The sequence below is a fragment of the Streptomyces sp. WM6372 genome (genome assembly GCF_001279655.1).
In the GTDB taxonomy this organism is placed as follows: domain Bacteria; phylum Actinomycetota; class Actinomycetes; order Streptomycetales; family Streptomycetaceae; genus Streptomyces.
Genome location: NZ_LGDB01000213.1, coordinates 1 through 56,525 on the forward strand (window position 1 = coordinate 1; position 56,525 = coordinate 56,525).

Consider the following 56,525-nt stretch of genomic DNA (forward strand, 5'->3'; position numbering starts at 1 on the left):
CCACCCAAACGCCGGCCACCACCGAGAACCTCCCCGCTCCGGCGCGGAAGACCGCAGGAGGCCTGCTCGCCTCGCTCGGCGGGCAGAACCTCAGCCTGATCGGCGCCCTCGTCCTCGTCCTGGCCCTCTTCGGGTTCCTCAACGACAACTACCTCAGCCTCGCCAACATCCAGGTCATCGGCGAGGCGGTGACGATCACGGGGCTGCTCGCCATCGTCCAGACGGTCGTGATCATCTGCGGCGGCCTCGACATATCCGTCGGCTCCCAGGCCGGCCTGGCCTCGGTCGTGAGCGCCATGGTCTTCACGTCCGGCGGATCCAACCCCTACCTCGGGATGGCCGCCGCGATCGGTATCGGCATCCTCGTCGGTGTGGTCAACGGCGTCGCCATCGTCTACGGCCGGGTCAACCCCACGATCGCGACGCTCGCCGGCCTTGCCGCCTACAAGGGCGTGGCCCAGCTCGTCTCCGACGGCCGCGCGCAGGGCTACGTCCTCAACGACCCCCTCTTCGTGTTCCTCGGCCGGGGCAAGATCGCCGGGGTACCGGTGATGATCTGGATCCTGGTGATCGTGGCGCTGGCGGTGCACGTCATGCTGAAGTACACGGACATCGGCCGGAACATCTACGCGATCGGCGGCAACGACACCGCGGCGCGCCTGGCGGGCATCAACATCAACAAGTACCTGGTGGCCGTCTACGCGCTCATCGGTGTGGTCGCGGCGGTCGCGGGCATCCTGCTGACCGCGCGGACCGGCTCGGGGCAGCCCGTGTCGGGCAGCGAGGGCCTCGAACTCAAGGCCATCACGGCGGCGGCGCTGGGTGGCTGTGCGCTCAAGGGCGGCAAGGGCGGGATCGGCGGCACGCTCCTGGCCGTGGCGCTGCTCGGCGCGCTGGAGAACGGTCTGACCGTCGAGGGCATCAACACCTTCTGGCAGAACGTCGCCCAGGGTGCCCTCCTCGTCGCAGCCGTCGTCATCCAGCAGCGCCGCAGCGGCGAAAGGGCTGTCGGCCTGCCCCACTGACACGGGTGCGCACGACGGCGGTACGGCGCGGTCGGTACGGCGGGTCCCGCCCCCAAGGAGGGGCGGGTCCCGACGGTTGAAAAATGCCTCCGGTCTGAAGCACGATCAATCACACGGAGGGCGAGGGGGATCGGGTTAAGCCTTTCGGTACGCACCGCCGCTATTCGGCATAAGTGCTCGCGCGGACAAAAGAGTGGGGTCGGTCGCCGGCGCCGGTCGATCGGATACACAACCCGGCAAATCCGCCCTGGGGTACGAAGGTTCGACGAAGGGCCTGCGAACCACTTGCCCACCCTTATTGGATGCGGTGTACAATTGATCTCTGTCTGGAATGTGCTAGAGATAATTGGGTGGGACTGTGACGGAGTCGGCACCGCTGGCGGCCCAGCGGCGAGAAGTCATCCTCGATACCGTGCGCCGCAAGGGGGCGGTACGCGTTGCCGCGCTCGTGGAGCAGCTCGGGGTGTCCGACATGACCATCCGCCGAGACCTGGACGTGCTCGCGAGGGCCGGGTCGGTCGAGAAAGTACATGGCGGGGCCGTGAGTACGTCGGGCACCACGTCCGACGAGCCGGGTTTCGAGACCAAGTCCACCCTCAAGTCGGCGGCCAAGGCCGCGGTCGCCGAAGCGGCCGCCCAGTTGGTCCAGCCCGGAAGCGTCGTGGCGATCTCCGGTGGGACGACGACGTACGCCGTCGCCCACCGGCTGCGCGACATCGCGAACCTGACCGTGGTGACCAATTCCCTGCCCGTCGCGGAGCTGCTGCGGTCGTTCGGGGCGGAGGACGGCTCCGCGGCCCCGACCCTGCTGGTCACGGGCGGAGCCCCCACCAAGTCCGCCTCCCTGGTGGGGCCGTTGGCGGACCAGGCGATCCGCTCGCTACAGGTCGACCTCGTCATCGTCGGCGCGCACGGCGTTTCCGAGCGGGCCGGGGTGACCACCCCGAACCTCGCGGAGGCGGAGACCAACCGTACGCTGATCTCCGCCGCGACCCGGCTGGCCGTTGTTGCCGATCACAGCAAGTGGGGCGTCGTCGGGCTGAGTCGGTTCGCCGACCTGTCCGAGATCGACTACTTCGTGTCCGACGACGGACTCGCCGAGCAGGCGCGCACCGTCCTCGGCGAACAGGTCGGCCGGCTGATCCTGGCGGAGACGCAGGGGACGTGAGGGACGAGCGGCGCACCCATGAGCGCTGAAACCGGTCAGGGCTCGAAGCGGTAGCCGAAACCGCGGACGGTGACGATGTGCTCCTGGCCGATCTTGTGGCGCAATCGCTGCACGTGCACGTCGACGATCCTGTCGTCACCGCTCCCAGGCACGTCCCGCACTTGCTCCGGCACCGCGGTCCGTGACAGGACCACGCCCGGTCGTGCGGCGAACGCGAGGACGGGTTTGAGTTCGGTGGGCGTGACCCAAGGGCTTCGTGACGTAGTCGTCGGCGCCCGCCTCAAGCCCCACTACGACGTCCACGGGATCGGTCCGCGCGGAGATCAGCAGCACCGGTGTGCGGCTCTCGGCACGCATGCGCTGCATCAAGCCGACTCCGACGAGGCCGGGCAGGGCTACATCGTCGTGGCCCCGCCCATCGTCCGCCTTAACCCGTATTGATCCGGTGCCATGCGCGCCGGCGCCGCGAATCATTCCGAGCAAAATGGCATTTCTGCACTCATGTGACGGGGTGTCGTAAGTTTGGCCATGCATCAGGTGGGCGTCAGGTAATTGTGGCGGTTCAGAAGACCGCTTGAAATCCATTACGCCGCACACCACTTGGAGCGGCGGGCGGCGGCCGACGGTGCAATGTATTGGCCGACACCTCTTGGCCGCATATACGGCGTGGCGTTATGGGCCGCCGTACGGTCGCACAACAGGAAAGCGGGAAACGGCGACAGCGCCGGAACAAGGACGGCTCGTGGCCGGCCGTGCTCCACGAACGCACCTCGCTCCGGAACGCCTGCGCGGTGGTGACGCCGGGGCCGCCGGTGACCTCTGTTCACTCGGCGTCACGCTGTACCGGGCCGTCGAGGGAGCACGGCTCCCGACCTGAGCCCACGCCCGGACCCGAAGTCACCCTGGTTGCCGGTCCGTCCCCCGCGCGAGTGTGAAGGCCCTGAGCGGGTCCTGCCGTACCGGGCTCTGTCGCCCAGTTCCCCGCTGTGACCCGACGGTCTCCGTCGAAGGCCTTGTCAGCTTCGCCGTCCCGTCCCGTTCCGTCCCGCCGCCGACCGTCGGCCTTAATCTTCGACACCCTCTCCCGCAAGGACACATGCCATGCCCCACGCCATACCGCTGTCGCCCGCCGGCCGGTCGGCCCGCCTCTTCACGGCCTGCACCAGCGCCCTGCTGGCCGCAGGCCTGGCCGCCGCCTCCCCGGCAGTCGCCGCCGATTCCGTGTCGTACGACTTCGAGTCTCCCTCCCAGAAGTTGCCGTTCATGGCGATCAACGGCTTCGGCCGTGTCCTCGTCGGGCCCGCGCCGGGCGGGAGGCCGGGGCAGGCCGTGCGCGTGAACATTCCCAACGACGGACGTTCGTTCAAGTCCGAACTGGTCATCAAGGGCCTTGACGCGGGCAGTCATCGCTTCAGCTTCGCCAACTACCTGCCCGGCGACTGGCAGGAGCGGGACCTCGACACCATCGTCGCCCAGTGGTTCAGCACGCAGGATGACGGCGGGGACATCAAGCCCGTCGTGGCACTCTCGGTCCACGGCGCCGACTGGCAACTGAAGGTCCACTGGATGACCAACGGTGAGATACAGGAGACCGTCATCCCGCTCGGTGCTGCGCGTCCGGGTCATTGGAACCGGTGGACCTTCGACATCACGTGGTCCTCCGCGGGCAAGCCCGGCTCGATCGCCGTCACGCGGGACGGCGTCATCGTCGGCTCGCACCAGGGCGCCAACAACTACCACCGCGGCGAACCGCCCCACTTCAGGATCGGCGCCTACCGCCCCAACTGGCGTCCTGAGAAGGGGCCGTCGAAGCGCGTCGGGGCATCCGAAGCGGTCCTCTTCCTCGACGACATCGCCATCACCAGCACGACCGCCGGCCCCGGACCGGACGTCCATGCGACCACACCGGGGGGCGCCGCCTCCCCTTCGGCGTCCCCGGCGCTGTCGCCCAGTCCGACTCCCACGGGATCGCCCGCCATCTCCTCGTCCGCCCGGGCCGACGAGGCGCCGGTCAACGGTGACACCGCTCCTGATGCGACTTCACGGGAGGCGGGGACCGACGCAACCGCGCCCGGGAGGGCCGACCGGATCGGCGTCGTCGGGGGCGCCGTGGGCGGCGCCGGGGCCCTCGCAGGCGGCGCTTTGGTCCTGCTGCGGCGGCGCAAGGCGAAGGGCTCCACCCGCAGCGCGCACCGCCGGGGACGCACCTGACAGGTCCAAACGTTGACTTTAGTTGTTTTCTGTTTACTCTTGTCGACGTATGGCTCGCGACAGCGCCGTACCGTACTCCGAGAGACGGGCACGTTTCCGTGAAGAGAACCTCGACGAAGCTCGCGGACGGCCGCGAGCTGATCTATTTCGACCTCGACGAGAGCGCCGAGCGCGACACGGTCGACCGGCGTGCGCTGGAGTCCGTCGACAGTCATCCGGAGCTGCGCCTGGATCTGGCGACCGGGGACTGGGTCGCGATCGCCTCGCACCGGCAGGGGCGGGCCCACCACCCGCCGACCGACGCGTGTCCCCTGTGCCCCTCGCGCAACGGGCGTCACAGCGAGATACCGGCGGCGGATTACGACGTGGCCGTGTTCGAGAACCGGTTCCCCTCGCTGGCGGGGCGCTTCGGACGCTGCGAAGTCGTGTGCTTCACGCCGGAGCACGGCGCGAGCTTCGCCGACCTGACCGAGGACCGCGCCCGGCTCGTACTCGACGCCTGGACGGACCGCACCGAGCGGCTGTCGTCATTCGCCGGCATCGAGCAGGTGTACTGCTTCGAGAACCGCGGCGCGGAGATCGGCGTCACGCTCGCGCATCCCCACGGGCAGGTCTATGCCTTTCCCTTCGTCCCGCCGCGGACCGCCAAGATGATCGCCGTCGCCGACACGCACCGGGCCGTCACCGGCGGGAACCTCTTCGAGGACCTGCTGGCCGAGGCCCGGGCCGCCACCTCGCGCGTGGTCCTGGCGGGGGAGCACTGGACGGCGTTCGTCCCCTATGCCGCCCGCTGGCCGTACGAGGTGCACCTCTACCCCCATCGCCGCGTCCCCGACCTCACCCACCTCACGGAGGCCGAACGCGCCGAGTTCCCCGGGATGTACCTGGAGCTGCTGCGCAGGTTCGACCGCCTGTTCCGTCAAGAAGGAGAGCCCGCGCAGACGGCTCCCACCCCCTACATCTCCGCCTGGCACCAGGCGCCGAAGACCGGCGGCCAGGAACTGGCGCTGCACCTGGAACTGTTCACCGTGCGCAGGTCGGCGGGCAAGCTCAAGTTCCTCGCCGGGGTCGAATCGGGCATGGACTCCTTCGTCAACGACGTGTCCCCGGAAGCGGCTGCCGCACGGCTGCGAGAGGTCGCGTCATGAGCCGGTACCTGTTGACCGGGGGAGCCGGCTACATCGGCAGCGTGGTCGTGGCCCACCTCCCGGCCCTGAACGCGAGGTGACCGCATGATCGAGGCTTTCCGGCGCATTTACGGTACGCATCCGGAGGGGGTCTGGGCAGCGCCCGGCCGAGTCAACCTGATCGGCGAGCACACCGACTACAACGACGGCTTCGCGCTGCCCATCGCCATCCCCCAGCACACCCTGGTGGCGGCGCGGCGGCGCCAGGACGGCCGGTTGCGGCTGCACAGCGCCCAGGGCGACGGCCCGGTCATCGACCTCCACGTCGCCCACCTCACCCCCGGAGCCGTCACCACCTGGGGCGCCTACCCGGCGGGGGTCGTCTGGGCGCTGCGCGAATCCGGACACGGGCTCGGGGGCGCCGACCTGCACATCGACAGCACGGTGCCCGCAGGCGCGGGCCTTTCGTCCTCCGCCGCGCTCGAGTGCGCGGTCGCCTTCGCCTACAACGACCTCTACGGGCTGGGCCTGAGCGCTCCCGCCCTCGCTCTGATCGGCCAGCGTGCGGAGAACGGCTTCGCCGGCGTGCCGTGCGGGGCCATGGACCAGTTGGCCTCCGCCTGTTGCACCGCCGGGGCGGCCCTGCACCTGGACATCCGCGCCGGCGCCCACCAGCAGGTCCCCTTCGCCCCGGAGGCTCAGGGGATGAGCCTGCTGGTCGTCGACACCCGGGTGAAACACGACCTCGGCGACGGGGCGTACGCGGCCCTGCGGGCCGGGTGCGAGCAGGCCGCACGTCTGCTCGGGCTGTCGGCACTGCGCGACCTCACTCCCACGGACCTGTCCCGGGCGGCCGCAGCGCTCCCCGCCCACCTGGTGCCCCTGGTCCGGCACGTGGTGACGGAGAACGCACGGGTCGCCGACGCCGTCTCGCACCTTCGGGCCGGACACCTGGCGGCGTTGGGGCCGATCCTCACCGACGGCCACGCATCGCTGCGCGACGACTTCCGGATCTCCTGCGCGGAGAGCGACCTCGTGGTGGACACGGCCCTGGCGCACGGAGCCCTCGGGGCGCGCATGACCGGTGGCGGTTTCGGCGGGTCCGTCATCGTGCTGGCGGAGGAGGGCCGGGTGGAGGCCCTCGGAGCCGCCGTCACCACCGCGTTCCGTGCGGCGGGGTACCAGACTCCGCACCTGTTCCCGGTCTCCCCGGCCGCGGGCGCCCGGCGCATCGCATGAGAACGAGGTGAGGGCGGGGCCCGGCGACGTAGACTGTTCGTTCGTGAGGGATGCCGTGTGACTTCGACGGCCAACACGGACGGCGCGCAGAGGAGTGGGGACGAGATCGTGACCGAGTCAGCACGCCTCGCACCCCAGCGGAGAGCGCTCATCCTCGACATCGTGCGCCGCGACGGTGCCGTGCGGGTGGCCGATCTCGTGGAACAGCTGGGCGTCTCGGACATGACCATTCGCCGCGACCTCGACGTGCTCGCCCGCACCGGTTCTCTCTCGAAGGTGCACGGGGGCGCCATCCGCGCCTCCGTCACCACGGGGGACGAGCCGGCGTTCGAGACGAAAGCCGGTCTCGAGTCGCGGGCCAAGTCGGCGGTGGCCGAGGCGGCCTCCGCCCTCGTGAAACCGGGCAGTGTCGTGGCCATCTCCGGCGGGACGACGTCCTACGCCGTAGCCGCCCGGCTTCGGGACGTCGCGGGTCTGACGGTGGTGACCAACTCCCTGCCGGTCGCCCAACTACTGCGGCCCACCGGAGCCGAGCCCGGCCCCGCGGGTCCCACCTTGCTCCTGACCGGCGGCACTCCCACCAAGTCGGCCTCGCTCGTCGGACCTCTCGCCGACCAGGCGATCCGCTCCCTCCAGGTGGACCTGCTCATCATCGGCGCCCATGGCGTGTCCGAACGCGCCGGCGCGACGACTCCGAACCTCGCGGAAGCCCAGACCAACCGTGCGCTGATCGACTGCGCCACTCAGGTGGCCGTGGTCGCGGACCACACCAAATGGGGCGTCGTCGGTCTCAGCCGGTTCATCGCGCTTTCGGAGATCGACTACTTCGTCTCCGACGACGGCCTCGACCCCGAGGCCTGCTCCGTCCTGAGGGATTCGGTGGGACAGCTGCTCCTGGGCACCACCCAGCTCTGAGGCCGGGGGAGTCCGTCCCCTACGAGCGACCTGTTCGCTGATCACGTACGGACACGGTCTCAGGCAGGGTCGATAGCCTGGATCTCCGCTTCGCAGAGCTCGCGACCGAGCTGACCACCAACGCCGTGCGCCACGGCGGCACCCCGGCCCGGATCACCATGGTCCCGCGGTGTCCCGGCACCGGCCAAAGGGTGGTGCGGCCGGAAGTCGAGGACTCCGGACCGGGTTTCGACGCCCGCTCCCGTACGCTCCCGGTCCGCGTCGAGAGCTGCACGGGCCGCTGCCTGCTGCTGGTGGACAGGCTGAGCAGCGCCTGGGGAGTCCGGCCGACGGCCACCGGCCAGCTCGTCTGGGCGGAGCTGCCGACCTGACCGTCCGCTGCCCGCGGGACGATCCATGAGAGTGACACACGCAGATGGGGTTGCCATGTCCTCGATGTTTACGCAAACATTCAGAAACGGCGACAGTCCCGCGCGCGATCCGCGCATTCCTGCTCAGTTGAGGAGCACGCGCATGCCCCTTCTCCAGATCGAAGACGACGGATTCCGGCTCGACGGCGATCCCTTCCGCATCCTCTCGGGCGGACTGCACTATTTCCGCGTCCACCCCGACCTCTGGGCCGACCGGCTGCACAAGGCCCGTCTCATGGGGCTCAACACGGTGGAGACGTACGCACCGTGGAACCTCCACCAGCCGCGGCCCGACGAGTTCCGCATGGACGGCGGCCTCGACCTCGGCCGGTTCCTCGATCTCGCCGCCGCCGAGGGGCTGCACGTGCTCCTGCGGCCCGGTCCGTACATCTGCGCCGAATGGGAGGGGGGTGGCCTGCCCTCATGGCTCCTGGCCGACCCGTCCATGCGGCTGCGCAGCCGCGACCCCCAGTTCCTCGCCGCGGTCGACGACTACTTCAGCCGGCTGCTGCCCCCGCTGCACGAACGGCTCGCCACCCGGGGCGGGCCGGTGCTGGCCGTGCAGGTCGAGAACGAGTACGGCGCGTACGGAGACGACACCGCGTACCTGGAACACCTCGCCGACTCCCTCCACCGTCACGGCGTCGACGTCCCGCTCTTCACCTGCGACCAGCCGGCCGACCTGGAACGAGGGGCGCTGCCGGGAGTACTCGCCACCGCGAACTTCGGCAGCCGGTCGGCCGCGCACCTCGCCACCCTGCGCACGGCCCGGCCGTCCGGACCGCTGCTCTGCACGGAGTTCTGGATCGGCTGGTTCGACCGGTGGGGCGGCAACCACGTCGTCCGCGGTGCGGAGCAGGCGTCCCAGGAGCTCGACGAGCTGCTCGCGACGGGGGCCTCCGTGAACTTCTACATGTTCCACGGCGGCACGAACTTCGGCTTCATGAACGGTGCCAACGACAAGCACACCTACCGGCCGACCGTCACCTCCTACGACTACGACGCCCCCCTCGACGAGGCCGGAGACCCGACCGAGAAGTACGCCGCCTTCCGCGAGGTCATCGCCAAGTACGCCCCGGTCCCGGCGGAGTTCCCGCCCGCACGTGCCGCCAAGTTCAGCCTGGAGGCGGTACGGCTGACCGAGAGCATCGGTCTGCTGGACGCCGCGCCGGTCCTCGGAGACGCCGTCGCCTCGCGCCGTCCGCTGACCATGGAGGAACTCGGACAGGACTACGGCTTCGTGCTGTACGAGACGGAGCTGCCGGATGCCGGGCCCGCCCTGCTCGAACTGGAGCAGGTGCGCGACCGCGCCCAGGTCTTCCTCGACGGCCAGGCCGTGGGGGTGCTGGAGCGGGAGAGCCACGAGCACGCCCTGACTTTCGCCGTCCCGCGGCCGGGCGCCGTCCTGACCGTTCTCGTCGAGAACCAGGGGCGGGTGAACTACGGCGAGGGCATCCACGACCGCAAGGGATTGCTCGGCCGCGTTCTGCTCAACGGCTCCCCGCTCGACGGATGGACCAGCCGTCCGCTGCCGCTCACGGCCCTCGAGGACCTTCCGTTCGGCGCCGGGGCGGTCACGCCGACCGGGCCGGCCTTCCACCGGGGCACCTTCGACGCGGACCGGCCGGCCGACACCTTCCTCCACCTCGACGGCTGGAGGAAGGGCAGTGTCTGGGTCAACGGCTTCGCCCTCGGCCGCTACTGGTCCCGGGGCCCCCAGCGCTCGCTGTACGTCCCCGGCCCGGTGCTGCGCAGCGGCGCGAACGAAGTCGTCGTACTCGAACTCCACGCCCCCGGTCGTGAACGAAAGGTGGCCTTCCGGGACGCGCCCGACCTCGGCCCCGTCGAGGATTGACCGCCCCGGCGGCCGTGCGGGGCCGTGTCCCACGCCGTGGGTTCACACGGCCCCGCCGGTTCCGGGGCGGAGGCGGGACGGGTCAGACGGCCGAGCTCCGCCACGTCTGGTTGTCGCCGCCGTTGCACGTCCACTGGACGAGCCGCGCGCCGTCGGCCCAGGAGCGGTTCGCGACGTCGACGCACTTGCCGCTGTGCTGGGCGACGAGCCGCATGCCGGTCGGGCCTGCCTGGGCCGACTTCCATTTCTGCCCGGGCGCGTCGCCGCAGGTGGTCTGGATGACGGCGGCGCCGTCGTCGGGGGAGGCGTCCCGGACCGCGAGGCACTTCCCGCTGTGGCGGAGCATGATCCGTACCGTGCCGTCTCCCACGCCCTGGAACCACACCTGCTGGTTGACGCTGCCCGCCGCGCAGGTCCACTGGATCAGCGGCGCGCCCTCGGCCACCGACCAGTCGGCGGCGTCGGCGCACTTGCCGCTGTGCGCGGCCGTCAGGGTGTGCCAGTCCCCGATGCCCCGCACGGTCCCGTTCTCCGTGGAGACGATGATCTGCGGGTAGTAGTCCATGGACAGGGTGGTCCTGGTCGGGAACTTCAACGGGAGCCAGATGTACTGCGAGTCGTTGACGGTGCCGCCCATCGAATTGCCCCAGCGGTCACCCATGTACAGGTGGGTGGTGACACCGGACGTGCCCTCGACGGGCAGCACGAAGGCCGTCTGGGAACCGTAGGTCCTCCCGTCGCCCAGGTCCCGCAGCGAGCTCCAGGTGCCGGTGATGCTGTCCGCCGTGCCGTACTTCTGCTGGTTCGGGGACCAGCCGGTGGCACCGGACGTCACGAGGAAGTAGACGCCGTCGCGCTTGAACAGGGCCGGAGCCTCGCGCGACTGGCCGGCCCACAGCTTCTGCACCCGGGTTTCGATGCCGGTGTAGTCCGCGGTGAGCCGGTAGACGTGCAGGTCCGCGTTCTCGTTGGCGGCAGAGATCATGTAGCCGGTGCCGTCGGTGTCCACGAAGGTCGTGATGTCCCGCGACATGTGCCCCAGTGGCCGGAAGCTCCCGCGCCAGGCGTAGTCGCCGTCGACCGTGGAGGAGACGGCCACCGCGGCGCGGGCCTCGCCGTAGTCGGTGGCGCTGCCCTCCTTGTGCATCCACATGACGAACTGTCCGGTGGCGCGGTTGTACATCACCTTCGGGCGTTCGATGTTGGCGGTGGCCAGCTCCGGGTGGCTCGCCTGGGACAGGACGTGGCCGCGGAACTCCCACGTCTTGAGGTCGGGGGAGCGGTAGGCGGAGACGTACCGGAAGCTGTTGTCGGGGTTCCGGTCCTCACCGAACCAGTAGTAGTACTCGTCCACCTTGATGACCCCTCCGCCATGGGCGTGGACGGGCCGGCCGGCGGGATCGGTGAACTGCGTCGCGTTGATGAGGGTGATGGGGGAGGGGGAGGCGGCGGCGGTGCCGAAACCGCCGAGGAGACTCGCGAAGAGAGCGGCCACAACGGCGAACAGGGCTGCCAGATAAGGGGGGTGACGTCGCATGAGTACCTCGCGATTGCTGGCGGTCAAGGAGACGTCCTTCGGCGGATGCGCCCAAGGCTTCGGACCCGGCGCTGAAGCCGGCCCCGGTGAAATCGGTGTTCCACCTCTGTAATGTTTACGTAAACACTCAGCGGTTGGCTGTGAGTCTGGGAGCCGCGTCGGGGCCTGTCAAGCAGTCGGACGTGAATCGTCACAGCCGGCCCGCATGGCGACCGGTCACCCAACTTCGCGTCAGGCATGGAGGGTTGGTCGGAACGCCTCGGCCGGGTGCACGTGAACGGCGCATCGGCGGGCGGGCGTCTCCGTTTGGCGGCTCGTTTTTCGGCCGGCGGGCGCAAGATGCTTGACGCCCCCCACCGGGAGTGCCACGATCGCGGGACCGATGGTTACGTAAACATTTCTCATCAGGTCCTGCCGCATGAGGCCGATTCCGGCCCGGAGTCCAGTCATCACGTCCCTCCGTCGCGGACCTGTAGGTCACTGACACAAGGACCCACCATGTCGCTCCTGCCGGCACCGGCAAAGGCAGTCCCCCCATCCCGTTCCCGTTCCCGTTCACGCGCACGTCGGAGCGCCCTCGTCGGCTGGGGGTTCGCCGGACCCTTCGCAGCGGTGTTCACCCTCGTTTTCCTGGCTCCCATCGGGTACGCGTTCCATCTCAGCCTGATGCGCGACCGGCTCATCGGCGGTACCTCCTTCGTCGGCGCGGACAACTATCTCCAAGCGCTGACCGATGCGCGCTTCTGGGAGGGATCGGTCCGGGTGGGGCTGTTCCTGCTCGTCCAGGTGCCGGTCATGCTGGGGATCGCGTTGCTCGTCGCGCTCGCCATCGACAGCGGCCGGTTGTACGGCAAGGCCTTCTTCAGGGTGGCCGTCTTCCTGCCGTATGCCGTACCGGCCGTGGTGGCCAGCCTGATGTGGGGGTTCATCTACGGCACCCGGTTCGGCCTGGTGGGCAACCTGAACGACGCGTTCGGCCTGGCGCTCCCGGACCCGCTCTCGCCCTCGTTGGTGCTCGCCTCCATCGGCAACGTCGTGACCTGGGAGTTCGTCGGCTACAACACCTTGATCTTCTATGCCGCGCTCAAGGTGGTCCCGCGCTCCCTCTACGAGGCGGCGGCCATCGACGGTGCCGGGGAGTGGCGCATCGTCACCGCGATCAAACTGCCGGCCATCCGCAGCGCGGTGGTGATCGCGACGATCTTCTCGATCATCGGCACCTTCCAGCTGTTCAACGAGCCGAACATCATGCAGAACCTCGCTCCCAACGCGATCACGACCGACTACACCCCGAACCTCTACACGTACTCGCTGGCGTTCTCCGGGCAGCAGCACAACTACGCGGCGACCATCGCCATCGTGATGGGTGTCTTCACCGCGGTCATCGCCTACGCGGTCCAGCTCCGCGGTATGCGGAAGGTCTGAGCACATGATCACTGACCCCACCGGAGTCCCCTCGGACACGATGGAGCGCACCGTCCACTCCGGCGCGGACTCGGGTGCCGCGACCGCCGGATCGCCCGGGCCCCCCGTCGCCCAACCGCCCCACGCGGCGCCGCGGCGGCGCCGCCGACGGGCCCACACCCCGCTCGACCCCAGGCCCAGCATCCCGCTGACCCTGGTGACCGGGCTGGTCCTCGTGTACACCCTCCTGCCTCTCGTGTGGCTGGTCATCAACGCGACCAAGGACCAGGAGGACCTCCTCGGCTCCTTCGGCCTGTGGCTCGGCAAGGACTTCCAGCTCTGGGACAACATCTCCCGCACGCTGACCTATGACGACGGCGCCTTCGTCCGCTGGACGCTGAACACCCTGCTGTACGTCGCCGCCGGCGCGGGCGGCGCGACGCTGCTCGCCGTCCTCGGCGGATACGCGCTGGCCGTGTACGAGTTCCCCGGTCGCCGAGCCGTGTTCGCCGTCGTGATCGGGGCCGTGGCCGTCCCGGGCACGGCCCTCGCCGTCCCCACGTTCCTGATGTTCAGCGGCATGGGCCTGGCCAACACGCCGTGGGCAGTGATCATCCCCTCCCTGGTCTCGCCCTTCGGGCTCTACCTGATGTGGGTGTTCACCGCGCAAGCGGTGCCTTCCGAACTGCTCGAGGCCGCCCGCATCGACGGCGCCGGCGAGCTGCGCATCTTCTTCCGGATCGCCCTGCCGCTGCTGATGCCGGGAACCGTGACGGTGCTGCTCTTCTCCATGGTCGCCACCTGGAACAACTACTTCCTGCCGCTGATCATGATCAAGGATCCGGACTGGTATCCGCTCACGCTCGGTCTCAACGCGTGGAGCGCCCAGGCCAGGACCGCGGGCGGCGAGCCCGTCTTCGACCTCATCATCACCGGCTCCCTGCTCACGATCGCGCCGATCGTCGTCGTCTTCCTCCTGCTCCAGCGCTACTGGCAGTCGGGCCTGGCCGCCGGCAGCGTCAAGGAATGACCGTCCGGCCCCGCCCTCGGCCCCTCCCGACCCACTTCATCCGCACACCGAATCAGGAGCACCACTGATGAGAACGAAAAGCCGCCGCCGGATCTTCGCCGCCGTCGCCGCGACGTGCGCCCTGGCCCTCGGCGTAACCGCTTGCGGTTCACCGGACTCGGGGACCGAGAGTTCCGCGAAGGACGTGGCGTCAGCGCTCGAAGCCGGAGGCAAGGTGACGGTGTGGGCGTGGGAGCCCACGCTGAAGAAGGTGGCCGCCGACTTCGAGAAGAAGTATCCGAAGGTGGACGTCGAGCTCGTCAACGCGGGCACGGGCGACAAGCAGTACACCGCGCTCCAGAACGCCATCGCCGCCGGCTCGGGAGCCCCGGACGTGGCCCAGGTCGAGTACTACGCGGTCGGTCAGTTCGCCATCGGCAAATCCCTGGAGGAGCTCTCCCCCTACGGCGCCTCCGCCCACGACCAGGCCTTCACCACCGGCCCCTGGAGCGGGGTGAAGTACGGCAAGGGCATCTACGCCCTCCCCATGGACTCCGGACCCATGGCGCTGTTCTACAACAAGAAGGTCTTCGACCGGCACGGCATCGCCGTCCCCACCACCTGGGACGAGTACGTCGAGGCGGCGCGCGCCCTGCACAAGGCCGACCCGAAGCTCTACATCACGAACGACACCGGGGACGCCGGCGCCACGACCAGCCTGATCTGGCAGGCGGGCGGACACCCGTACAAGGTGGAAGGTACCCAGATCGGCATCGACTTCGGTGACACCGGCACGGCTCGGTACACGGGTACCTGGCAAAGGCTCATCGACGAGCGACTGCTCGCGCCGGTCACCTCCTGGAGCGACGAGTGGTACAAGGGCCTGTCGGACGGCAGCATCGCCACCCTGTCCATAGGCGCCTGGATGCCCGCCAACTTCGTCACGGGTGCCCCCGCCGCGTCGGGGGACTGGCGCGTGGCGCCCCTCCCGCAGTGGACCAAGGGTGCCAAGGCGGGTGCGGAGAACGGGGGCAGCTCCCTCGCCGTGCCGAAGGCATCGAAGAACAAGGCGCTGGCCTACGCCTTCATCGAGTACGCGACCACGGGAGCCGGCGCCACGGCCCGCGTCTCCGAGGGCGCCTTCCCCGCCACGCGGGCCGACCTGGAATCGCAGGCCTTCCTGGACAGCCCGTTCCCCTACTTCGGGGGGCAGCAGGCCAACCGGATCCTGGCCGACGCGGCCCGTGACGTCACCGCGGGCTGGTCCTACCTGCCGTACCAGGTGTACGCGAACTCCGTCTTCAACGACACCGTGGGCAAGGCGTACGTCTCCCCTACGACCCTGGCCCAGGGGCTGGAGGCCTGGAGGGCCGCAAGTGCCAAGTACGGAACGGATCAAGGGTTTACCGTCGCCAAATAACGACGACCGGTGGAGCACGTCCAGAGACTGCCGCGTCGATGCGGCCGACGAGGCCACGGCAGGCTCTCGTGCTCCGGGGGCGGCCACGGCGCGCTCGGGGCGCCCTCGGCTCAATGTTGAGATGTGTTGATTTTGTTCTGATTCTGATGGAGATCGGGCAGGATTGCGACATGAACCACCATGCTGCACAAGACCGCTACGCCGGTATGGCCTACCGCCGCGCCGGAGACAGCGGTGTCCGGTTGCCCGTCGTGTCGCTGGGCCTGTGGCACAACTTCGGTGGCAGCCAGCCGTTGGAGGTGCAGCGGGCGGTGCTGCGCCGGGCTTTTGACCGGGGTGTCACGCACTTCGACCTGGCGAACAACTACGGGCCGCCGTACGGGAGCGCGGAGCGCAACTTCGGCTACCTGCTCGCGCAGGACTTCCGTCCGTACCGGGACGAGCTGTTCATCGCCTCCAAGGCGGGCTACGACATGTGGCCCGGTCCCTACGGGGACGGTGGCGGCCGTAAGTACCTGCTGGCAAGCCTGGACCAGTCACTCCAGCGCATGGGTCTGGAGTACGTGGATGTGTTCTATTCGCACCGCTATGATCCCGAGACCCCGCTCGAGGAGACCATGGGGGCGCTGAACACGGCGGTGCGCTCCGGCAGGGCGCTGTACGCCGGCATCTCCAACTATCCGGCCGAGCGGCACCGCGAGGCGGTGGCGATCCTGCGGGAGCTGGGCACACCGGTGCTGCTGAACCAGGCCCGCTACTCGATCCTCGACCGCACCCCGGAGGACGGACTGCTGGACGCGGTGGGCGAGACCCGCACCGGCCTGATCGCCTACTCGCCGCTCGCGCAGGGCCTTCTGACGAGTCGGTACCTCGCCGGCGAGGTACCCGCGGGGTCGCGGATGTCCGTCGGGCACTTCCTCAAGGAGGAGGCGCTGAGCGGCGCCAAGCTGGACCGGCTGCGGACACTGGGCAAGCTGGCAGAGCGACGCGGACAGAGTCTGGCGCAACTGGCGATCTCCTGGGTGCTACGCGATCCCCGGGTGGTGTCGGTGATCACCGGCGCGAGCAGCGTGGTCCAGCTGGACCAGAACCTCGACGCGCTGCACGGAGAGCTGCTGTCCGAGGAGGAGCTGGTGGAGATCGACTTGCTGAGCCACTGACGGAGCCAGGCCCGTCCGGACGAGCGGAGGCTCACCGAGGCGGGCGGTCCCAGAACGAGCAGTGGGGTGCGGAGTGTCCGTCGACGGGGTGGATCCCGTCCTGAACCCCTGCCCGAAAGCGTCCGAGCCATCGCCGGACTTCCAGGCGATGCCGTGCTCGACCGGGATCCTGGCTGGTGAGCGGGCGAAGCGGGCTGCTTTGTGGAGGGCCATCCGGGCAACGGCATCCACCTGCTGCGCGGTGAGCGGCTGACTCGCGAATCCCGTGGGGGACCGACCAGCACCACTGCGCGCGCTACCTGACCAGAACGCTCCTCCAGAGCTACGACGAGCGCTACGGTTCACCCACCACCCTCAGACCGCCGTCCCGACCGGAGGCTGCCACCGATGACTTCCCGTCCCGAGACCGCCCGCGCCCTCGACCTGGAACCCCACCCCGAGGGCGGCTGGTACCGCAGGGTCTATACCTCTCCCTTCGCCGTTGCGCATCCGGCCGGCCGTGGTCAGCGGCCGTCGGCCACCCTCATCCACTTCCTGCTGGCACCGGGGGAACGGTCCCAGTGGCACACGGTGGCCAGCGACGAGATCTGGCTCTGGCGCGACGGCGGCCCCCTCGCCCTGTACATCAGCCCGCCCGGGCCGGCACCGACCACGGTCACCGAGTACCGCCTGGGATCGTACGGTTCCCCCGGCACCGAGCTCGAGGTGTGCGTGCCCGCCGGCCACTGGCAGAGCGCCTGCCCCGCCGGCGACGAAGAGGTCCTGGTGAGCTGCCTGGTGACACCCGGGTTCGACTTCGCCGACTTCACACTCCTCACACCGACGTAGGGGGTGCGAGGAGCGGGCCCCTGAGGTCTGGCGGGTGCGATCTCCAGCAGTTGCCGCCACTCGCAGGGGGGGAGCCCGGACTGCTGGGCAGCGCTGTTGGGTTAGGCGTTCCTTCCGATCATCCAATCATCCGATCGTTGCTCTGGCCGTTCCGTTGACTGATGCGCAGTGGGCGCGGATGGAGTCGATGTTGCCTGATCGGACGCCGAGGCGAGGCGGTCGGTGGCGTGACCACCAGCAGGTGATCGATGCGATCGCCTGGACGTGTCAGACCGGGTCTCAGTGGGCGCAGGCCTAGGACCACGCCGTTCGTGGTGTTGGCGGACAAGGCGTGCTCATCACCGGCCATCCGGGACCACCTACGACGACGCGGAGTACGGGCCGTGATCCCGCAACCTGCCGACCAGATCGCCAACCTCAAGCGCGGGGGGCGTTGGAGCCGTTGCTACCGAAAGGAGCGAAGGCGGGACGGCCGCCTGTCTGGCCCCGGCGGCAGTTGATCAACGGCATACGTTTCCGGGTCCGAACGGGCGTTCCGTGGTGGGATGCGCCCACTGTGTACGGGCCCTGGGGCCGGATCTACGACCTGTTCCGCCGATGGCAGCGGAACGGTACCTGGCACAGGGTCTTCATCCGGCTCCAGTCCATAGCCGATGCGAAGGGTGCGATTGCGTGGGACCTGAGTATCGATTCCACCGTGTGCCGCGCCCATGAGCACGCGGCCGGGGCCCGAAACCTGGGTGATCTTCAGAAGGAGCCGCCGGGCGGTGTCTTCACCGAGCCCCTTGATCATGGCCTGGGGCGCTCGCGCGGCGGTACACCACCAAGCTGCACCCGGCCGTCGAGCAGGGCCAGAAGCCCATGTCGATCGTGGTGACGGCCGGGCAGCGCGGCGACTCGCCGCAGTTCGAACCCGTGCTCAGGAAGATCAGCGAGCCCCGCATTGGGGCGGGCCGGCCACGTCTATCCCGATCGGGTGCGTGCTGATAAGGCGTATGCCTCCCGCAAGAACCGCGCTTACCTGCGTCGCCGGGGGAACCGCTGCACTATCCAGGACAAAGCCGACCAAGCGCGTCACCGCAAGCAGCGCGGCTCTCGCGGCGGTCGGCTGCCGAAGTTCGACCTGGTCGACTACCGCGAGCGCCACGCGGTCGAGTGCGGGATCAACCGCCTCAAGAGGCACCGTGCCGTCGCCACGCGATACGACAAACCAGCGGTCCGCTATGAGGCGACCGTCCTCATAGCGGCTATCGACGAATGGCTGTGACCAGCGCACATGAGGCGCGTCCAGAAGGAACCCGGAGCGTGGAAGATCTGTCACTCCACGGCGGCATCGAGGAGAATCCGTGCCAGCTCGCGCGGCTGGGAGAACATCGGCCAATGCCCGGTGTCCATCTTGATCAGCCGCCAGTGCTTGCTGTCCAATAGCTCGGCTACGTCTTTGTCGGGCTCGGCATCCTCGTGCTCAGCCCCCGCGAGCACGCACAGGATGTAAGTCGCCGGAAGTTCACTGAGCGGCCTCGCCAGCACGGCGGGCTCGGTCAGCGTGGCGCCTGGGTGAGGCGTCGAGCCGCGGACGAGGCGTGCGATCTGCTCATCAGTGAGACCCTCGCCATCGTAGTGAGAAGCTGGCGCGAGCGGCCAGAACCCTCCATTTTCGGCGATCGATGCCTTTACCGCCGCTCCGCCGTCCGGCCAGGCGGAGACAAACGACTCGCCGTCAGTTGGAACACTGGAGTCCACGAATACCGCGCGGGCCAGCCGGTCCCCGATCCGCTCCGCGGCCTGCCCGACTGGAATGCCCGAGTAGCTGTGACCTACCAGGACTACGTCACGCAGGCCCTGGCGTTCCACCTCGGCAACGATGTCCTGGACATGAGTCGCTTGCCCCGCCGGGACACCCCGCTTGTCAGCAAGGCCGGACAGTGTCAACGGGTAAACGCCGTGGCCAGCCGCACGCAGACACGGCGCCACCTCGTCCCACGCCCACGCCCCGAGCCGTGCACCTGCAACCAGCACGAAATTCACCATGCTCGTACCGTAGCCGAGCAGCCTAACGCTCCCCAGAAAATACTTTCGATACGCGCCCTAAAGGTTGTTGCAGAAGGGTGGGTGCGGGCGGGTTGGTGTGCTGGCTGACCTGCTGTTTCACTGTGTCATGGCGAGGTTGTGCATGGTGGCGACGGCCTGGACGGCGTGGTGGAGGCTGTCGCCTTTCTGGCGGCAGTCGCGCAGGATCTTCCAGTTCTTCATCCGGGCGAAGGTGTGCTCGACGCGGGCCCGCACCCGTCGGTGTTCGGCGTTGTCCTCTTCCTGGCCGCGCAGGAGGGGGCGTCCGGCTCGTCTGCGGTGCGGGACGATCAGTCCGGTGCCCAGGTAGGCGCCGTCCGCGATGACAGTCGTCCCAGCCGCCTTCGCGGGCAGGTCCGACTCCCGCCAGACGTGGGCATCGGCCTTGTTCCCGGGCGCCGGACGGGCCGAAGCGACGACCAGGCGGGTGTCGGCGTCGATGATGACCTGCACGTTCGCCGAGAATCGATAGTTCCTCGACGAGGCGCCGACGGTGCGGTCGCGGACCGGGATCAGGGTTCCGTCCACGATCCACAGCCGTTCGACGTCGGCGACGGGCCGCGGTGCCGGCTCCAGCGCCAGCAGCGGGCCGAGCTTGTTGATCACCCGGCAGACGGTGGCCGGGGAGATCCCGAAGAGCGGGGCGAGCTGGCGCATCGTGAGGTTGGTGCGGTAGTACACCGCCACCAGCAGCACCCGATCCGCCAGCGGCAGACACCACGGCCGGCCGCCCCCGGGCCCGTTCCCGCCCCGCTCCCGCACCACCCTCAGCAGCTTCTCGAACCGGCCCATCCGCAAACCGGTGAACGTCTCCACCCACAACGGCTCAGCCCGCAACACCCCACCCATACAAGAGGAATGCCCCATCCCGGATGTTCTGCAACAACCTTTAGTCCTGTGACGTCCATGGCCATCGGGCCTCGCGGCCGGCCTCGACGAGGCCGATCATCCGGAACCCGGCGTCCGTCAGGCCACCGAAGGTGTGCCGGTTCGGGCCGCCGGGGCCGTGGGCGGGCTGGTACCCCGCCAGGTTCCAGGTGTAGACCGGGACGTCCTCCGGGACCGGTTCCGCCGGACCGCGGCGCCCCAGGTGCGGGCCCGTCTGCTCGTCGGTGACGATCAGGACCCTCCCGTGGCCCCGGTAGTGGGCGCGTACCGCCTTGGCGGTGTCGGTGCCCCCGAGGTTGTTGAACCGTTTGAGTACGTCGAGCACCGGCTCCCCGGACCGGAACGGCACCTGCGCGCTCGACGATCCGAACTCCACCAGGTCCGCCTCCTCGGCGCGCATCGCCAGCGCCGTGCCGAAAACGGCCGCGGCGTCCGCCCGGGTCAGGGTGGACCGCTCCGAGACGGTGCCGTAGAACATGGACCCCGACCGGTCCACCAGGATCAAGGTCCGGCCGGTCAGGGCCGGTACGTTGGCCAGCGAGTGGCTCAGCGCCACCTCCAGCCGCGCCGACCAGCGCGCCGAGGGTGCGTGGCGGTGGGCGGCCAGGTAGCGGAAGGGGAACTGCCGGGACCGGGCGACCTCCTCGGCGTCCGAGATCCGTGCGGCGACTCCGGCCGCCGCCTCGTCCGAGATCCCGGCCCCGTCGAAGTTGCGCAGGTTGCGCAGCAGCGCCATCGGTCCCATCGAGGGGATCACGGCTTCCCAGACGGCGGCGTCCATCGGTCCCTGGAGCCAGCCCGCCAGGGCCTCCCAGGTCATGCCCGCCGCGGCCAGCCGCTCGGCGCCGTCCGGCCCGGTGACCACGGCCCGCCGCTCGTCCACCGGCAATTCCATCAGGGCCCGGTGCGCGGTGAGCAGCCGGTCGCCGGGCGGCGGCGACGCGTCCTCCGGGCGGTGCCGGCGGTCCAGGGCGTGCCGGAACAGCTGGCCCTGCCAGGGCTTGGCCGGGTCCGGTGTGGCGTGGACGAGGTTGAGGACGTCGCCGAAGCGGAAGGCCTTCGACGCGGTGTCGTACTTCAGGAGGGAGCGGAAGGAGTACAGCCGCCGTACGGCGTCGGCGATGCCCCGTTTCACGGGCTGTGGGACGCTCCGCCCGTAGGCCGAGGTCCAGTGGGCGAGCAACTCGCCCGGTTCGTCTGCGCGCTGGAGCACCGAGTCGATGACGGACCGGTTGGACGGCCCCACGCAAGACCCGGCGGCGAGCCGTGCCCTGACGTACGCGGCCGCCCCGATCAGGGAGGCGGTACGCATGTTTCCTTCGCCCCGGAGCCAACGCAGCAGGCCGGCCGTCCATGCGGGGTCCTGGAGGGCGAGTTCACCCACGAGGCGGGTGTACCGCTCGTCGCGTTCTTGGCCGCTCTCGTAGAAAGTCTGCTGGGAGACGAAGTTCCCCACGGCCAGGAGGAAGAGCTCCTCGCGCGGCTCCCGGACGAAGCCGGGGCCGCCTTCGTAAGTGAGCGGGTCCGCCCCGGTGGGGTGATGGTGGGACCACGGATCGGGCGCGGTACGGGCCGCCGCGGCGGAGATGTGCGGGGCCACGAGCATCTCGGACCAGATCTTCGACGTGCGCGGGGTGTGACGAGGCAGGGAATCCCCCCGGATCCAAGGGCAATGGGAAGCCCCGTCCGAGGCGTCCGACGGGGCGGAGGGACGGGCGGGGCAGACGCCCGCGCCACCCCGAGATCAGAAGTGGCCGCGGCGTCACTTGGTTTCGGAAGGAAGTAGCCGCAGCCGAGCGCATCGGGGGACGCGGTCGCGCCGTCACATTAGGCAGGCCCGCGCACCGCGTGCCACTCAATTAAGCGGCCGGGTCTCCGGTCCGTCCGGCCCGGCAGGCCCACGACAGCGGCCGGTGCCGCCGTAGGCGCCAGGAGCTGTCCGGCCGATCATGTGCCTGTGTCGTGCTCGGGTTGCTGTCTTGAGTGTCGATGACGGGCGAGAACGCGGCAGCGCTCTTCGCCCGGACACTGAAGTCCATCAGTCCTGCCTCATAGGTGCGTCAGCACGGAACGTTCGGGCATCTGGATGACGTCAGAACGAGGAGTCAGAGACGCCGTGCAGGCGCGGCAGCTTCCGTTCGCCCGCCGGCTCGGCTACGCCGAACGCGCCAGCTCCACACCGTGTGTCCCATGAGAGCCACGGCGACGACGCATGCTGCCACGCGAGTTACGTTCCAGGTTATGGCGAAAACCTGACCCTGCGAGTCCGCCTCCACGCCCAATCGCTGAGTCGCCTCGAAGAAGGCGATCAATGGAACAAGCAGCCGGAACAGAAGGCCACCAACTCCGGGTGTTCGCGCTACGTTCCCGATGAGTCCCAGAGGCGCACCAAACGCGAACGCCGCTATTCCCCACACGAGAATTTGCCCCTCGCTGGATGTGTCGGATTCCATTCCGGCCGGAATGGAGGCGGTGGGTTCCATCCCTGCCGGAACAGCGGGATTTATCTCCTTGAAAAGGTAGTATGTGACGACGCCGATGGCCAATCCCAAAGGCGCCAGCAATGTCGACTCGATTTTAGAGCGGCGGAAATAGCCCACCAATAATGCGTAGCAGGCCCACGGCCAACCACTAGAAAAAACAATACCCGCGGCGACGCAAACGGGATTTTCCCATTTTCCGACAATGGGGCCCGCTAGGCCAAGTAGCAAACCCGACCCGAGAGACACAGCGACCGGTACAACTCGAGCACGCGTAATGCGCATGATTCCTCTTCCCCGTTCGTCGAGTAAGTCCGAGTTGGACGTGGCGCCACTCTGAGACGGTGCGGACAACCGAACAGGCCCCGACTGGCGCACCAACCTACCGCGCGTTACGCGGAGTTGCCGCCTGGTGCGGGGATCGGAACCTAGTCGACGCTGCAGTCGGTAGAGCAGGTGTAGGCGAGGCCGGCAGTGAGGTTCGCGTTGGAGACGTCGCCGGCTGCGGCGTGAACGCGACGCGTGCTGCCCGCGAGCTTCACCGTGGACGAGTGCCCCTTCGCCTCGTGCGCTTAATTCGAGTAGCAGTACTTATGGATTGCCCCGGTGCTGACTTCCTTTCCGTACTAGGTCCTGTCCGGCGGATCATGTGAGGGTCGCCTCGCGGGAGGGTCATTGTTCGGTTTGTGGGGCGGGGCGATCTGACGAATGACGAGTGGGCGCGACTTGCGCCCCATCTGCCGAAGTCCGGAGGCCGGGGCGGGCGTTGGAGTGACCACCGAACAGTGATCAACGGGATCTTGTTCCGGATCCGCACAGGAGTCCCTTGGCGGGGTCTGCCGAACCGGTTCGGGAGCTGGAAAACCGCCTATGAGCGTCACCGTCGGTGGTCGGCGGACGCCGGATCGACTGGAGCATGGTGAGCGTGGACTCCACCTCGTGCCGAGCCCATCAGCACGCTGCCGGAGCTCCGTGCAGGACGCCGCGAGTTCCCAAGCGGAGATCAACACCTCGGCAGCACCGCCCCGACGAAGGACTCGGCCGTTCGCGGGGCGGTCTGACCTCCAAGATCCACCTTGCCGGGGAAGGCGGTCTCCGCCCTCTGGCGCTGCTGATCACTCCTGGTCAGTGGGGCGACAGCCCGCAGCTGATCCCAGTCCTCGAACGCATCCGGGTAAAGCGCCTCGGCGGTGGGCATCCACGCACTCGTCCCGACCACTTGGGCGGCGACAAGGCATACAGCTCCCGCCGTAATCGCCGCTACCTACGCAGACGCCAGATCAAACACACCATCCCGGAACCGAAGGACCAGCGAGCCAACCGCAGGCGCAGAAGAAGCCGAGGAGGCCGGCCAGCGGGCTTTGACAAGGAGAGATACAAACGCCGCAACGAGGTCGAGCGCACGATCAACCGGCTCAAGCACTTCCGCGCCGTGGCTACGCGCTACGGCAAGCGCGCCTACGTCTTCCACGGCACTGTCACCGTGGCGTCCCTCCGCCTGTGGCTCAGCCCGTGATAGGGCGGATAAAACGGTGGCTTCCTGATTCGCTTCCCTGCCACGATCTGGGGGTGACCACGTTGTTCCTGATGGTCGGCCTGCCAGGGGCCGGAAAGACCACACGGGCTCGGCAGCTCGCCGCAGAGCACGGCGCGCTGCGTCTGACGCCCGACGACTGGATGATCCCCCTGTTCGGCGAGGCGGAGGCGGACGGGAAGCGCGACGTGCTGGAGGGGCGCATGCTCTGGCTCGCCCTGGAGGCAGTCAGACTGGGCACCGACGTCGTCGTGGACTACGGCTGCTGGTCACGGGACGAACGGTCCGCGATCCGCTGGCTGGTGGAGGCCGAGGGGGCGTGCTTCCGCATGGTCTACCTGCCGGTGGACGAGGAGACCCAACGCACCCGTATCGCCCACCGCTGGGCGACCACCCCCGCGGAGACGTTGCCGATGTCCGAGGCCGACATCCTGCACGGGCGCGCGCATTTCGAGGAGCCCGACGCGGCGGAGCTGGAGGGCCGCAGGGGCGCCGGCCCGCCGCCCGGGTGGGTCGACTGGCGGGAGTGGGCCGCCGACCGGTGGCCGTCGTTCGCGTGACTGCTGCGGCCCACGACAACTCAGCCGTACCGGGCGTGCCTGCAGGATCGACTTCGAGTGGCCTGGCTCGCGAGCCTGAGGGGATCGGGATCGGGATCGGGATCGTCTCGCGAGCGGGCGATGGCGCCGACCGCGTCAGCCCCGGGGTGTAAGCCCGTGGGCGGATGCTCTGCGGGAGGAGTACGTGACAGCGTTCCTCTGTGCCCACGGACTGTCCGTCGCGGCATGGTTGACGTTCCGTTACTAGGGGAGGGCCCCGTGAATACCACGCCGTTCATCAGAGGGAAGAGCATGACGCGCCGCGGCGTGCTGGGAGCCGCGTTGGCCGCCGGGGCCGCCGTGCCGCTTGCAGCCGCCGCCGGCCCCGCGTGGGCCGACCCCGGGACCTCGGCCGCGGCCGCCCCCGCCACGGCGCGGCTCACGTTGCCCGTGCCGACCGGGCCGCATCCGGTGGGCACGGTTCAGCTGCATCTCGTCGACCGGTCGCGTCCGGACGACATCGCGGGCCCCGGGCACTTCCGCGAGCTGATGGCCACCGTCTGGTATCCCGCTCGTGACGTCCAGCGGTACCCGGTGGCGCCCTGGATGCCAGCCGGCGCGTTTCAGGCCTTCCTCGCCGACGTCGGGTTCAGCGAACTGGCCCCCCTGGGGCCGCTCACCGCCGGCCACGTGGGTGCTCCGGTGCTGCGAACGGGCCAACGGCTGCCCGTCATCGTGTTTTCGCACGGTGCGCACAGCCACCAGGGCGACCACACCGTCGTGGTACAAGAGCTCGCCAGCCGCGGATACGCTGTTGTGACGGTGGCTCACCAGTACGACACGTACACCGAGTACCCCGACGGCCGGATCGCCGTCCCGCTCCGCGACCGGCAGGCGCCGACGCTGCCTGGGGACTTCGCCGCTGACCTCCGCTTCGTCCTCGACTGCGTCGAGGAGCTCGCCGCCGGGTGCAATCCCGACGTGGACCGCAGGGAGCTGCCGGCCGGGCTGCTCGGCTCCCTCGACCCGCGGCGCATGGGCGCGTTCGGCTGGTCGAAGGGCGGGACGGCCACGGCCTGCGCCATGCTCGCGGATGAGCGCATCCGGGCCGGGCTGAGCCTTGACGGCCCCATGCAGATGAACCCGCCGCTGGCCGGTGACTTGGACCGGCCGTTCATGATGATGTCCGCGGTGTTCACCCGGGCCACGGATCCCGAGGCCGCCGCGTTCTGGTCGCACCTGCGGGGCTGGCGGCTGAACATTCAGGCCCAGGGTGCCGCCCACATCTCGTACGGCGACAATGAGGCACTGTTCCCGCAGGTGGGGAAGCTGTACGGATGGAGCGGGCAGCAGCTCCAGGACGTGATCGGCACCCTCGATCCGGACCAGGCGGTGAAGATCCAGCAGGCGTACCCGCTCGCGTTCTTCGACGAGCACCTGCGCCACCGTCGGGGGCACCTGCTCGACGGGCCGTCCCCGGCCTTCTCGGCAGTAACGTTCCTTCCCTGAGCGCCCAGGGGCCAGCACCGGTTGATGGGTGTCGCGCTCGCGGGGGCCTGGAGAACGCACTTCCCTGGTGACCTCGGACAGGTCAAGCGGACTGGTCGCCGTAGCTCCTTGCCCGCAGGCACCGGCGGTTACGGCGGGACGAATACGCTTTGTCTCCCCCGACGTGGTCTGGCCGGGTGGGTCGTCGGCCGCCACCTGGCCTTGGGACTTTGACCTGTTCGAGGACAGGAATGAACTGCGGGGCGTCACCCCACTGTCCGGGCGTGATGACGAAGGCCAATGGGCGACGACCACCCTCGCTGGCCGGGTGGATCTTGCGGTTCAGCCCTCCGCGGGAGCGGCCCAGGCCCTCATCAAAACGGTGCTTGGCCGGGCGACTGCGGCGGCCCGGGATTCCGCGGTGTTCGGTTGAGGGCGCCGGCCGCGTGCTGGTGTGCTCGACAGGACGTCGAGTCCACACTCACCATGCTCCAGTCGATTCGCCCTTCCGCACCGGCGTCGCCCGGACGGCCCGCAGGATCTTCTCCCACGCCGCAACAGTCGCGACGGGACTCGCGCGAAGACCGTGCTGACAGAAGTCGCCCGGCCGCGAAGGGCCTGACCACCGGCGAGTTCTTGGCCCATCTGGTGGAGGTCAAAGGCATTGAGTTGTCCCGCCAGACGATCCATCGAGGCCTACGGTGTCGGGGTATGCACGAATGGGCTCTGCCGCTGATCTTGTGACGACCGCTGTCCCCGCCGGTGATTGGGGGCGTCGGTGTGGTCGAGGATGATGTGCGGATGATGACTGGTCAGGGGCAATGTTCGATTCCGCTGTCGGCGTTCGATGCGGAGCGCATACCGGTGCTCGTGGGCGGCTCGGTAGCCGGGCGCTACGCGGTAGGTGGCGCCGTCGTCGTCATGGCCCGGCCGGCACGGTGGTCATCATGGAAGCGGGAGATGGCCTTGACCGGAGTGGAGTGTGGAACGCGGAGGAGGTCCGCCTGCTCGGGCCCGCACCAGTAGCGGTCGCAGACCGGCTCATGGGGTCGTCCTGGGGCGGGGACGAAACCTTGTTGCCGATCCACATCGCGGTCCGTGTTGAGGGAGAGGTTCTCTATCTGGGCACGGGCCGGGTGAGCCGGGCCGGCACATCCGACGGCGTTCTGACCGACTGCGAAATCCGCCTCGAATCGCCCCTGAGCAGGGAGTTTCTCGACAGGGTGCGTCCCCTGCTCCCCTCAGGGGACCTGCCGGGTCTGGAGTGGCTCAGGCATGTGAACGGCGGCCGGGTAGCAGCGCTGGAGGAATTCATCACCGGCTGGTACCCGGCTCTCACCGAGACTGACGCCGAAGGGGTCAGACCGGCCACGACCCGTACGGGGCCGCACGTGCCCGATGGATTGAGGCAGCTGTACCGGCTCGCGGAGCAGCGGCCGGGCGTCCTCGGGGTCCAGAACAGGATCCTGCCCGAGACAAGCCTGCACACCGACCTTCGCGGGGAGATGCGCATCTTCGGTGACGAGAGCCAAGGAGGCTTCTTCTGGTCGCTTCTGTGGACGCTCGACGAACCGGAGGCCGATCCGACGGTCTGGTTCGGCGAGTTCGATGAGGAACTGATCGCCGAACAAGAACCGCTCAGCGGCTTTCTGATCCAGTTCTCGCTGTTCGAGGCTTCCATGGGCGCCGACTACCTCGCCCTGTCCCGCAGACTCACGGCGCTGCAGGTCGAGCAGATCACCCAGGCCCTACAGCCCGTGCCGCTGCGGCCCTTCTGGCCTTGGGTTCCCACTCACTTCTACGTGGCACCTGGTCTGGTGATGCGTATCAGCAGCGAGGATGGCGAAGAGTTCGACGTCTGGGCCGGGGCTACCCACCGATGCGCTTTGAACCCGCTGGCCGGCTTCCCCATCGACTGGCTGCGCTTCGACGGCTGACCGTCACAAGATCAGCGACAGAGCCCGTTCACCCGTACTGGACTGAGCAGATTGGCACGTACGCCGACATACGGATCGGACGGCTTCAAGTTCACTCAGCACAGAAGCACTGGGATGACCCCGACCGGCACTGCTGGGATTGGCCCGTACGCCCTGTCCTGACGTGCCGGGCTGGCTGCGGCCGTGCAGCGAGCGGCCTATGTGGGGAAGGGGGCCGGGTAGGTGCCCTTCTCATGTTTGGGTGTCCGGGTTTGTGGTGGGGGTTGGAGCAATCTCCTTGTCGTTGGACGATGGTGGTGCGTACGGGGTGGTCTCGATGGTGTTCCGCCTTGTCTTGCCGGAGACGAAGGCCCGCCGTCCGGCCCTGCCTGCCTTCGGGCGGCGAACCAGGGTCTCGGCGCCGTCGATCCGCGACCGGATCCCCGCGGCCTCGGCGTAGGCGAACACGTCCGCCAGAGTCCGAAGCCGCACGCCGAAGTGGTCGGGGACTGCGAAGCCACGCATGGCCAGCAACGGGCGGATCTCCCGGATGGCACGGGAGCTCGTGGAGGGGGCGATGCCGTGCAGCTCGGCGAGCGCGGCGTGCGGGAGCCCGGTGCGTAGGTGGGACCAGGGTGACGAGCAGGCGGTCGGTGAAGAGCAGGTTGTGCTTCGGGCCGGCACCGACCTGTCGCTGCCGCTCGGCACCACGCCGCTCACGAAGCTCCGACTCGCACCGGGCGAGCCACAGATCGGCCAACTCTTCGTTCAAAAGAACTTCCCTGCAGAAGAGCAAACGCAGCCGGCGAAGCACCGGCCCGAGCATCAGGGCCTCAGCAGTCCGCCCACCCACCAGTCGTGCGGCTTGCCATCGTTGGCGATGCCGCGATTGCGCAGTGTCCCTTCGACGGTGAAGCCGAGTTTCTCGGCGACGGCACGCGAGCCGGTGTTCCCGGCCATGGCCCACCACTCGATGCGGTGCACGTCGAGCGTGGCCCAGCCCCAGTCGCACAGGGCCCGAGAGGCCTCAACCGAGTACCCGCGTCCGCGCTGCTCCTTGACCGCCCAGTAACCGAGCTCCCAGACGCCGCGGCTGATGAGGGTCAGGCAGTACGAGCCGACCAGGGTGCCGGTGTCCTTGCGGAACGCGCCGAGGGTGTAGTCCCTGTCCTCGGCCCACTGAACGGGCAGCGTCTCGCCGACGAGCTTCTCCGCGTCCGCACGCCGGTACGGCACCGGCACCGGGGTATAGAACTGGACGTCCTCGTCCTGGCAGGCTTCGTACACCGCATCCACGTCGGCAGGCGCGAAGGCCCGCAGCACCAGACGGTCGGTCTCAAGAGTCACTGGATCCATCGCGGCAGTATGACCACCATCAACAACCGGCGACCAGCGAATATCCCGACCGAGTACCGCCCATCGCAATGCCCTGGGCTGGTCAACGGTCGTCGCAACACCCGAGATCAGCTGCCCCGAGACGGAGCTACGCCCACCATCAATCGCGGACCGAGCCTTTGGCATCCTGGCATCCCAAGTCACCCACGGATCACCGTGGAAGGGGGCCGGCTCCCGGTTGTCCTGCTGTTCAAACGCCGTACCGGCAAGCGGAATCCGTGACGCGTCGCGCCGTGACCGCTGCTCAGCTGCGGCGTCCGTCAGGGGCGGAAAACCTCAGGTCACAGGTGATACAGGGAGTAACTCGCGCAAAGGGGGTTGGTCCAATCTGTCTCGCGTGTACTTGCTGATACCCGCTCTCACCTGTCGCCGGAACTATGCGGTGAATCCCCTGAATTGCTACCGGTTCCAAACACCGCACCAGGGATACCGCACGATCGCGCTGGCGCGCGAGACTGCCGACAGAGCCGGCGCCCCACGGGCCCGGCTCTCGGCATGTCGCGAGCCGGCTACCGGGCAAAGAGATCGGTGCAGGGGGAGTTGTACAGAACTGCCGTCATCCGTCGGGCCGTCCTGACACTATCTCGGGTGTCATGAAACCCTGATGTCTCGTGGGTGAGGGGTATGGCGATGGGCTGGATCGATGAGAGCGGCCGTCATGAAGGAGCCGTGGTGGCCCTGCTGTCGGACGGCGCAGAAGCTCTGCCCGTGGTCGCTCTTGGCGACGGCACCGCCTGGTGGGACAGCGACGGGACGGTGTCCGAGAGGGCAGCCGGTGTCAAGGCCGCCTGCGGCTGCGGATGGCGGGTGAGCGCTGTCCATCCGGTGGGGTGGGGGGACGTGGAGGCCACCGAGGGGTACGGGGCGCGGACCGGGCCGGCCGCGGACTGGGAGTACCACGTCACCGCAGTCGAGGGCCTGGTCCCGCGGGACGTGGAGGGCATGCTCGCCGCACTCCTCGACCGGATCGGGGAGCTGGCGCAGACGCAGCCCGTGACCGCCTTGCGAGCGGTCGCCCGGCTCCAGGACGCCACCCCACTCCTCGCGGTCGACACGGTCCGTGCTGCCCGCACCGCACTGGTGTCCTGGGAGGCGGTCGGCACAGCCCTGGGATGCACACGCCAGTCAGCCCACGAACGCTACGCCCGTCATGGGAAGGACTGAACGGCTGCGGGCTGCAGTGGCGTTTCGCCGATGAATCAGGCTGCCCGGGCGGGTGAATCCGGGGCCGGAGCCCTGTTCTGGCCGGGGCGGGGGCGGATACGGCCCCGGGCAGGCCAATACCTGGCGCAGCGAGCAGCCGGCGTTCGCCGCCGCCTGCGACGCAGTAGCCGCCTCGACCGTGCGGCGGGCGGAGCGCCGTCCCTCGCGATTCATGCCGGGGCTCCATCGGCAGTTCCTGGAGTATCTGCGGTCCGGGATGGCGACGACGAAGGCTGCGGCCGAGGTCGCCATCACGACCGCGACAGTCCATCCCGTACGACCGGACCGTCGCCGGTGGTCGTCCGCAGGTTGAAGCTCAGGGAACAACCGATCCACCGGCTTCACCACGGCCCCGTCTGCGTCCGGCAGCACGTACAGCGTGCCGGGTGCGCTGACTCCAGCAACTCACCCGATTCCGGCAGTACGAAGTTCGACCAGATCCCGGGCAGAACCACCGGTCTCAAGCATGGCCGGGAAGCTAGCAGAAATGCTCTCTGACCTGCGAATACCACCCATCGCCGATCTCTGACCGGCGCCTGCCCCTCTCCGCGCCGCTCCACGCGTGGCCGGGCCGGGCCGGGCGTGGGGGTGCGGCCTCCGTCGCGGCCCTGATGGCCAAGGCCGCACCCCGCAGCAGCATCTACCCCGATATGCCGGTCGCATGTGCGTTTCGTGTGTGTTCAGGCACGTCAGGGCCTTGAAGGCCCCAGCGCGGGAAAGTGGCCGAGCAGCCGGCGCCCGCCCTCGGCCGGTCAGCCCAGCATTCCGATGGTCACTGGCTTCCCGGCGGTACGGCCCGGGGCGATGAGCGCCGGTACCGTGCCCGTCGGCCCGAATACGGGTGTCGACGGGTTGTGCGACCGGATCCGGGCCGCCCTCGCAGGATGGGTGCCCCGGCTGCTCGGCATGCATGTTCCCCCGTCGGTATGCGGCCCGGTCGAGGTGGTGCGGCTGGTCGCTGTGGTGGCTGATGCCGCGGAGCTCACGGTGCTTCCCGGCGACGCCGCCGCGGCGCGGACGGAAGTGCATGGGGCGGCGGTCAGGGAGTCCGCGGCCGCGGGGAGGTGGCCGGGGGTGGACGTACGGGCCGAACTGGCCGACGTGCGGGCCGGGTGCCGCCGTGCGGCCGTCGCCCACGGACCTGACGGTCCCCGTCGCCTTCTGACCTTGCTGCGCGGAGGATGAGCAGCACGCCAGGGCCGGTGTGGGCCGGCTGTCTGTGCGACGGCACTACCACCGTGTTCAGTACCGACAGGCGGAGACGGAGCGGGTATCCGGGGTATCGGGCGTTGGGGAACTTTCCGGATTGGTTGACCGTTCATTCATGTGTGGGGCGTGGGAAGGGACTGTGTCCCCGGGCCCGGTCGATGCCTGCGGGGAAGATCGTTCGGCTGAAGCCCTCCGGAGCTCTCCGGAGGAGCTCTCCGCTGCGAGGCGACCACCCTCCCGCGCCCACACCCTGACCGTCCCGCCCGGTTCCCCCCGCCGGCCGGGGCGCCGCCCCGACCGGCCTTCCCCCCGGCCGGTCGGGGCACCTTCGTACGGTGGCAGGCATCGTTCAGCCGGACCAACTCGGTACCGCCCTCGGGATCACCGGTGAGCAGGATGAGGACCTCCTGGAGCGCTACCAGAGGCTGTAGTGCTCCTGCCTTCGCGGGTGCGGGCGGCGGCCCCTGAACCGAACCGATCTGTTCGTCCCGGGCTCCCGACCATCCGTTGGGCGTGATCGTGAAGTCCCCTCGTCGAAGCGCTAGTGCCGGGGCCGGCCGGGGCTTCGGCCGCCTCCGCGCGCTCAGTTTTCCGTTGAACCTCAGGTGGCGGTTCCGTTGCAGGCAGCCGGCCACCATCCGGTTCGCGCCAGGACGCGATCACGTCGCCTGGATCTGGCACGTTCGGTCACGGGCGGGCGTTTCCCTCGAAGTCACCCAGGTTGATCAGGCTCACTCGATGGTCCCAGGCATCCCACCGCACACACTTCTGAGCGCCCCAGTAGTGGTTGACGTAGCCCATGAGGTCTCCGTATGCCTCGTCTTCATGCGCGTGATCGGGCCTGCCGAAGGCATCCAGGAATTCCTCGTATGAGGTCAGGTGGGCGAAGTGGGACAGATGCGGGCCGTAGATCGTGAAGCCGACGACCGTACCGGCTCGAACCTTGTAGGTGAGCTTGTCGGCGCAGTACAGAAATCCATCTGACTGGGCAGCCTGGTCGACGACCTCGTCGAGGGTCAGGTGCCGCCCGTCGGCGTCGTGGTACTCGCTGTCGATGTCGGTCCCGCCGCGGTACCGGGCGACTACGGAGGACTGGGCCTGGATGATGCTCTGGCGTGAAACGCTGATGGCTGGCGCCCCCAGGGCTATGCCGCGCATCTCGACAGTCATGAGGTCGAGGTAGACCAGGGACAGCACGTCCAGGTTGTCGAGGATCTCGATCATCGTCAGAGTCCAAGCTCGCCATGTGGGGTGTCGAACGGGGCTCGAACTTGATCGAAAGCCGCTGAATGCGCAGCGGACGGGCCGCCACCCGGTCAGGGTGGCGGCCCGTCCGCTGCGCTCATGCTCCGTCGGTGTCAGGGCTCCAGACAGCCGGTCCGCCGCCGCGCCATTCCAGCAGGAGCGGGTCGTCGAGGCGGACGGCGTCGGGGTCCAAGCCGGCCCGGCGCAGGAACTCCAGTAGGTCGTCGGGGCCCAGGGCGCGGCCGAGGATCTCACCGTCGATACGGACGCGGCGTCCGCCTTCGGCGTCCGGCGGATACACGATCACGCGCAGGTCAGGGCTCATCCCCCCACCCTGCCGGTACCTGCGCATTCCAGCATTCCGAGGGCGGCCCCCATGCTCCGCTCGATCAGCCACGCGGGCGGATCAGGACGCGGCCGCCGGCGCGTGGCGACCGCCTCAGCCTCCTCAGCGGCGCTCAGCGCCTTCTCGGTGCGGCCGAGCTCGCCGCGCAGGTGAGTGACCAGGGTGCGTAGCCGGGGCAGGTCGAGCGGCAGCACGGCGCAACTCACGACCAACCTTGGGTCGGCATCCACGCCTACGGTGCCGAAATGGACACAAAGACGCGACCACCGATATTGCGTCCACCAGGTGGCGTGGGCACGGGCTTCAGTACCGGAATGGACGAGTCCCCGTCAGGGACCACGCGCGTGCGAACCGGCCGGAGCGCACTGTCAGCAGGTCGACGCCGCCGACAGAGGTACCGTCAGCCCTGCTTTCGGCCGTCCAGAGAAACGCTGCGTACCTTCGCGCGGGGTCGACGACGGGCTGCCGGTGGATCGTGATGGCGGGCGGGTCGTTGGTCTTGGCCTGTCGCTCGATCAGGTCGGCCAACTCGGAGGGACCGTGCGCATCGCCACCCGGTCCGGCGCCCGAGAACAGGTCGAAGTCGTCCGTTACCACGTCCGTGGCCAGCTCGGTCCGGCCGTTGCGGAGCTGAACCCAGTGGTGGCACAGGTCCTCGATCGTGGCAGGGTCGGTCGGAGGGGCCGCATCGGGTTCTGGATCGGATTGCTCACAACGCCGCTCCGCCACGAACGTCCAGTTCTCCCGTATGCGGTCGTCCGCGAGGATGTTGACGTCGATGCCGGTCAGTACCTGACCGTCGGCCTTCCTCACATCCCACAGGTAGGCGAATCGGTCACCGGCGTCGACGAGTACTCGCGGGCTGAAGACGTTCACGTGGCGCGCGCGGTACCCGGTAACGAACTGTTCCTGCTGGTGCGGGCCGACCACCGAGTCCAGGTTGGCTCCGTGATCCGACCACTGCAGGCAATCGTCGGACATCAGGCCGTACGCCAGGGAGGGGTCCTCGTTCCACATGCGGCACCACGTGATCATGCGCTTCTCGTTGTCCATGGTGAACAGCATTGCGGCCCCTCGCGACACCGTCCTGTCGGTGTTTCAGATCACAGAGCGATAGGTTCGGCATCCAAGCGCTTCAACTCGGCCCTCCACTGCGGTTCCCGGGACACCACTCGTTCGTCCGACAGTTCCAACGAGGTGATCCGGTCGAGCTGGAAGCCCCGGACCGCTGACCGCAGCCGGCACCACGCCGCCAGATACCAGCCACTGGGTCCCCACAGGAGGCCCAACGGCTCGATGTCGCGTGTTGTTGCCGCGCCGGCCCGGTCGGTATAGGTGAGGTGCAGGACATGCCCGGAGACCACTGCCTCGACGATGATCTCGCTCAACTTGCCGCTCTGGCCAGGCGCGTGGTCCCCGACCCGGTACACCAGCCGCGCGAGCGCTTCCTCCCGCTGTCGCACGTCGGCGGGCAGCACCGCCAGCACCTTCTGACCGGCACGGTGTGCGGCTGCGGCGAACGGCGTGGACGCCGCTGTGCGAAGCGCGACGCTGACGGCGAGCGCCTCAGTGGCGCTGAGTGTCACGGGCGGCAGCGTACGGTCCCGGTCCAGGCTGTATCCACCAGCCCGACCGGAGTCACTGCGGATCGGCAGGCCCGACTGCCTCAACGCTTCGAGATCCCGCTCTACGGTGCGTACGCTGACCTCGAACCGCCGTGCCAGCCACGGAGCACTGCGCGGCCGGGGCGCTACCGCGCGAAGCTCCTCGACCAGTGCATACAGGCGATCGGTGCGGTTCACCGCCCCAGCCTAACCGCCGCCACCGAGTGGATCCCCACCGCGGCGTACGCCGCCGAACGGCCGGCAGTGGTTACGCAGGTCCTGCCGATGGGGGCGGCGGTCTCCGCGCTCCCGCTCGCCGTCGAGGAACGTACCGGCTGCCCCCGTCGGCGGACGCGCTGTGCCGGTACGGTGCGGAGTGGACCGAGACCAAGCTCCGGTGGGGCCTGGCGGTCGACGAGCTGGAACAGGACCGGCTGTCGCCAGTAGCCGCCGGGACTCACGGGCCCACGCCCACGGGCCCCGGCCTGCCGCGTGTTCGCGACCGGAACTACTGCTTGTTCGTTGTTTTGTCGGCCAGGTCTTCCTGGAAAGGCTTCTTGCACGCGGGCCCGGTGTCGTTGGCGATGAAGCTGATCCAGTCCGTGCCATCCACCCGGCCCTGGGGGTAGTGCCACGCCATGATGTTCCAGCCGCCCTTGTCCATCGCCATGGTGACCGATTGCTTTTCGTCGGTTCTCCCTCTCTCCTTCCAGCCCCCCTTGAGCAGCGTGGCGACCGTGGCGTCGTAGGACTTCCTCGAGTCGGTGGATTTCGCGCCGTCCGCCTGCCACCTGACCGTGCAGGACTTGAGGCCCGGCGGGGCGTCGTCCGCGGGCTGCCTCGCGGTGAACCCGGCCGTTGTGGCGGCGGCGTCTATCTCCTTCCTCACCGCCTCGACGTCCAGGCCGCCGCCCGAACCTGCCTTCGCCGTGGCGGAGCCACCGGCTGATGGCGCGTCACCGTTTCGGCCCTGAGGAGAATCGCTTTCACTGCCGCACCCCGCGATCAGCAGCACCGCACCGGCGGCCGCGGCCGCCCACCTCATCTTGCGCATGACGACGTATCCCCCTTCATGTACGCGGACTTGTGCCCGCGATCAAGGCAGCAGTCTGCCACCGGCGCACGCCGGCGCGAGCGGCGATCGCTCACGGCCCGGACGGCGGCGCGACCGCGGCCCGTCAGGGCCGGAGCTGAAGCTCCTGCGCGGCCGAGGAGCTCGACCCGGCCCCGGCGGGTGGCGGCCAGGACCACGCGGTCCTCGGTCTTGAGGGCGTACCCCCGGGCTGCCACACCAGCCCCGGCCCCGGGGCCGAACCCTCGCGCGGGACGGCGGCCAGGTCGGTGCCGCGTGCCGTGATTCGGCCCTGCCGGCGGTGACGCAGGAGCAGGCCGGCTCGCGCGCGAGCCGCGCGGGTGCCTGGCGTGGCACGGGCCGCGGGGGGTGTTAAGGAACACGACAGCGCGGCCGTGGCCCGGTCATCGCGAAGGCGTAGACGTATTCAAGGAGCCGCACCAGCGTCGTCCCGGGCACTGCTGTCGAGGGGCTTCATCTGGCTTCCGGTTCCGTCGGTCACGGAACGGGCACGGACGTCTGGATGACACAGCGCGTGTCGATCCCGGCGTCATACGTCAGGGACGGTTCTGACACGGGGACCAAGGCGTTGGTCTTGGCGAGAACTACCGGACGCCTGGCGGAGGTTCAGCGCAGTGGAAGGGCCGGCCCGTTGGACCGGCCCTTGACTCCGCAGCCACCGTCTACGGATCGGCGGCGTGTCCCCACCCGCGGTAGGAGTCGAGGTATCAGTCGCCTCCGCCGCCGCAGGAGGCACCGTCCCCGCAGGAGAAACTGACGCCGTGGTTCTTCCACGACCGGGAACCTCGTTGGCCCTGCGATGACCTGCCGCCGAATGCGGCGCCGCGCCAGGCCTGGAAGAGCCCCCACGCGAGACCGATCCCCACGACTTGAGCCCGGCGAGCACGTGTACCACTGCCGGGGCGGGGCCTATGCGCCGGTTCGCTTCCGTTGAGGTGGGTGAAGGCCAGTCGTCGGCAGCCCGGGAGGGGAGCCCCGGGGCCTCTGCGGGCAGTGTCACGTTCCTGGGTGTCTCGGGGCAGGCAGTCGCGAGGGCCAGAGGGCGCCCGCGCCGCCGGGTGCTGTGCCCGGACAGTCGTATCGGACCGGGCTCCCGCTGAGAGCGCCGGCGGGCGGCAGGGATCGGCACGGCGGCGCCGACCGCCGCCCACGAGGTGTCACCGGTCTCTGGGCAGCGGATGCGACCGCTGATCCATGCCGCCCGGTCCGCGTCATCGGATCAGAGGGTGGCAGCGCGCAGCGCGATCAGGGCGACGGAGGCCATGGTGAGGACCACCGCCGGAGGCGCGCCCTTGCGGTCACCGACACGCAGGTGGGCGGCGACCGCCCCAGCGAAATAGAGCGTCAGGCCGATCGCGGCGGCGATTCCGAGGGGGCCCCACCAGAGTCCGGCGATCGCACCGGCCGCGCCCGCGATCTGAGCGCCGATCAGGAAAGGCATCATGCTCTGCGGCACTCCGAGGGCGGACATCTGCTCGGTGATGTGCCGCGTCCGCACAGACTTGGCCCCCGCCGATACCAGGAGAACCGCCGACAAGAACACGGTGACGACGGCAAGGGAGACGAACATGGCTGAAACCTCAATCATGCGAGATGCGAGTACGGGGTGTGCGCACCTCGACGACGTTAGGCGGCCGCCAGGTACCTCCAGGTAACCTTCAGGGCATGAGCCTGCGACCCGGAATCGGCTTCCTCTCGGACTGTCCCGCTCTCCTGGCCATGGAGATCATCGCCAGCAAGTGGTCCATGGTCACGCTCTTCGCGCTGACCGATGGCCCGTTGCGCCACGGCGAGCTGGTCGAGCTGAGCGGTGGCATCTCGCGCAAGGTACTGACCCAGACGCTGCGCCGGCTCCAAGCCAACGGGCTCGTCGAGCGGCACGCGTACGCCGAGGCGCCGCCACGCGTGGAGTACGCCCTGACCGATCTCGGGCGAACCCTGGAGGAGCCCATCAGGATGCTCACCGCATGGGCGCGGGAGAACGGCGAGGCGGTCGTCACCTTCCGGGAAGCAGCCGACGCGGCCAGGACCATCGGGGCGGACCAGGCGACCCTGGTGAAGTCTCCTCCTGTTGATGCGAATCCGAACCGTTTGTGATCAATAGGGCCCCAGGTCAAGAAGCCTGCTCTCCGTCCTCGCGGGATGCCCCGCCGTTTCGGCAGCCGCTTCGGGCGCGCCCCGTCAGGGCGGCGAGGCAAGCCGCAGTCGGTGGTGGGACCGTTGCGCCGCGCGTCCCGCGGCGGAATCCGCGTGGGTGTGCCCCTCATCGGCATGGGCCGCGAGCCACCGCCCTCCCCGCGCGGAGGGCCTGCCCGATCACCGTGCGTGGACACGGGTCTTTGGCTGCATTCTGGTCTCGTCAAAGAGATCCATCAGGGGGCGCTGAATGTGGTCAGTCGTGTCAACGGGCGGGATACCGGCAGGAGATCGGTTCGACTGGTACTCCGAGATCGTGTCGAGCGAAATGATGCCCGCCAGGCTCAGCTGTGAGCGGCCCGCCGCGTTCCAGGGTGAGGCCGCGGTACTCGACCTGGGGGAGATCCGCGCGTCGAGGTTCTCCCTGTCGCCCCCTGCGTTCGCGGTCCACTGAAGCCCCGTGGGCGGCGATGGCGCCCACGGGGCGGCTGGTTCGAGCTGGACATGAATGCCCACCTCGGCCTCGCTGTTGTGGCGTGAGCCTAGTGCCGTGACCGTGAACGTTCACCGGGTTGCATGGCTTGGCGACGTGTATGGGTAGTGTCTGTTGGATGGACAGCACGATGTATCTGCCGACGGAAGAAGATCTGAAGCTGGTCGAGTTCGCCCAGCGCGTTGTTGAGGACAACGGTGACGGTGAGGTGCACACCGTCGGGGCAGCTGTGCGAGACGCACAGGGCCGGATGTTCGGTGGCATCAACCTCTATCACTTCACGGGCGGACCTTGCGCGGAGTTGGTGGCGCTCGGGCATGCGCGCGCTGCGGGAGCACGTGACCTGGCGGCGATTGTTGCCGTCGGTGACACGGGGCGCGGCGTGCTCGCGCCGTGTGGCCGGGACCGGCAGGTCCTGCTGGACTACCACCCAGGTATCCGCGTCCTCGTGCCGGTAGCCGGCGGCATTCGCAGTGTCGCGGTCACCGACCTTCTGCCTCATGCCTATGTCTGGGGGGAGCAGTCCGCGGGGTCCGACGGAGCGCTGGGCTCGGCCGCAATGCAGACCCTGCATTTCCATCCCGCCTATCTCGATGCTGTACGCACCGGGCGGAAGACGACCACGGTGCGGTTCCGAGACCCAGTGGAGACGGGCCCGGTGAGCATGGTGTTCGAGTTGAATGACGAAGTAGTACTTTCCGGTGTGGTCACTCAGATCACTTCCAAAAGCGTTGCCGAGTTGACCGAGGCGGACGCCATCGCCGACGGGTTTCGCGATCTTGCGGAGCTGCAAGACAGGCTGCGCTTCCATTACCCCGACATCAAGTCGACCGATGACGCCACCATCGTTCACTTCCGTCTGACGAGTTGACCGCATCCGCGATCGAGCGCACGAGCAGGCTATCCGCCTTGATCATGCCGCTCCTTGCAGGGGGCGTCCTCCCCAGCGGATGCCTTTCTCGCTACGGATGCGTGCGCGTTCGCGTCGTTGTGCTGCGAGGTCTTCGAGGTGGCGGGCGCTCTTGTTGCGCCAGCTGAGGTAGGCGTGCAGGGCCCGGGTCTGGGCGGTGCGGTCACGCTGGTCTGGTAGCCGCTGTCGCCCATGCCTTGGTCACGCTCGGATGGGCGGCAGCCAGCTCGGTAAGACCTGCCTGCCGCCGACGGAGCCGTGGATCGTGGCGGCGGTGGCGGTGGCGGTGGCGGCGGCGAGGACGGTGAGGACCAGCCCGAGGGCGTCGGTGATCAGGTGGCGTTTGCGTCCTTGATCTCCTTCCCGACATCGAGTTCCTGACTGGCTTCAAGGAATTCCTGTGCAGTTGTCGTACAGGATCGCGTTCACGATCTCTCTCAGCTCATGCACCCGCGCTGCGGTACCAGGTCCTCAGCGGGCAACCGGCCAGGCAGCGAACACCGGCTCGATCAAGGCCTGCCGGGCGTCCGAGACGTTACTGGGACGCGCGCCGGGCTGTCATGCCCCCGATAGCGGCCACGGACGCACGTAGTCACAAGAGCATCCCCACCTACCAACTACCGAGATCAGATGCTCTCTTACAGCTGGACGGTGGTGCCGGGCTTGAGGCGGTCGATCGGGGTGCCGGTCAGGCCCTTCTCACCGAGGAGATTGGCGGTGGAGTGCTGGCCGAGGTCGCTGAGCATGAGTTCGTGGATCTGGATGACGCGCTCGGGCTTGACGGTGCGGACGTAGTCGGCGGCTTCGCCGAGCTTCGTCCATGGGCCGCTGGTCGGCAGCAGGAGGGTGTGTACGGGAGCGTCGGGCGCGAAGTAGGCGTCGCCGGGGTGGTAGACGGCTCCGTTGTCGAGGAGGTAGCCGACGTTGTCGGGGCACGGGATGTCGGCGTGGATCGGCGCGTGGCGGTGGCCGTGGACGGTGGCGGTGACGGAACCGACGCTGAAGGTGTCGCCCGCGGCGACGGCGTGGACGCGGCCATCGTGGCTGCCGAGGGTGGCTGCGACCGCGGCTGTGCCGTAGACCTGCAGCCCGGGCTGGGCTTCGAGAGCGGCGGCGACGAGCTTTTCGTCGAAGTGGTCGAAGTGTTCGTGGGTGATCAGGACGGCGTGAGCCTGGGTAACGGCCTCTGCCGCATCCGGGGTGAGGGTGCCGGGGTCGATGACCAGGCGGGTGCCGTCCTTCTCCAGCGTGACGCAGGCGTGGGCGTGCTTGGTGAGCTTCACAGCGGGGCCTTTCCGAGCCGACCGAATATCTACAGTCAAACTGTACAACGTGGTTGTAGATTCCGCGCCGTGAGTGTCGGCTGCGACTTGACTCCGGCGCTCCCGCCCTTCGCTACGGCGGGGGCCGGTGGACGCGCCTGTGGCACCAAGGCGAACAATGGAGCCAAGGTGTACAGTTTGGTTGATGGGCATGGGTAGGCTGGCACCATGGACGAGAATCAGCTGGCTGAAGAACTTCGCCTGACCATCGGACGGCTCGTACGCACGGTGCGCACTGCCGACAAGATGCCGCCTGGCGAGGCCGCCGTCCTGGGCTACCTGGACCGCAGCGGCCCGCTGACCACCGCCGATATCGCACAACGGCGGGGAGTCAGCCACCAGTCGGCCGCCAAGGCGGTCAAAGAACTCCTGGCCCAGGGCCTTGTGCATGCCGAGGCGCACCCCAGCGACGGGCGCAAGCTGTTGCTCCACCTCACGCCGACGGGAAGCGGCCGTCTGGCCGAGGAGCGCCGAAGGCGTGCGGACTGGCTCGGCACCGCGATCAACGATGTCCTCAGTTCCGATGAACGAAAGACGCTTGAGGCGGCGCTGCCTCTGCTGTCACGCCTGACCACACACTTGAATGGCAAGTAGCCCAGGGACTGTCGTTTGGGTCATCGAGCGCTGTGCGACCTTTCGTCGTGATCGAAGACGCCCGGTACGAGGTCGAACCGGCTGTAGCCGACGGTCCGGTCAGCGCGCTGTCCCGCGCGTGGTGCGCTACTCGATCAACAGGGTGTCGTAGATGTAGACCCGGCGGTGTGGGCTGCCGCGAGGGAACGGCTGTGCAGCCTCGGCCCGTACGCCGATGCGCTTACGGGCGATGCCCTCGTCGGCCACCTGGCGGAGGCCCGTACGACCGGCTGCTGTGCATGTTCGGCGTGTGCTCCGTCCCACGGGCCTGGGTCGCACAAACACGGCCCGGCAGGGTGATCGTTTGGTGCTGCCGGCCCGAGGTTCTCTACGGCGGCGGCCGACCGCGCCGACGGCCGGCTCCCCATCGGCGGCGTCTTGGACGACTACGCCCGGTACCTGTGACGAACCGGTGACGCCGACGCCGCCGTCCGTGTCTCCCGTCCTGGTAATTTGGCACACTCTTTCGATCAATTCGTGCTCCACTGGGGGACTTCTCGTGCACAAGAACCTGCGCCACAGCCTCATCGCCACCGCCGGCATAGCGGCCGCCCTGGCCCTCACGGCCTGCGGCAGCGACTCCGGCAGCGACAAGGCCGCCACCTCGAAGGACCCGAAGCCGGCCGCGACGCCGAGCAGTCCCTCGGCCGCGTCCAGCTCCGGTGTCGGTGCCGACGCCAAGGGCGGCAGTGTGGAGGGCGGCTGGATCTCGATGGCGAATCCGTCGAAGCCCGTCGTCCTGACCGTCAAGGGCAAGACCGCCGTGGTCGTCGAGGGCGCTTCCGGCCTGACCTGCCAGGGCACCACCGACGGCAAGTCCTTCGACCTCAAGTGCCCGGCGGGCGCACTGCACGCGAAGGGCCAGGTCGCCTCCGTGGGCGCGGCCGAACTGAAGGTCACCTGGCAGGAAGTCGGCACCGAGACCTACCAGAAGAGCGAGCCGGGCAAGCTTCCCACGGGCCTCCCCACCGTCATCCCGAAGCCCTGACGCATACCGTACGGTCCCGCGCCTCGGGCGGTCGGGACCGTACGGTGGCGGTGTGCAGCCCACCGGGGGGCGACGGGCTATACCGATGCAGGAGCGGCACGCGACCTACGCGGTCAGAGTCTTTGCCGCGGACCCCGCCTCGTGACCGGCTGGTGGCACGCCCTGCCGGCCGAGACCCGCGCCGAGGCCGACGGGTACGTTCTCAGGGGCTGCCGCCAGGCCACGGTGTGCGCATGTTTCCGGCCTTGTTGACGATGCGTACGTAGAAGAGATTCGGTCCGGCATCGTCCGGGTTGATGTCGACGGCTGCTGTTGTGCAGTCCAGCGCAGTCGGCAAGCGCGGGCCCAGCCGAAGCAATCGTTACTTCTGAATCGTTCGTGTGAATCCTCGCGGTCTTGGTCGTGGCAGCCGTGTGTCGATGGGCAGAATCAGTGCTGGCCAGCCGCAGGCGGGCCCGGCGACGCTGTCCGTCCGTGCCTCCCGCACTTGAGGCCGCAGTTCGTCCGGGTCCGGCCCGAGGCTGCCCGCCGATCACCCAGACCCCGTGATCATTCGCCTCTCCGTGCCACCCAGACCCCGTGGCAGTGGAGAGACTTCCACCGATCACCGCGCCCCCGTGATCATCTCTGCCTCCTTGGTGTACACGGCCCGTTGCCGTGGCCCTCGGTGTTGCCCCGGCATGTGCATACGAGTCGGAGTCCTGCCGTGGGTCCCTGTCCCGGACCGCCTTGTCTCATCTCTCCCTTCAGCCGCACCCGTACTGAACGCTTTGGCCCCATGCGTCATGGCAACTGGTTCTGACCTACGGATGTGCAACGTCCGCATGGGTCGAGAAGGCTGCCCGAGTCCAGCCCTCAGCGGCCGTTCCCGACCTCCTGGGGTATTAGAGCGTGACCGAATCACCGAAGCCAGCCGTCCTGCCCGTGACGGTTCGGGCCACCAGTGCCTGGTTCGTGGGAGCAGCGGCCGCGGCCCTGCTCCATGCACACCTTGAGGGGTTGAAAACAGCCGGGATCATCGGGGACTTCCTCCACGACACCCCCGCCGGTGAACACGACACGGACTTCCACATCCGCTGGCCGGTCGCAGACGACGTACCGGTACGAGTACGCCTGACCGTGCGGGACGTTCCGGAACAGGACGGATCCCGCTACGAGTTGACGGCCGAGGCCGAGGCCGATGCCCATGCCGATCGGCCCTGGGACTGGGCATGGCTCTCACCGCTGGCCGTGTTCGGGCCTCCGGGCCTGCTCCGGGACATCTGTGACCAGTCCACCGCGGCCCGCTTCACCCCACCGAACCCGGTGCCCAGAACCGCCGGGATGCGCGACTGGTTACGGGAAACCTCCGCGAGTCCCTCCTCGACCAGCGTCCTTGTCCATGACGGCGACGGTGCCACTTGCTCCGACGTCCACGTACGCGAAGGCCGGGCGCCCGGCCTGATGGGCCGGATCCTGGAGTGCCGTGTCCCCGGCGCGCAGCGGCAGTCCGTCAACCGACTCCTGCAGTCGACCGGCGTGAAACTGCCCGCCGGTGGCGCCCTGATCCTGCCCTCCCGCCCGCCCCGGCCCCCGATCAACGCCGAGACCCTCGCTGTCAAGGGAGACCTGACCCGCGATCCCGCGCCACTCTTCGATGCCGTCCTCCGCTACGCGAGCGAGCCCTGGCCGGCGGGCGGCCGCGTCCTGGACCGGGTCCACCACCTGCGCACCACCCGGCTCGCGGAATCCGATGGGGGACGTCCGAGCCGTACCCTGGCGAACCTGGAGGAGCAGCGGCCGCGGATGGAGGCTCTCACCACGCGGCACGCCGAGGAGCAGGCACTGACACGCACCTTCGGGGGCGCGCTCGAGGATGCGCTGAGGGCAACTCGTGACGCGGAGGGCCGCGAACGAGCCGTGACCGAAGAACTCCGGGACGCACGAGCACGGTTCGCCGCCCTCGTCACAACGGCCCGCTCGGGCGCCCTGGCCGCCGCCCTGCACACCGTCGGCCGACGCCTCCAAGCCGCAGAACGGGATGCGGAGGCCGCAGAGGAACTACTCGACGCGCAGACCGTAGAGATCATCCACCCCCGCTCACGGCTCGCCGCTCCCTGCCCCGCCTCCGCCCGGCCACTGACCGCGGTCGTACCGAACAACTGGGAAGAACTCGCCCACCAGACACGCCACGAGTGTGTCCATCTCGTCCTCGCGGACATCACCGAAACCACCCGCCCCCTGCGCGGCCACCCCCTCGAGCAGGTCTGGATCCGCCGCACCTGGCAGACCCTGGGCGCCCTGAACAGCTACGCCGCGGCGAAGACGGCACACGGCCCCCAACTCCTGCCGCACCTGACCGCCTATCTGCGCTGGCCAGACGCCGCCACGCTCTTCCCCTCGACCCGCCACGCCCCCCGCGAATCCACACGCCTCATGGCCAGTCCCCGCCTGCACGAGGCCCGTTGCTTCCCCGTGCCGCGCACCATCCACCCTTCGGGCCGGGTCTTCATGGGCGAGCACATCCGCATCGGCTCCGGCCGCCCCCCGGCCCCGCGCCTGCACCTCTATGACGACACCGGCGGCCGCACCGGACAGATCCACATCGGATACATCGGTACGCACCTCCCCAGCCTCCGCACCAACTGAGCCCGGCCGTCCCACGCCTCGGCTCAGGGGCGGTCGATGGAGTCCGTGTCGAAGGTGCCGGCGGCGATCTGCGCGGCGAGGTCGGAGAGTTTGATCCGGTGGCTGCGGGCGTGGCGGCGCAGTGCGGTGAACGCGCCGTCGGGGTCGGTCCGCCAGCGCTCGGCGAGGATGCCCTTGGCCTGCTCGATGGTGATGCGGCTGTTCAGTGCCGCTTCCAGCTGCTGGTGCTCGGCGATCTGGCGGTCGATGGTGCGCTGCTGGAGGATGGCGATCGTCGCGACGTCGGCGAGGGTCTGGGCCAGGCGTACGTCGGCTGGGGTGAGGGTGCGGGTGTCCTGGTGAAAGAGGTTGAGGGCGCCGATGACATGGTGGCGCAGGCGCATGGGCAGGGCATGGGTGGTGGCGAACCCGGCCGCGCGGGCGCGGGCGGCGAAGGCGGGGAAACCGACCGTGGCCGCAGGGGTGTTGAGGTCGACATTGAGCCAGATATGGCCGGTGCGGTGGCATTCGACGCAGGGGCCCTCATCGTGCTGGAGGGCGAAGAGTTCCAGCAGCCGCGTGTGCTCGTCGGAGGCGGCGATCAGCTGGAGGGTGTCGCTGTTGTCGACGAGCATGACGCCTGCGGCGGAGACGTCGAGGAGCTCGACGCAGCGTTCGCACAGTCGCTGAAGGAAGTCGATCAGGTCGAAATCGTCGAGCACCGTGTCGACGGCTTCGATGACGACTTCCAGGACGCGGGCTTCGCGGTTCATGGCCTTCACTCCTTCGTTCGGCCAGATGCGTCCGGCTCCGGTAGTTCTCGAAAATGCACCCGCCGGGCCACCACGTCCGCGGCGACGTCGGCGACGGGGCGGGCATGGCGGTAGGAATAGGCGCGCAGGAGCAGCAGGGCCTGGGGCAGGGTGACGTTTGCCTGCACGCTGATCATTCCGGTGGCCTGGTGGACGGCCGCACGGTGGAACTGGGCGTGCCCCTCCGGGGTGGCGGAGGTCTGCGGGTCGGGGGGTCTGTCGAGGATCACGGCGAGCATGGCGGCCGCCAGGATCCGGGCGTCCAAGACGGCCCGGGCCGTCATCGGGCCGGGGGCGGCACGCTGGAAGGTCACCGTGCCCAGGCATGCGCCGCCCAGGTGCAGTGGCATGCAGAACACGGCCCGCACGCCGAGCGCGACCGCCTCGCCCAGCAGCATCGGCCACCGGCCCGCTTCCACGGTGCTCAGTTCGGGCTCACTCACGGCGGTGAGGCGGGCAGCGGCGTCCCAGGCAGGGCCCTGTCCGAGCGTGAACTGCAAGTCCTCGAAGTCCGCGCTGACACCGGGCGAACACCACACCAGCTCGCTGAACCCCTGTGCCGTGGTCAGGGAGACCGCGAGGCCGTCGAAGCCCAGGACGACGGCGCAGCGGGCCGGATCACCGCCGAAGAAGTCCGAGCTGCCCGTTTCGGGCCGCAGCTGGGCGAGGACCTGGGCCATCTCGTCACTACCCGGCATGTGCCTCACCTCCCCGCCCCGACTCGCGGGCCGCGAGGTTGCCTCCAGCTTAGACCCCGCTCAGGGCTGGGCTGGCCGTCTCCGGTCTGCCGGAAGCGCTGGGACGGCGGCCGTCTCGGTCCGGTGTCAGGGGGGAAACGTCACTTCAGACGCGTTCGGGTGAATGCGCTGCGTCACGGAGGTGCCGGGGCCGCCGGAACCGCCGCGAGTACCGCCGTACCGGCGCCCGCTCTGCCCCCCGCAGTCCACCGGCTGTCCCTTCCAGCCCGGGCCCTGTCAATGCCCCGCCCGCGCTCCGCCCCACAGTTGCCGGCCCTTTGGCCCGGCCGACGATGCCGTCGCTTCCTACGGAATGCAGACTGGCGCCGACGAGCGGGATTCCGTCGAGGACCTCCGCCGTCCGCCGAGGGCTGCCGCGGGGTTCAGGCGTCCGGGAGCGGCGTCGGGCGGGCCATTGAGGAAGTTGGTCGCCTTTGAAAAGCGTTTCGTCCCGGTGGGTCGTTTTGTATCGCCGGGCTGCGAGGCAGCCGGGGCGGCCGCCCACCGGCCTTCGACAAGTAGGTCTACCAGCACCGCAATGTGGTGGAACGGTGCTTCAACCGCCTGAAGCAGTGGCGTGGCATCGCCACCAGAGTTCGCATCCGCTCCTGATGCGGGCGTGACACTTCGACGACAACTCCTAGGGCCTGTCTGACAATCCGCGTCGGGTCAGGCCGGGCGAGGCGGACCCGACGGGAAGGGGCAGACAGGCCCCAGGACGGACCCTACGGCCGTGCCGTCCCGTCCGGCACCGGCGTGGCCTGGTGGTAGTAGAGCCGGAACTCCCCGGCGGCGTCGCGGCGCCAGATCGACGAACGGCGGGCATGCCGGTCCTCGATGCGGGTCTCGTAGGTGAGGTGGACGATCCCGGGGGCGAGGACCGTGCCCTCGAAGCGCTCTGCGGTGATGGGCGTGCTGCTCTCGGCGCCGCCGTGGAGCGTGGACAGGGCAGCGACCATCTCCGCATGCGTCCACCGCCGCCCGGAGGCGCCGACCTCGATGAAAGCGGGGTCGAAGAGGGCTTCGGCGAGGGGGCCGGAGAGGCGAACGGAGGGGTCGTGGAGGCGTCGCTCCCGGACGATCGCCTCGGTGACGTCCGGATGCTGCGGAGGCGCCTCGGGCGCGGGTCGGTCGTTCTGGATCATGGCGACATGATGCCCGGTCACGGCCAGCGGTCCCTCGCGGCCGGGCGGTCTTCAGCGGCGGCGGGCTCTAGCTGATGATTGATCTTGTGGTGGTCGTGGTGAGCTGACGGATACGGCGTGGGAGCGGATAGCACCTCTGCTGCCGGGGGTTGACGGTCGTGGGCGGCCGTGGCGGGATCACCGGCAGGTGATCAACGGGGTGCTGTGGCGGTTGCGGACCGGTGCCCCGTGGCGCGACCTGCCGGAACGCTACGGGCCGTGGCAAACGGCCTATGAGCGGTTCGCCGGCTGGGAGACGGACGGCGCCTGGGCTCGCCTGCTTGAGCAGGTCCAGGTCCGGGACGACTGTGTCGGAGCTGTGGAGTGGACGGTGTCGGTCGACTCCACGATCAGCCGGGCTCATCAGCACGCCACCGGCGCCCGCAAAAAGGGGGCGGTGGCGGGGGACGAAGTGGAAGATCCGGCACGCGAGGCGGCTGGCGAAGCGCTCGGCCGGTCCCGCGGCGGGCTGATCACCAAGGTCCACCTCGCCTGCGATGGCCGAGGCCTGCCCCTGGCCGTCGTCGTCTCGCCCGGCAATGTCAACGACTCGACCGTCTTCGACGCCGTCCTGGAGGAGCTGAGGGTGCCCCGGGCCGGCTCCGGACGGCCCCGCTGCAAGCCCGACGCGGTCATCGCGGACAAGGCGTACTCGTCCCGCGCGATCCGCCAGGTCCTGCGCAGGCGGGGCATCCGCACGATGATCCCGGAGCGGGCGGACCAGAAGGCCAACCGCCTGCGGCGCGGGCAGGCGGGCGGCAGACCGCCGGCCTTCGACCGCGAGCTCTACAAGGCCCGAAACGTGGTCGAACGCTGCTTCGGCCGCCTGAAGCAGTTCCGCGGGATCGCCACCCGCTTCGACAAACTCGCCGTCCGCTACAAAGCTGGAGTCCACCTTGCCGCACTCATCCGCTGGCTACGCGAACCTGCCCAAGATCCTTTGTCAGACAGGCCCTAGGTCATCAGCGGGTGGGAAGCCTTGCCCCGCCCGCTGCGCCGGCTCAGGGGCTGACGTGTTCGTACACGCCCCCCGTGAGGGTGCCGCAGCACCGCTCGGTGGCCGTTGGGGGTGGGGTGCGTCGGCATCACAACGGCGGCACCGGCTGCAATGCCTTCTTCGACTGCGGCGGCCAGATGTGAGACCGCCAGGGTGGCACTCACTTGGGCGACCCTGTGCACTGCCTCGTCCGGACCGCAGAACAGAAGGAAGGGCCCGACGCTCGCCAGGTGCACACCGGTGACGTCAAATCGGTCGGCCGCCTCGTCCGTCAGGGTCTGTGGTCAACGCCGTGGGGCCTCTCGCAGTCGTTGTTCTGGGCCCGGTGTGGCCGGCTCCGGACGGCGCCGGCCACACCGGGTCTACGGACGGTCAGCCATCGCCGCGGCTCTGCCAGGCTGCGCGCTGGCGCAGCGAGATCCGGTTGCCGTCGGGGTCGACAGCCTCGATGCGGACCCCGTACCCGTAGTCCTCCGGTTCAGGCTGGTCGAATGTCACGCCGCGGTCGCGGAGCACCTTGAAGTCTGCGCGCAGGTCGTCCGATTCGAGGAAGACCGGGCCGGGTGTGGTGCCGGGCCGAAGCTCGGCCGGCTGCCCCGAGGCCGCGGTGTGAGGCCAGAGGATGATGTCGAGCGGGCTGCCGGGGAGGCCCATGGTGAGGAAGCGTCCGTCAGGCCCCGGGTAGTCGACGCGCTTCTCCAGGCCGAGCTGGTCTGTGTAGAACCTCAGCGCGTGCTCCTGATCGGTGACATAGAGCGTCACGTACATGATGTTTGTCAGCATGGTGCTCCTCCAGCGGTTACCTGGGCCCGTCCGGGTCCGTCATCACTCATGACGGAGCGGATTCGGGGAAGGTGACAACATGTTCGAGACCGGCTCGGCGGACTCGGTGGCCCAGGCGTTCGAGTCCCAGCGTGATCGGCTGCGTGCGGTTGCCCACCGCGTGCTCGGGTCGCACGCCGACGCCGAGGACGTGGTCCAGGAGGCCTGGCTGCGGCTCTCCCGCCAGGACACGACCACCATCGAGAACCTGGCCGGCTGGCTCACCACCGTGGTCGGCCGGATCAGCCTCGACGTCCTGCGCTCGCGCCAGGCCCGCACCGAGGCATCCCTGGACCACCGTCTGCCCGACGTCGCGGTGATGCTCGACGACGCTCCGGCCCCGGACGACGACGCGGTGCGTGCGGACTCGATCGGGCTCGCGCTCCTCGTCGTCCTCGATTCGCTCCGGCCCAGCGAGCGGCTGGCGTTCGTGCTGCACGATCTGTTCGCGGTGCCCTTCGACGAGATCGGCCGCATCCTCGGCAAGTCCACCGCCGCCGCCAAGATGCTCGCGAGCCGCGCCCGCAGAAAGGTCCAGGCAACCGAGCAGTCGGCCGGCGCACGCCGGGAACAGCGCCAAGTGGTCTCCGCCTTCCTGGCAGCGGCCCGGGACGGCGACTTCGGGGGTCTGCTGCGCGTGCTCGATCCCGGGGTGCGGCTCACCGTTGACACCCCCGGCGGCGTGGTCGTCACCCTCGGCGCCACCAAGGTCGCCGCCGGCGCTCAGCTGGCCGCCAGCGCGGCTACCCAGGGCCGGGCAGCCCTCGTGGGCGGCCGTCCAGGAATCATCTCCTGGCGCGAGGATGGAACCCCTCTCTCCGTTCTCGCGTTCACCGTCACAGACGGCCGGATCACCGTTATCACAGCCGTGGTCGACCCGGCCAAGCTCGCGCGGATGAACCTGCCGGACCCGACGTGAGCAGCTGCCTCACGCCGCCCCTGTGACGCTCGACCAGGGCACCGCGTCCGGCTTCGCGCATGATCGGCTGGACAGCTCCTGGCGATCGGTGGTGCGGCATTGCGCCTTGTCGTGCGCGTGCCGCCCCGAGGGTGGCGCTGGTGATGTCGTTCGGGACCGAACCCCCGGGGCCTGAAGGGTTTGAATGTCCCCGCTGCGGGGGGTTGGTGAGGTTCGACGTGCCTGAGTTGGACCGTGAAAGAGCTGGCTCTGTGTGCGGTGAAGCGGGGGAGTGGGCGCCCGTGGCTACTTCGGGGTCCTGGCGGGAGCGAGGGTTTCCAGGCAGTGGTGGACTTGTGCGGGGTCGATGTCCTGGCGGGCGGTTTGTCGGCGTGGGGGATTCGTCCAAGCAGAGGGCGCGTATGAGGTCGGGGAGGTGTTCGGGCGAACTCGCTCCGGCCGGGGCCCTGCCCCTGACCTGGTAGACGTCCAGAGAGCCCTTCCTCGCAGAGCTCGAGCGTCCGCACTGCGGTCCAAAAAGGCTGCCTGGCATCGAAATCTGGGGCAGCTGTCAGCCGTACATGAGACGGTGATCGCGATCAGGACGCGGACCCGACGGCGGAGAGGCGGCCCTACCCGTATGCAGCTGACTCGCACGCACTGGATACTCATCGGCGTCGTGGTCGCAGGAGCCGTGGCCATCGCGGGGATCGGTTTCGCCGGTTCGTACGCCGCGGTGTGCGCGCTTCCGGTGCAGAAGGGGTTCGGGAACTTCTCGCTGGTGTTCCCGATCGGTATCTACTTGGGCATCTGTGTGCTGCTGGCGACCTGCTGCTGACGTGGATCCGGATCCCGTTCCCGCTGCTGCGCCAATGTACATGGGAATGGGCAGTCTGAGCGGCGGCAGTGGTATCCGTCATCCCCGCAAGCAGGATGGTGTTAACGAAACCGCAGCAGATATGACGTGTCCGACGGGAGGCATTCTGAGTATGGTGGGCAGTCGATTTCAGCGGGTAATGGGCCCGCGAGGATCCTGTCCGGACCGGAGATTGCATGCTTTCTGGCTGAGGTACACCTTGTAGTAGTACCTGTAAGAAACTCTGTAGCCAGTGGCGTAGCCCATTTCGTAGGCAGTGATTGGACGGAACAGCGGAGGGCCCCAGCGGGAACAGCTCTGGCCGGCCCTTTTTGCGGCTAGCTCACCCGCCTGGTAACCATCACAGTGGCCTCGCCAATAGGGCTGGTTCGACTCCATGTAGCCGCATCCCGACCAAGGGGGTTCCTGTGCAATAATCTGGGGATTGCGGTGCTGCAGCGCCCCCTCCACAGCAGGTGCGGTGGTGCCCGCTGCCGAGGCGGACGGAAATGTTAGGGCGGCGCACAGTAAGATCCCGGCGGCGGGAAAATAGCGCGAGCGGCGCATCTTTGTCTCCCCTCTTGGCGGCTGGTCGGGATGACGTCGCAGAGTCGACCCGGCGTTCACCGTGGCTCATAGATGGCGGCATCAGTTAAAGCCTAAATCGGGTACCCAGTTAGTGCATCCTGGGTCGCGGCCTAAAGAGCATTCGGGCGTTTCGATAGCGCGTAGTCGTCGCAGGCGCCAGGCTGTGTGGGTCAGATGCTACGCGGTGGTGGATGTCCTTAAGGGGGTCGAACGCGACGCCGTGGTGGCCGGTGGACACCCCGCCTGCGTCGCAAGCTGGCCGTGATCCCGTTCCAGCCCCTGCGCAGCCATTCCTTCGGGGAAGAGCATCACAAGTCGGTCCGAAGCTGGCGGAAGAAAGCGTCGCTGCGTTTGAGGTCGAACACGACATCGTCCTGCCCGACGCCTATCGGCAGTTCGTCACGCACATCGGCGGCTCAGGCGCGGAGCCGTTCTACGGCCTCATGCCGCTGGAGCGGTGTTCCCTGACGGTCATGAATCCGCGCGGAGAACCGGGGGCACCCCGCCGCTTCGAGGGCGCAGCACTCGGGTACAGACCGTCATCGTATGGCCCCGAAGATCCAACTCTTCGTAACAGCTCCACGGAAAGTTGAGCCAGAACCCGTTCTCGCGTACAGGCCACACGCCGGGACGCTCTCGTGCTGTCACGGTGCGGCCCCCGGCGCGACTCCGGTGGTCAGGGCCGCACCTCGTACTCCCGAAACCTCCGGTCAGCGATCGGACGCCCAAGAACATCCAGGCTGGAGCCGAGCATTGGCTCATAGGGCCGCTCCGATGGCCGCGCCAGCCACCAAGTGGGATCTTGCTCGTGTCATCGCCGGTGTCCTGCCGCGTGAAACAGCGAGGGCGACCCTCCGCCTTGCGATGCACCGCGCCTGACGCCAGGCGCTGATCCACCGGGGATTAGGGGACAGCCCTTAGCCACCCGGACAGCATCGAACCCCTCGGGGCCTCCTGAACCCCCGCACAATTGCCTCGGCCCCGGCACCCCTCGGGAGCCGGGGCGGAGGCAATTCACGACACGGCCTCACGCCCATCGAAAGCGCCGTGCAGAATGTGCGCCATGGCAGACGCAGCAGCGCTATACGCGCTGATCGGAGCAGTCGGCGGGGCAGTCCTCGGTGCGGGGGGCGCAGTCCTCGGGCCGCTACTGCTGCATCGACGGCAGGCGGAGGAACGGCGCGAAGCGCTGCTGCGACAGGAGGAGCGGGAACAAGCGCAACAGCGTCGCGAGGAGGGTCTCCTGCAGCGCCAGCAGCAGTTCGAGTTACAGGTGGCCGAACTGGACAGACAGGCAGCTGCCGGCCGGGAACACGCCCTTGAGGTACGCGCCCGGCAGCTGGCCGCGATGGAACGCCTGAAGCACATGCGCTCGACCACGCGCGCATGGCATCTCCTCCTTTCGGATACCTTCCATGAACTGATGACCGGTCGGCCTGTAGCCGCTGAGGCGTTCTCGGAGGCGTGGCACGCTGCCAGGGACGCCGTGAACGAGTCCTTCGACGAAGCGCTCCACGACGGCCTCTGGTTCGCGCACAGCCGCTCCGCCCAGCTTTTGATAGGCCGCGGCTCGCTGAACCGGGCCCTCACGCGCAATGGCCACGGGATCGACGTGACCACCCTCGGGCAGGCCCTCTCATCAGCGACCTACACCATCGCCAACTGCGTGGAGGCCGGGTACCCGCTGTCCGAGGACCTGATCGAAGAAGCACGGAGCGCACTACGCCACCTCAATGTCGCCAGAGAATCACTGCGCGCGCACATCACGGGCAGACTGGCCTCGCTCGGTGTGGAGGTAGATCACCACCTTGAGCACAGCGGGGAGGACGGCTGAGTTCCTGACCCGCCCCGGTCAGAGAAGACCCTGGGCGAGCCACTCCGAACAGCGGCTAGCCCGCCCTGGCCGGAGCGCTGGGCACGGTGGCGTCGGCTGAGGTCTGCACGGGGGCTGCTCTGCGAGGCCGTGACTGGCCGATGGCCGTGACCGATCCGTCCGGGGGAGTGCTCAACATCGGCTCCGGCAGCATCCACGTCACACCGGATCGCTTCCACTGTGAGGCAACGAACCAGTCGTCGTGCCGCTGGGAGACGTGGCGCCGCGTGCGGCACGGCGCGCCGCCTGGTCTGCCGCGTCTGATTCAGTACTCTCGATCCAGCAGGCCAGGGACGGCCTGGAGGCGAGCGATCCGCCCGGGCGGAGTCGCAGATGTCTCAAGGGTGCGATGCCCAGTCCCGCACCATGCGTTTCTCGGTGTCCGTGCGTGCCTTCCTCCACGGCTGCCGCCCGGGGGCAGCCGGAGCAGGAACCTCATGCCGCACACGACCGACCAGCGGATCAGCAAGGAACTCGCGCGTCTTCTGTATCTGGGACGACTCCAGACAAAGTGCAGCCGTCCGACCCTAGATCCCACCGACCGCGGTCAACTTGCCTTCCAGGCTCTCCTCTTCGAGTGTCTGATGAGTACCCGTGAGCACCCGCATCCGTTGGAGCAGCCGCGTAGGAGCGCGATGGCCAGCATCAGCGGATATCTGAACGTCGTCTGCCACCAGCCCGGCCATCTGGAGATGCACACCAACACGGCCTGCCGCGTCGCGAGCCGAATCCTGCCCTTCCTCCACGAAGACCACGGTGTGTGCGGGATCCCGGGCCTCCGACTGATCGACTTCAACTGCCGACGGGTGCGCCTGATCCACCTCCCTACGGGCGGACGCCTCGACCTTGTGGACGCGCACCGATGGCGCGGCATGGATATCGCCCGCATGATCTTCCGGCAGGAGACCAGCTGGCATCAGGAAGAGGGGCGTTCGCCGCTGTGGCGGCACGAGGTTCTCACCGACGAAGAAGCCGCGCACTGCGAGTGCTGGGGGTACACCGCAAGCACCCCGCTGCGCAGCGCACTCCTGATGCGCTCCATGCCACTGTGGTACCGCTTCGACCTCAGCCCTGCCTGGGTCACTGGTCACCCCACCCGCCCGCACCGGCTCGTCTGGGACGCCCGCTCCGACACTGAACACGATCAGGTGGTCGAGCTGCTGACGCGTTCCGCGGCCCGCATCCCGGGAGCCGTCTACCACGAGAAGACGCCCTGCTCAGGGACCCTTCAGCTCGGCTCCGGCAGCGCACAGCTGATCAGCAACTGCTAGCCCCCCGTCCATCGGCCTCGTGTCGGGGGTGCTGTCCTGCAGCAGGTCCAGGTAGCAGCGCCGGCGGGCCGTCGCTCTCCGCTCGCCGCCCTGGCGCCGCTGGTCCCGGGCCGGGACTGGGTGCTACAGGTGGAGGTGTCCCGGATCGCGGGCGTGGGGCGCGCCGCGGAAGGCCTGCACCTCGACGGTGCGGTGGTGGAAGGTGATCGTCGTCTTCAGCCCGAGTTCGGCCATGGTCTCCAGCAGGGTCGTCTGCACGGCGGCCGGCTGCTGCCCGCGCAGGCGTTTCTCGCACCGCTCCCGCTGCGCGGTCGTAGACAGGGCGAAGGTGCTCTACTTCCAGACGAGGACGTCGATGCGGATGGTGTGCAGCTTCCGGTCGACCTGCGCGACGGTCACCCGGGCGTAGCGTTGTTCGCTGCTTTTGACGCACAGGACCATACCCTCGGTGACGTCGTCGTCGGCGATTTGGCCGTCGAGATAGCCGGGCTGTTCGCACGCCGCTTTGGTGGGCGCCGCCTGTACCTTCAGGTAGTTGACCCACAACGTTCCGTCGTTCGACAAGTACACGTCGCTGGGAAAGATGGTCTGCGTGTATCCCCAATTTGGCGCGTCCCTCGGCAACTCGTCCAGTTCGATCCTGTAGCCGCCCTGGATCAGTAGGCCGTCTTGCGCGCGTCGCACGCTCGGTGAATCGGCGCCGGGTTGCGGCGGGGTGGTCGACGGGACGGACGTGGGTGTCGGACCCGGTGTCTCGGCCGCACCGGGTGCGGGTGCGTGTGTGCTCGGAGCGACGGGCCGAGATGTGCTCGGGACGACGGGCCGAGATGTGCCCGGGACGACGGGCCATTTGGCTACCACGCCCCCGATGACGGCGGCCAAAACCGTGGCGGCTGCCGGGACGGTCAGGGTCGGATTCCGCCACCACGGTCGCCGAGCGGGAGCCGTCGTCCGATCGCCCGCCGACTCGGACGCCGCGGTTCCCGCCTGGCTGCCATCGCCCGTCCCCTGCAGTTCTTGCGTCATGACCCCCCGCTCGCTCGTGGCCGAGATGCCCTCTCCATTCCCGCCAGGCGTCCA

49 protein-coding genes and 7 pseudogenes are annotated in these 56,525 nt (G+C 68.8%); 34 read left to right on the plus strand and 22 right to left on the minus strand.

Annotated features, from left to right (window positions below; genetic code table 11):
• Both ADK52_RS28950 and ADK52_RS28955 read left to right on the plus strand, forming a co-directional pair.
• Nucleotides 1-1,025, plus strand: a 1,025-nt coding sequence (locus ADK52_RS28950) for an ABC transporter permease (protein WP_053692803.1), incomplete at its 5' end; no start/stop codon positions are given.
• Between the two features lie 358 nt (nt 1,026-1,383).
• Complete coding sequence (locus ADK52_RS28955) at nt 1,384-2,193, plus strand: DeoR/GlpR family DNA-binding transcription regulator (RefSeq protein ID WP_053692804.1); 810 nt, start codon at nt 1,384-1,386, stop codon at nt 2,191-2,193.
• Between the two features lie 35 nt (nt 2,194-2,228).
• Here ADK52_RS28955 and ADK52_RS40555 read toward each other — a convergent pair.
• Nucleotides 2,229-2,595 (minus strand): annotated as a pseudogene (locus tag ADK52_RS40555) (response regulator transcription factor); the annotation flags it as partial.
• Nucleotides 2,596-3,294: 699 nt separating this feature from the next.
• Between ADK52_RS40555 and ADK52_RS28965 the strand changes: the two are divergent.
• The 6 genes from ADK52_RS28965 (at nt 3,295) to ADK52_RS28990 (ending at nt 9,950) form a co-directional block, all read left to right on the plus strand.
• Nucleotides 3,295-4,404 carry a heparin lyase I family protein gene (locus ADK52_RS28965; protein WP_053692806.1) on the plus strand — a complete coding sequence of 370 codons (1,110 nt, stop codon included), beginning with the start codon at nt 3,295-3,297 and terminating at the stop codon, nt 4,402-4,404.
• A gap of 98 nt (nt 4,405-4,502) precedes the next feature.
• Nucleotides 4,503-5,552 (plus strand): galactose-1-phosphate uridylyltransferase, encoded by a 1,050-nt coding sequence (gene galT, locus ADK52_RS28970; protein WP_053692807.1) that lies wholly within the window; start codon nt 4,503-4,505, stop codon nt 5,550-5,552.
• A gap of 84 nt (nt 5,553-5,636) precedes the next feature.
• Nucleotides 5,637-6,770, plus strand: a complete 1,134-nt coding sequence (gene galK, locus ADK52_RS28975) for a galactokinase (RefSeq protein ID WP_053692808.1) — start codon at nt 5,637-5,639, stop codon at nt 6,768-6,770.
• 108 nt (nt 6,771-6,878) lie between these two features.
• Nucleotides 6,879-7,685, plus strand: a complete 807-nt coding sequence (locus ADK52_RS28980) for a DeoR/GlpR family DNA-binding transcription regulator (RefSeq protein ID WP_053692851.1) — start codon at nt 6,879-6,881, stop codon at nt 7,683-7,685.
• Between the two features lie 125 nt (nt 7,686-7,810).
• Nucleotides 7,811-8,056, plus strand: coding sequence for an ATP-binding protein (locus tag ADK52_RS28985; protein WP_053692809.1), 246 nt, complete (start codon nt 7,811-7,813; stop codon nt 8,054-8,056).
• 142 nt (nt 8,057-8,198) lie between these two features.
• Complete coding sequence (locus ADK52_RS28990; protein ID WP_053692810.1) at nt 8,199-9,950, plus strand: glycoside hydrolase family 35 protein; 1,752 nt, start codon at nt 8,199-8,201, stop codon at nt 9,948-9,950.
• Nucleotides 9,951-10,032: 82 nt separating this feature from the next.
• On the opposite strand, the gene ADK52_RS28995 is transcribed toward ADK52_RS28990, so the two are convergent.
• Complete coding sequence (locus ADK52_RS28995; RefSeq protein ID WP_053692852.1) at nt 10,033-11,487, minus strand: RICIN domain-containing protein; 1,455 nt, start codon at nt 11,485-11,487, stop codon at nt 10,033-10,035.
• A 498-nt stretch (nt 11,488-11,985) separates the two neighbouring features.
• Between ADK52_RS28995 and ADK52_RS29000 the strand changes: the two genes are divergently transcribed.
• From ADK52_RS29000 to ADK52_RS40570, 8 genes and pseudogenes are all read left to right on the plus strand, one after another.
• Nucleotides 11,986-12,912: a carbohydrate ABC transporter permease gene (locus ADK52_RS29000; protein ID WP_053692811.1), complete on the plus strand. Its 927-nt coding sequence runs from the start codon at nt 11,986-11,988 to the stop codon at nt 12,910-12,912.
• A gap of 40 nt (nt 12,913-12,952) precedes the next feature.
• Nucleotides 12,953-13,921 carry a carbohydrate ABC transporter permease gene (locus ADK52_RS29005; protein WP_053692853.1) on the plus strand — a complete coding sequence of 323 codons (969 nt, stop codon included), beginning with the start codon at nt 12,953-12,955 and terminating at the stop codon, nt 13,919-13,921.
• A 67-nt stretch (nt 13,922-13,988) separates the two neighbouring features.
• Nucleotides 13,989-15,320: an ABC transporter substrate-binding protein gene (locus tag ADK52_RS29010; RefSeq protein ID WP_053692812.1), complete on the plus strand. Its 1,332-nt coding sequence runs from the start codon at nt 13,989-13,991 to the stop codon at nt 15,318-15,320.
• A 170-nt stretch (nt 15,321-15,490) separates the two neighbouring features.
• Nucleotides 15,491-16,480 (plus strand): aldo/keto reductase, encoded by a 990-nt coding sequence (locus ADK52_RS29015; RefSeq protein WP_053692813.1) that lies wholly within the window; start codon nt 15,491-15,493, stop codon nt 16,478-16,480.
• A 387-nt stretch (nt 16,481-16,867) separates the two neighbouring features.
• Nucleotides 16,868-17,308, plus strand: coding sequence for a cupin domain-containing protein (locus tag ADK52_RS29020; protein ID WP_053692814.1), 441 nt, complete (start codon nt 16,868-16,870; stop codon nt 17,306-17,308).
• Between the two features lie 187 nt (nt 17,309-17,495).
• Nucleotides 17,496-17,606 (plus strand): hypothetical protein, encoded by a 111-nt coding sequence (locus ADK52_RS45115; protein WP_420714948.1) that lies wholly within the window; start codon nt 17,496-17,498, stop codon nt 17,604-17,606.
• Nucleotides 17,572-17,742 (plus strand): annotated as a pseudogene (locus ADK52_RS44020) (IS5/IS1182 family transposase); the annotation flags it as partial. The gene ADK52_RS45115 and the pseudogene ADK52_RS44020, both read left to right, overlap by 35 nt.
• Nucleotides 17,742-18,575 (plus strand): annotated as a pseudogene (locus tag ADK52_RS40570) (IS5 family transposase). The pseudogenes ADK52_RS44020 and ADK52_RS40570, both read left to right, overlap by 1 nt.
• A gap of 50 nt (nt 18,576-18,625) precedes the next feature.
• On the opposite strand, the gene ADK52_RS29030 reads toward ADK52_RS40570, so the two are convergent.
• The 3 genes from ADK52_RS29030 to ADK52_RS29040 all read right to left on the minus strand — a co-directional run bounded on the left by ADK52_RS29030 (nt 18,626) and on the right by ADK52_RS29040 (nt 21,872).
• Entirely contained in the window at nt 18,626-19,339 is a 714-nt protein-coding gene (locus ADK52_RS29030) for an alpha/beta fold hydrolase (RefSeq protein ID WP_053692815.1), read from the minus strand.
• Between the two features lie 117 nt (nt 19,340-19,456).
• Nucleotides 19,457-20,227, minus strand: coding sequence for an IS5/IS1182 family transposase (locus tag ADK52_RS29035; RefSeq protein ID WP_053692816.1), 771 nt, complete (start codon nt 20,225-20,227; stop codon nt 19,457-19,459).
• Between the two features lie 40 nt (nt 20,228-20,267).
• Nucleotides 20,268-21,872 (minus strand): TROVE domain-containing protein, encoded by a 1,605-nt coding sequence (locus ADK52_RS29040; protein WP_053692817.1) that lies wholly within the window; start codon nt 21,870-21,872, stop codon nt 20,268-20,270.
• A gap of 1,560 nt (nt 21,873-23,432) precedes the next feature.
• Between ADK52_RS29040 and ADK52_RS40580 the strand changes: the two genes are divergently transcribed.
• The 3 genes from ADK52_RS40580 (at nt 23,433) to ADK52_RS29055 (ending at nt 26,328) form a co-directional block, all read left to right on the plus strand.
• Nucleotides 23,433-24,262, plus strand: a protein-coding gene (locus ADK52_RS40580; RefSeq protein ID WP_420714947.1) for an IS5 family transposase whose coding sequence is annotated in 2 segments (ribosomal slippage) — nt 23,433-23,661 and nt 23,661-24,262 — 831 coding nt in all. Because the reading frame shifts where the segments join, the coding sequence is not laid out codon by codon here.
• A 53-nt stretch (nt 24,263-24,315) separates the two neighbouring features.
• Nucleotides 24,316-24,840, plus strand: coding sequence for an AAA family ATPase (locus tag ADK52_RS29050; RefSeq protein WP_053692819.1), 525 nt, complete (start codon nt 24,316-24,318; stop codon nt 24,838-24,840).
• 291 nt (nt 24,841-25,131) lie between these two features.
• Nucleotides 25,132-26,328, plus strand: a complete 1,197-nt coding sequence (locus ADK52_RS29055; RefSeq protein WP_234344302.1) for an alpha/beta hydrolase family protein — start codon at nt 25,132-25,134, stop codon at nt 26,326-26,328.
• A 106-nt stretch (nt 26,329-26,434) separates the two neighbouring features.
• Here the strand turns inward: ADK52_RS29055 and ADK52_RS40585 are convergent.
• Nucleotides 26,435-26,857 (minus strand): annotated as a pseudogene (locus ADK52_RS40585) (transposase); the annotation flags it as partial.
• Nucleotides 26,858-26,863: 6 nt separating this feature from the next.
• Between ADK52_RS40585 and ADK52_RS45120 the strand changes: the two are divergent.
• Nucleotides 26,864-27,030 (plus strand): annotated as a pseudogene (locus tag ADK52_RS45120) (IS256 family transposase); the annotation flags it as partial.
• 224 nt (nt 27,031-27,254) lie between these two features.
• Nucleotides 27,255-28,244: a hypothetical protein gene (locus tag ADK52_RS29065; RefSeq protein WP_159046051.1), complete on the plus strand. Its 990-nt coding sequence runs from the start codon at nt 27,255-27,257 to the stop codon at nt 28,242-28,244.
• Between the two features lie 231 nt (nt 28,245-28,475).
• Here ADK52_RS29065 and ADK52_RS42590 read toward each other — a convergent pair whose 3' ends face one another.
• Nucleotides 28,476-28,943: a hypothetical protein gene (locus tag ADK52_RS42590; RefSeq protein WP_159046052.1), complete on the minus strand. Its 468-nt coding sequence runs from the start codon at nt 28,941-28,943 to the stop codon at nt 28,476-28,478.
• A 105-nt stretch (nt 28,944-29,048) separates the two neighbouring features.
• A complete protein-coding gene (locus ADK52_RS29075) occupies nt 29,049-29,579 on the minus strand; it encodes a GNAT family N-acetyltransferase (RefSeq protein ID WP_053692824.1) in 531 nt (176 codons plus the stop codon).
• Between the two features lie 669 nt (nt 29,580-30,248).
• Here ADK52_RS29075 and ADK52_RS29080 point away from each other — a divergent pair.
• Nucleotides 30,249-30,782, plus strand: a complete 534-nt coding sequence (locus tag ADK52_RS29080; RefSeq protein WP_159046053.1) for a hypothetical protein — start codon at nt 30,249-30,251, stop codon at nt 30,780-30,782.
• Nucleotides 30,783-32,717: 1,935 nt separating this feature from the next.
• Here ADK52_RS29080 and ADK52_RS29090 read toward each other — a convergent pair.
• The 7 genes from ADK52_RS29090 to ADK52_RS29120 all read right to left on the minus strand — a co-directional run bounded on the left by ADK52_RS29090 (nt 32,718) and on the right by ADK52_RS29120 (nt 37,888).
• A complete protein-coding gene (locus ADK52_RS29090; protein ID WP_053692827.1) occupies nt 32,718-33,254 on the minus strand; it encodes a hypothetical protein in 537 nt (178 codons plus the stop codon).
• A 118-nt stretch (nt 33,255-33,372) separates the two neighbouring features.
• On the minus strand, nt 33,373-33,600 hold the full coding sequence (locus ADK52_RS29095) for a hypothetical protein (protein WP_053692828.1): 228 nt from the start codon (nt 33,598-33,600) through the stop codon (nt 33,373-33,375).
• Nucleotides 33,597-33,815, minus strand: a complete 219-nt coding sequence (locus tag ADK52_RS29100) for a hypothetical protein (RefSeq protein WP_053692829.1) — start codon at nt 33,813-33,815, stop codon at nt 33,597-33,599. The genes ADK52_RS29095 and ADK52_RS29100 overlap by 4 nt, the downstream gene beginning before the upstream one ends.
• A 109-nt stretch (nt 33,816-33,924) precedes the next feature.
• On the minus strand, nt 33,925-34,674 hold the full coding sequence (locus tag ADK52_RS29105; protein WP_147420116.1) for a nuclear transport factor 2 family protein: 750 nt from the start codon (nt 34,672-34,674) through the stop codon (nt 33,925-33,927).
• A 50-nt stretch (nt 34,675-34,724) separates the two neighbouring features.
• Nucleotides 34,725-35,423 carry a helix-turn-helix transcriptional regulator gene (locus tag ADK52_RS29110; protein WP_053692831.1) on the minus strand — a complete coding sequence of 233 codons (699 nt, stop codon included), beginning with the start codon at nt 35,421-35,423 and terminating at the stop codon, nt 34,725-34,727.
• A 310-nt stretch (nt 35,424-35,733) separates the two neighbouring features.
• Nucleotides 35,734-36,279: a hypothetical protein gene (locus ADK52_RS29115; protein WP_053692832.1), complete on the minus strand. Its 546-nt coding sequence runs from the start codon at nt 36,277-36,279 to the stop codon at nt 35,734-35,736.
• 1,258 nt (nt 36,280-37,537) lie between these two features.
• Nucleotides 37,538-37,888: a DoxX family protein gene (locus tag ADK52_RS29120; protein ID WP_053692854.1), complete on the minus strand. Its 351-nt coding sequence runs from the start codon at nt 37,886-37,888 to the stop codon at nt 37,538-37,540.
• A 95-nt stretch (nt 37,889-37,983) separates the two neighbouring features.
• On the opposite strand from ADK52_RS29120, the gene ADK52_RS29125 reads away from it, so the two are divergent.
• The 3 genes from ADK52_RS29125 (at nt 37,984) to ADK52_RS29135 (ending at nt 39,818) form a co-directional block, all read left to right on the plus strand.
• Nucleotides 37,984-38,415 carry a winged helix-turn-helix transcriptional regulator gene (locus tag ADK52_RS29125; protein WP_053692833.1) on the plus strand — a complete coding sequence of 144 codons (432 nt, stop codon included), beginning with the start codon at nt 37,984-37,986 and terminating at the stop codon, nt 38,413-38,415.
• Between the two features lie 355 nt (nt 38,416-38,770).
• Nucleotides 38,771-38,908 carry a hypothetical protein gene (locus tag ADK52_RS29130; RefSeq protein WP_199828564.1) on the plus strand — a complete coding sequence of 46 codons (138 nt, stop codon included), beginning with the start codon at nt 38,771-38,773 and terminating at the stop codon, nt 38,906-38,908.
• Between the two features lie 157 nt (nt 38,909-39,065).
• Nucleotides 39,066-39,818 carry an ASCH domain-containing protein gene (locus ADK52_RS29135; protein WP_053692835.1) on the plus strand — a complete coding sequence of 251 codons (753 nt, stop codon included), beginning with the start codon at nt 39,066-39,068 and terminating at the stop codon, nt 39,816-39,818.
• Nucleotides 39,819-40,495: 677 nt separating this feature from the next.
• Here the strand turns inward: ADK52_RS29135 and ADK52_RS29140 are convergent.
• Nucleotides 40,496-41,140 carry an MBL fold metallo-hydrolase gene (locus ADK52_RS29140; RefSeq protein WP_053692836.1) on the minus strand — a complete coding sequence of 215 codons (645 nt, stop codon included), beginning with the start codon at nt 41,138-41,140 and terminating at the stop codon, nt 40,496-40,498.
• Nucleotides 41,141-41,347: 207 nt separating this feature from the next.
• Here ADK52_RS29140 and ADK52_RS29145 point away from each other — a divergent pair, with 207 nt between their 5' ends.
• The 3 genes from ADK52_RS29145 to ADK52_RS29155 all read left to right on the plus strand — a co-directional run bounded on the left by ADK52_RS29145 (nt 41,348) and on the right by ADK52_RS29155 (nt 45,428).
• Entirely contained in the window at nt 41,348-41,773 is a 426-nt protein-coding gene (locus ADK52_RS29145) for a MarR family winged helix-turn-helix transcriptional regulator (RefSeq protein ID WP_053692837.1), read from the plus strand.
• Between the two features lie 538 nt (nt 41,774-42,311).
• Nucleotides 42,312-42,800 (plus strand): hypothetical protein, encoded by a 489-nt coding sequence (locus ADK52_RS29150; RefSeq protein ID WP_063783962.1) that lies wholly within the window; start codon nt 42,312-42,314, stop codon nt 42,798-42,800.
• Nucleotides 42,801-43,691: 891 nt separating this feature from the next.
• Nucleotides 43,692-45,428 (plus strand): hypothetical protein, encoded by a 1,737-nt coding sequence (locus ADK52_RS29155; RefSeq protein WP_159046054.1) that lies wholly within the window; start codon nt 43,692-43,694, stop codon nt 45,426-45,428.
• A 23-nt stretch (nt 45,429-45,451) separates the two neighbouring features.
• Here the strand turns inward: ADK52_RS29155 and ADK52_RS29160 are convergent, their stop codons facing one another.
• Together ADK52_RS29160 and ADK52_RS29165 are read right to left on the minus strand one after the other, a co-directional pair.
• Nucleotides 45,452-46,180, minus strand: coding sequence for a GAF and ANTAR domain-containing protein (locus ADK52_RS29160; RefSeq protein WP_053692839.1), 729 nt, complete (start codon nt 46,178-46,180; stop codon nt 45,452-45,454).
• Nucleotides 46,181-46,185: 5 nt separating this feature from the next.
• The gene (locus ADK52_RS29165; protein ID WP_053692840.1) at nt 46,186-46,917 is read right to left on the minus strand and encodes an ANTAR domain-containing protein; all 732 of its coding nucleotides are present in this window, start codon (nt 46,915-46,917) and stop codon (nt 46,186-46,188) included.
• A 519-nt stretch (nt 46,918-47,436) separates the two neighbouring features.
• Here ADK52_RS29165 and ADK52_RS41800 point away from each other — a divergent pair.
• A pseudogene (locus tag ADK52_RS41800) lies at nt 47,437-47,550 on the plus strand (IS5/IS1182 family transposase); the annotation flags it as partial.
• A 131-nt stretch (nt 47,551-47,681) separates the two neighbouring features.
• On the opposite strand, the gene ADK52_RS29170 reads toward ADK52_RS41800, so the two are convergent.
• Nucleotides 47,682-48,101 carry a DUF4440 domain-containing protein gene (locus ADK52_RS29170; protein WP_053692841.1) on the minus strand — a complete coding sequence of 140 codons (420 nt, stop codon included), beginning with the start codon at nt 48,099-48,101 and terminating at the stop codon, nt 47,682-47,684.
• Nucleotides 48,102-48,204: 103 nt separating this feature from the next.
• Here ADK52_RS29170 and ADK52_RS29175 point away from each other — a divergent pair, with 103 nt between their 5' ends.
• Nucleotides 48,205-49,098 (plus strand): IS5 family transposase, encoded by an 894-nt coding sequence (locus ADK52_RS29175; RefSeq protein ID WP_078988687.1) that lies wholly within the window; start codon nt 48,205-48,207, stop codon nt 49,096-49,098.
• A gap of 411 nt (nt 49,099-49,509) precedes the next feature.
• On the opposite strand, the gene ADK52_RS29180 is transcribed toward ADK52_RS29175, so the two are convergent.
• Entirely contained in the window at nt 49,510-49,920 is a 411-nt protein-coding gene (locus tag ADK52_RS29180; protein ID WP_053692843.1) for a VOC family protein, read from the minus strand.
• Nucleotides 49,921-49,999: 79 nt separating this feature from the next.
• On the opposite strand from ADK52_RS29180, the gene ADK52_RS29185 reads away from it, so the two are divergent.
• The 4 genes and pseudogenes from ADK52_RS29185 to ADK52_RS29200 all read left to right on the plus strand — a co-directional run bounded on the left by ADK52_RS29185 (nt 50,000) and on the right by ADK52_RS29200 (nt 55,445).
• Nucleotides 50,000-50,878 (plus strand): sigma-70 family RNA polymerase sigma factor, encoded by an 879-nt coding sequence (locus ADK52_RS29185; RefSeq protein ID WP_053692844.1) that lies wholly within the window; start codon nt 50,000-50,002, stop codon nt 50,876-50,878.
• Between the two features lie 619 nt (nt 50,879-51,497).
• Nucleotides 51,498-51,739, plus strand: a pseudogene (locus ADK52_RS29190) (DUF2637 domain-containing protein); the annotation flags it as partial.
• 1,625 nt (nt 51,740-53,364) lie between these two features.
• Nucleotides 53,365-54,135, plus strand: a complete 771-nt coding sequence (locus tag ADK52_RS29195; RefSeq protein WP_159046055.1) for a hypothetical protein — start codon at nt 53,365-53,367, stop codon at nt 54,133-54,135.
• Between the two features lie 476 nt (nt 54,136-54,611).
• Nucleotides 54,612-55,445 (plus strand): hypothetical protein, encoded by an 834-nt coding sequence (locus ADK52_RS29200; RefSeq protein WP_053692847.1) that lies wholly within the window; start codon nt 54,612-54,614, stop codon nt 55,443-55,445.
• A 123-nt stretch (nt 55,446-55,568) separates the two neighbouring features.
• On the opposite strand, the gene ADK52_RS44635 is transcribed toward ADK52_RS29200, so the two are convergent.
• Together ADK52_RS44635 and ADK52_RS29205 are read right to left on the minus strand one after the other, a co-directional pair.
• Nucleotides 55,569-55,703 (minus strand): hypothetical protein, encoded by a 135-nt coding sequence (locus ADK52_RS44635; RefSeq protein WP_267887304.1) that lies wholly within the window; start codon nt 55,701-55,703, stop codon nt 55,569-55,571.
• A gap of 75 nt (nt 55,704-55,778) precedes the next feature.
• Nucleotides 55,779-56,129 carry a hypothetical protein gene (locus ADK52_RS29205; protein WP_053692848.1) on the minus strand — a complete coding sequence of 117 codons (351 nt, stop codon included), beginning with the start codon at nt 56,127-56,129 and terminating at the stop codon, nt 55,779-55,781.
• Between the last annotated feature and the right edge of the window lie 396 nt (nt 56,130-56,525).

What these genes read in the sequence shown, in the direction of transcription:
- ADK52_RS29040 (WP_053692817.1), bottom strand. Translation starts at nt 21,872, where the DNA reads ATGCTCGTGGCCCCGCACATCTCCGCCGCGGCGGCCCGTACCGCGCCC.
- ADK52_RS29010 (WP_053692812.1), top strand. Translation starts at nt 13,989, where the DNA reads ATGAGAACGAAAAGCCGCCGCCGGATCTTCGCCGCCGTCGCCGCGACG.
- ADK52_RS29160 (WP_053692839.1), bottom strand. Translation starts at nt 46,180, where the DNA reads ATGAACCGCGAAGCCCGCGTCCTGGAAGTCGTCATCGAAGCCGTCGAC.
- ADK52_RS29180 (WP_053692843.1), bottom strand. Translation starts at nt 49,920, where the DNA reads ATGCTGACAAACATCATGTACGTGACGCTCTATGTCACCGATCAGGAG.
- ADK52_RS29075 (WP_053692824.1), bottom strand. Translation starts at nt 29,579, where the DNA reads ATGGATCCAGTGACTCTTGAGACCGACCGTCTGGTGCTGCGGGCCTTC.
- ADK52_RS29120 (WP_053692854.1), bottom strand. Translation starts at nt 37,888, where the DNA reads ATGTTCGTCTCCCTTGCCGTCGTCACCGTGTTCTTGTCGGCGGTTCTC.
- ADK52_RS29030 (WP_053692815.1), bottom strand. Translation starts at nt 19,339, where the DNA reads ATGGTGAATTTCGTGCTGGTTGCAGGTGCACGGCTCGGGGCGTGGGCG.
- ADK52_RS29135 (WP_053692835.1), top strand. Translation starts at nt 39,066, where the DNA reads ATGGACAGCACGATGTATCTGCCGACGGAAGAAGATCTGAAGCTGGTC.
- ADK52_RS28995 (WP_053692852.1), bottom strand. Translation starts at nt 11,487, where the DNA reads ATGCGACGTCACCCCCCTTATCTGGCAGCCCTGTTCGCCGTTGTGGCC.
- ADK52_RS29125 (WP_053692833.1), top strand. Translation starts at nt 37,984, where the DNA reads ATGAGCCTGCGACCCGGAATCGGCTTCCTCTCGGACTGTCCCGCTCTC.
- galK (WP_053692808.1), top strand. Translation starts at nt 5,637, where the DNA reads ATGATCGAGGCTTTCCGGCGCATTTACGGTACGCATCCGGAGGGGGTC.
- ADK52_RS29200 (WP_053692847.1), top strand. Translation starts at nt 54,612, where the DNA reads ATGCCGCACACGACCGACCAGCGGATCAGCAAGGAACTCGCGCGTCTT.
- ADK52_RS29080 (WP_159046053.1), top strand. Translation starts at nt 30,249, where the DNA reads ATGGGCTGGATCGATGAGAGCGGCCGTCATGAAGGAGCCGTGGTGGCC.
- ADK52_RS29115 (WP_053692832.1), bottom strand. Translation starts at nt 36,279, where the DNA reads ATGCGCAAGATGAGGTGGGCGGCCGCGGCCGCCGGTGCGGTGCTGCTG.
- ADK52_RS29185 (WP_053692844.1), top strand. Translation starts at nt 50,000, where the DNA reads ATGTTCGAGACCGGCTCGGCGGACTCGGTGGCCCAGGCGTTCGAGTCC.
- ADK52_RS29105 (WP_147420116.1), bottom strand. Translation starts at nt 34,674, where the DNA reads ATGGACAACGAGAAGCGCATGATCACGTGGTGCCGCATGTGGAACGAG.
- ADK52_RS29055 (WP_234344302.1), top strand. Translation starts at nt 25,132, where the DNA reads ATGACGCGCCGCGGCGTGCTGGGAGCCGCGTTGGCCGCCGGGGCCGCC.
- ADK52_RS29020 (WP_053692814.1), top strand. Translation starts at nt 16,868, where the DNA reads ATGACTTCCCGTCCCGAGACCGCCCGCGCCCTCGACCTGGAACCCCAC.
- ADK52_RS29195 (WP_159046055.1), top strand. Translation starts at nt 53,365, where the DNA reads ATGGCAGACGCAGCAGCGCTATACGCGCTGATCGGAGCAGTCGGCGGG.
- ADK52_RS28990 (WP_053692810.1), top strand. Translation starts at nt 8,199, where the DNA reads ATGCCCCTTCTCCAGATCGAAGACGACGGATTCCGGCTCGACGGCGAT.
- ADK52_RS28965 (WP_053692806.1), top strand. Translation starts at nt 3,295, where the DNA reads ATGCCCCACGCCATACCGCTGTCGCCCGCCGGCCGGTCGGCCCGCCTC.
- ADK52_RS29000 (WP_053692811.1), top strand. Translation starts at nt 11,986, where the DNA reads ATGTCGCTCCTGCCGGCACCGGCAAAGGCAGTCCCCCCATCCCGTTCC.
- ADK52_RS29035 (WP_053692816.1), bottom strand. Translation starts at nt 20,227, where the DNA reads ATGGGTGGGGTGTTGCGGGCTGAGCCGTTGTGGGTGGAGACGTTCACC.
- ADK52_RS29165 (WP_053692840.1), bottom strand. Translation starts at nt 46,917, where the DNA reads ATGCCGGGTAGTGACGAGATGGCCCAGGTCCTCGCCCAGCTGCGGCCC.
- ADK52_RS29145 (WP_053692837.1), top strand. Translation starts at nt 41,348, where the DNA reads ATGGACGAGAATCAGCTGGCTGAAGAACTTCGCCTGACCATCGGACGG.
- ADK52_RS29005 (WP_053692853.1), top strand. Translation starts at nt 12,953, where the DNA reads ATGGAGCGCACCGTCCACTCCGGCGCGGACTCGGGTGCCGCGACCGCC.
- ADK52_RS29170 (WP_053692841.1), bottom strand. Translation starts at nt 48,101, where the DNA reads ATGATCCAGAACGACCGACCCGCGCCCGAGGCGCCTCCGCAGCATCCG.
- ADK52_RS45115 (WP_420714948.1), top strand. Translation starts at nt 17,496, where the DNA reads ATGTTGCCTGATCGGACGCCGAGGCGAGGCGGTCGGTGGCGTGACCAC.
- ADK52_RS29015 (WP_053692813.1), top strand. Translation starts at nt 15,491, where the DNA reads ATGAACCACCATGCTGCACAAGACCGCTACGCCGGTATGGCCTACCGC.
- ADK52_RS29065 (WP_159046051.1), top strand. Translation starts at nt 27,255, where the DNA reads ATGGAAGCGGGAGATGGCCTTGACCGGAGTGGAGTGTGGAACGCGGAG.
- ADK52_RS29090 (WP_053692827.1), bottom strand. Translation starts at nt 33,254, where the DNA reads ATGATCGAGATCCTCGACAACCTGGACGTGCTGTCCCTGGTCTACCTC.
- ADK52_RS29095 (WP_053692828.1), bottom strand. Translation starts at nt 33,600, where the DNA reads ATGAGCCCTGACCTGCGCGTGATCGTGTATCCGCCGGACGCCGAAGGC.